The 43,934-nt window shown below is 68.1% G+C and carries 45 protein-coding genes and 4 tRNA genes; 37 read left to right on the top strand and 12 right to left on the bottom strand.

The genetic code is table 11. From position 1 onward, the window contains the following. Positions 1-172: 172 nt before the first annotated feature. From BM204_RS20510 to BM204_RS20465, 10 genes are all read left to right on the top strand, one after another. Positions 173-1,204 (top strand): BRCT domain-containing protein, encoded by a 1,032-nt coding sequence (locus BM204_RS20510; protein WP_091117285.1) that lies wholly within the window; start codon positions 173-175, stop codon positions 1,202-1,204. Between the two features lie 326 nt (positions 1,205-1,530). Further along, positions 1,531-2,436, top strand: coding sequence for a bifunctional DNA primase/polymerase (locus tag BM204_RS20505; protein WP_091117283.1), 906 nt, complete (start codon positions 1,531-1,533; stop codon positions 2,434-2,436). Between the two features lie 364 nt (positions 2,437-2,800). After that, complete coding sequence (locus BM204_RS20500; protein ID WP_091117282.1) at positions 2,801-3,643, top strand: hypothetical protein; 843 nt, start codon at positions 2,801-2,803, stop codon at positions 3,641-3,643. Continuing rightward, on the top strand, positions 3,636-4,625 hold the full coding sequence (locus tag BM204_RS20495) for a ParB N-terminal domain-containing protein (RefSeq protein WP_091117280.1): 990 nt from the start codon (positions 3,636-3,638) through the stop codon (positions 4,623-4,625). Before BM204_RS20500 ends, BM204_RS20495 begins: the two co-directional genes overlap by 8 nt. Before the next feature lie 66 nt (positions 4,626-4,691). Beyond that, the gene (locus BM204_RS20490) at positions 4,692-5,381 is read left to right on the top strand and encodes a hypothetical protein (RefSeq protein ID WP_091117279.1); all 690 of its coding nucleotides are present in this window, start codon (positions 4,692-4,694) and stop codon (positions 5,379-5,381) included. A 15-nt stretch (positions 5,382-5,396) separates the two neighbouring features. Beyond that, positions 5,397-6,998 carry a M23 family metallopeptidase gene (locus BM204_RS20485; RefSeq protein WP_091117277.1) on the top strand — a complete coding sequence of 534 codons (1,602 nt, stop codon included), beginning with the start codon at positions 5,397-5,399 and terminating at the stop codon, positions 6,996-6,998. A gap of 58 nt (positions 6,999-7,056) precedes the next feature. Continuing rightward, entirely contained in the window at positions 7,057-7,347 is a 291-nt protein-coding gene (locus BM204_RS20480; protein ID WP_091117275.1) for a DUF6112 family protein, read from the top strand. 56 nt (positions 7,348-7,403) lie between these two features. Continuing rightward, complete coding sequence (locus BM204_RS20475; RefSeq protein WP_091117274.1) at positions 7,404-7,721, top strand: DUF6112 family protein; 318 nt, start codon at positions 7,404-7,406, stop codon at positions 7,719-7,721. A 53-nt stretch (positions 7,722-7,774) separates the two neighbouring features. Further along, entirely contained in the window at positions 7,775-9,040 is a 1,266-nt protein-coding gene (locus BM204_RS20470) for a TrbL/VirB6 family protein (RefSeq protein ID WP_143099855.1), read from the top strand. Continuing rightward, positions 9,040-10,506 carry a PrgI family protein gene (locus BM204_RS20465; protein WP_091117270.1) on the top strand — a complete coding sequence of 489 codons (1,467 nt, stop codon included), beginning with the start codon at positions 9,040-9,042 and terminating at the stop codon, positions 10,504-10,506. Before BM204_RS20470 ends, BM204_RS20465 begins: the two co-directional genes overlap by 1 nt. Before the next feature lie 238 nt (positions 10,507-10,744). Here BM204_RS20465 and BM204_RS20460 read toward each other — a convergent pair whose 3' ends face one another. Then, a complete protein-coding gene (locus tag BM204_RS20460) occupies positions 10,745-11,209 on the bottom strand; it encodes a hypothetical protein (RefSeq protein WP_143099854.1) in 465 nt (154 codons plus the stop codon). A gap of 327 nt (positions 11,210-11,536) precedes the next feature. Between BM204_RS20460 and BM204_RS23355 the strand changes: the two genes are divergently transcribed. The 6 genes from BM204_RS23355 (at position 11,537) to BM204_RS20435 (ending at position 17,055) form a co-directional block, all read left to right on the top strand. Further along, the gene (locus BM204_RS23355) at positions 11,537-11,665 is read left to right on the top strand and encodes a hypothetical protein (protein ID WP_256215809.1); all 129 of its coding nucleotides are present in this window, start codon (positions 11,537-11,539) and stop codon (positions 11,663-11,665) included. 114 nt (positions 11,666-11,779) lie between these two features. After that, the gene (locus tag BM204_RS20455; RefSeq protein WP_091117267.1) at positions 11,780-12,190 is read left to right on the top strand and encodes a hypothetical protein; all 411 of its coding nucleotides are present in this window, start codon (positions 11,780-11,782) and stop codon (positions 12,188-12,190) included. Positions 12,191-12,330: 140 nt separating this feature from the next. Beyond that, positions 12,331-13,719 (top strand): putative type IV secretion/conjugal transfer ATPase, encoded by a 1,389-nt coding sequence (locus BM204_RS20450; RefSeq protein WP_439895901.1) that lies wholly within the window; start codon positions 12,331-12,333, stop codon positions 13,717-13,719. Next, positions 13,716-14,774 (top strand): ArdC-like ssDNA-binding domain-containing protein, encoded by a 1,059-nt coding sequence (locus tag BM204_RS20445; RefSeq protein WP_091117264.1) that lies wholly within the window; start codon positions 13,716-13,718, stop codon positions 14,772-14,774. The genes BM204_RS20450 and BM204_RS20445 overlap by 4 nt, the downstream gene beginning before the upstream one ends. A gap of 62 nt (positions 14,775-14,836) precedes the next feature. Then, positions 14,837-15,295 carry a hypothetical protein gene (locus BM204_RS20440; protein ID WP_091117262.1) on the top strand — a complete coding sequence of 153 codons (459 nt, stop codon included), beginning with the start codon at positions 14,837-14,839 and terminating at the stop codon, positions 15,293-15,295. A gap of 32 nt (positions 15,296-15,327) precedes the next feature. Then, entirely contained in the window at positions 15,328-17,055 is a 1,728-nt protein-coding gene (locus BM204_RS20435) for a type IV secretory system conjugative DNA transfer family protein (RefSeq protein ID WP_246166554.1), read from the top strand. Positions 17,056-17,152: 97 nt separating this feature from the next. Here BM204_RS20435 and BM204_RS20430 read toward each other — a convergent pair whose 3' ends face one another. After that, a complete protein-coding gene (locus BM204_RS20430; RefSeq protein WP_091117259.1) occupies positions 17,153-17,608 on the bottom strand; it encodes a hypothetical protein in 456 nt (151 codons plus the stop codon). Positions 17,609-17,622: 14 nt separating this feature from the next. Then, the gene (locus BM204_RS20425; RefSeq protein ID WP_170259287.1) at positions 17,623-18,930 is read right to left on the bottom strand and encodes an AAA family ATPase; all 1,308 of its coding nucleotides are present in this window, start codon (positions 18,928-18,930) and stop codon (positions 17,623-17,625) included. Positions 18,931-19,208: 278 nt separating this feature from the next. Here BM204_RS20425 and BM204_RS20420 point away from each other — a divergent pair, with 278 nt between their 5' ends. From BM204_RS20420 to BM204_RS20400, 5 genes are all read left to right on the top strand, one after another. Next, positions 19,209-19,637 (top strand): single-stranded DNA-binding protein, encoded by a 429-nt coding sequence (locus BM204_RS20420; RefSeq protein WP_091117255.1) that lies wholly within the window; start codon positions 19,209-19,211, stop codon positions 19,635-19,637. 16 nt (positions 19,638-19,653) lie between these two features. Then, positions 19,654-20,244, top strand: coding sequence for a hypothetical protein (locus BM204_RS20415; RefSeq protein WP_218031358.1), 591 nt, complete (start codon positions 19,654-19,656; stop codon positions 20,242-20,244). Positions 20,245-20,376: 132 nt separating this feature from the next. After that, on the top strand, positions 20,377-20,676 hold the full coding sequence (locus tag BM204_RS20410) for a hypothetical protein (RefSeq protein ID WP_091117254.1): 300 nt from the start codon (positions 20,377-20,379) through the stop codon (positions 20,674-20,676). Beyond that, positions 20,676-21,992 (top strand): hypothetical protein, encoded by a 1,317-nt coding sequence (locus tag BM204_RS20405; RefSeq protein ID WP_091117252.1) that lies wholly within the window; start codon positions 20,676-20,678, stop codon positions 21,990-21,992. The genes BM204_RS20410 and BM204_RS20405 overlap by 1 nt, the downstream gene beginning before the upstream one ends. A gap of 740 nt (positions 21,993-22,732) precedes the next feature. Beyond that, positions 22,733-22,966 (top strand): helix-turn-helix domain-containing protein, encoded by a 234-nt coding sequence (locus BM204_RS20400; protein ID WP_091117251.1) that lies wholly within the window; start codon positions 22,733-22,735, stop codon positions 22,964-22,966. A 94-nt stretch (positions 22,967-23,060) separates the two neighbouring features. Here BM204_RS20400 and BM204_RS20395 read toward each other — a convergent pair. Then, positions 23,061-23,132: transfer RNA gene (locus BM204_RS20395), tRNA-Val, on the bottom strand. A gap of 192 nt (positions 23,133-23,324) precedes the next feature. Between BM204_RS20395 and BM204_RS20390 the strand changes: the two genes are divergently transcribed. Beyond that, the gene (locus tag BM204_RS20390) at positions 23,325-23,762 is read left to right on the top strand and encodes an SsgA family sporulation/cell division regulator (RefSeq protein WP_091117249.1); all 438 of its coding nucleotides are present in this window, start codon (positions 23,325-23,327) and stop codon (positions 23,760-23,762) included. Here BM204_RS20390 and BM204_RS20385 read toward each other — a convergent pair. Further along, complete coding sequence (locus tag BM204_RS20385) at positions 23,748-24,569, bottom strand: aminotransferase class IV (RefSeq protein WP_091117248.1); 822 nt, start codon at positions 24,567-24,569, stop codon at positions 23,748-23,750. The genes BM204_RS20390 and BM204_RS20385 overlap by 15 nt on opposite strands. Positions 24,570-24,734: 165 nt before the next feature. Between BM204_RS20385 and BM204_RS20380 the strand changes: the two genes are divergently transcribed. From BM204_RS20380 to arr, 4 genes are all read left to right on the top strand, one after another. Beyond that, a tRNA-Gly gene (locus BM204_RS20380) sits at positions 24,735-24,807 on the top strand. Positions 24,808-24,839: 32 nt separating this feature from the next. Beyond that, positions 24,840-24,913, top strand: a tRNA-Cys gene (locus BM204_RS20375). 18 nt (positions 24,914-24,931) lie between these two features. Beyond that, a tRNA-Val gene (locus tag BM204_RS20370) sits at positions 24,932-25,003 on the top strand. Between the two features lie 142 nt (positions 25,004-25,145). Then, positions 25,146-25,586, top strand: a complete 441-nt coding sequence (gene arr / locus BM204_RS20365) for an NAD(+)--rifampin ADP-ribosyltransferase (protein WP_091117246.1) — start codon at positions 25,146-25,148, stop codon at positions 25,584-25,586. Between the two features lie 73 nt (positions 25,587-25,659). Here the strand turns inward: arr and BM204_RS20360 are convergent, their stop codons facing one another. Both BM204_RS20360 and BM204_RS20355 read right to left on the bottom strand, forming a co-directional pair. Next, positions 25,660-25,863 (bottom strand): cold-shock protein, encoded by a 204-nt coding sequence (locus tag BM204_RS20360; RefSeq protein WP_091117245.1) that lies wholly within the window; start codon positions 25,861-25,863, stop codon positions 25,660-25,662. A 217-nt stretch (positions 25,864-26,080) separates the two neighbouring features. Next, entirely contained in the window at positions 26,081-26,467 is a 387-nt protein-coding gene (locus BM204_RS20355; RefSeq protein ID WP_091117243.1) for a VOC family protein, read from the bottom strand. A 264-nt stretch (positions 26,468-26,731) separates the two neighbouring features. Between BM204_RS20355 and BM204_RS20350 the strand changes: the two genes are divergently transcribed. From BM204_RS20350 to BM204_RS20340, 3 genes are all read left to right on the top strand, one after another. Next, positions 26,732-27,328: a hypothetical protein gene (locus tag BM204_RS20350; protein ID WP_091117242.1), complete on the top strand. Its 597-nt coding sequence runs from the start codon at positions 26,732-26,734 to the stop codon at positions 27,326-27,328. 274 nt (positions 27,329-27,602) lie between these two features. Then, positions 27,603-28,025, top strand: coding sequence for a helix-turn-helix domain-containing protein (locus tag BM204_RS20345; protein ID WP_246166552.1), 423 nt, complete (start codon positions 27,603-27,605; stop codon positions 28,023-28,025). A gap of 204 nt (positions 28,026-28,229) precedes the next feature. After that, entirely contained in the window at positions 28,230-28,622 is a 393-nt protein-coding gene (locus tag BM204_RS20340) for a hypothetical protein (protein ID WP_091117240.1), read from the top strand. Positions 28,623-29,035: 413 nt separating this feature from the next. On the opposite strand, the gene BM204_RS20335 is transcribed toward BM204_RS20340, so the two are convergent. The 3 genes from BM204_RS20335 to BM204_RS20325 form a co-directional block, all read right to left on the bottom strand. Then, on the bottom strand, positions 29,036-29,248 hold the full coding sequence (locus BM204_RS20335; RefSeq protein WP_246166550.1) for a hypothetical protein: 213 nt from the start codon (positions 29,246-29,248) through the stop codon (positions 29,036-29,038). 127 nt (positions 29,249-29,375) lie between these two features. Further along, positions 29,376-30,467, bottom strand: coding sequence for a potassium channel family protein (locus BM204_RS20330; protein WP_091117237.1), 1,092 nt, complete (start codon positions 30,465-30,467; stop codon positions 29,376-29,378). A gap of 45 nt (positions 30,468-30,512) precedes the next feature. Further along, entirely contained in the window at positions 30,513-31,511 is a 999-nt protein-coding gene (locus BM204_RS20325; RefSeq protein WP_246166548.1) for a YihY/virulence factor BrkB family protein, read from the bottom strand. Between the two features lie 18 nt (positions 31,512-31,529). On the opposite strand from BM204_RS20325, the gene BM204_RS20320 reads away from it, so the two are divergent. Further along, positions 31,530-33,248 carry an acyl-CoA dehydrogenase family protein gene (locus BM204_RS20320; protein ID WP_091117235.1) on the top strand — a complete coding sequence of 573 codons (1,719 nt, stop codon included), beginning with the start codon at positions 31,530-31,532 and terminating at the stop codon, positions 33,246-33,248. A 134-nt stretch (positions 33,249-33,382) separates the two neighbouring features. On the opposite strand, the gene BM204_RS20315 is transcribed toward BM204_RS20320, so the two are convergent. Further along, on the bottom strand, positions 33,383-34,810 hold the full coding sequence (locus BM204_RS20315; RefSeq protein ID WP_091117234.1) for a cation:dicarboxylate symporter family transporter: 1,428 nt from the start codon (positions 34,808-34,810) through the stop codon (positions 33,383-33,385). A gap of 131 nt (positions 34,811-34,941) precedes the next feature. Between BM204_RS20315 and BM204_RS20310 the strand changes: the two genes are divergently transcribed. The 3 genes from BM204_RS20310 (at position 34,942) to BM204_RS20300 (ending at position 38,525) form a co-directional block, all read left to right on the top strand. Then, positions 34,942-36,618 (top strand): sensor histidine kinase, encoded by a 1,677-nt coding sequence (locus BM204_RS20310; protein WP_246166547.1) that lies wholly within the window; start codon positions 34,942-34,944, stop codon positions 36,616-36,618. Then, positions 36,615-37,292, top strand: coding sequence for a response regulator (locus BM204_RS20305; RefSeq protein ID WP_091117231.1), 678 nt, complete (start codon positions 36,615-36,617; stop codon positions 37,290-37,292). The genes BM204_RS20310 and BM204_RS20305 overlap by 4 nt, the downstream gene beginning before the upstream one ends. 108 nt (positions 37,293-37,400) lie before the next feature. After that, positions 37,401-38,525 (top strand): phosphotransferase, encoded by a 1,125-nt coding sequence (locus BM204_RS20300; RefSeq protein WP_170259286.1) that lies wholly within the window; start codon positions 37,401-37,403, stop codon positions 38,523-38,525. Positions 38,526-38,534: 9 nt separating this feature from the next. Here BM204_RS20300 and BM204_RS20295 read toward each other — a convergent pair whose 3' ends face one another. Then, positions 38,535-39,977 (bottom strand): glycine hydroxymethyltransferase, encoded by a 1,443-nt coding sequence (locus tag BM204_RS20295; RefSeq protein WP_091117228.1) that lies wholly within the window; start codon positions 39,975-39,977, stop codon positions 38,535-38,537. 370 nt (positions 39,978-40,347) lie between these two features. Between BM204_RS20295 and BM204_RS20290 the strand changes: the two genes are divergently transcribed. From BM204_RS20290 to BM204_RS20280, 4 genes are all read left to right on the top strand, one after another. Beyond that, positions 40,348-42,063 carry a nitrite/sulfite reductase gene (locus BM204_RS20290; protein ID WP_091117226.1) on the top strand — a complete coding sequence of 572 codons (1,716 nt, stop codon included), beginning with the start codon at positions 40,348-40,350 and terminating at the stop codon, positions 42,061-42,063. Further along, on the top strand, positions 42,060-42,230 hold the full coding sequence (locus tag BM204_RS22850) for a hypothetical protein (protein ID WP_170259285.1): 171 nt from the start codon (positions 42,060-42,062) through the stop codon (positions 42,228-42,230). The genes BM204_RS20290 and BM204_RS22850 overlap by 4 nt, the downstream gene beginning before the upstream one ends. Then, positions 42,227-42,973, top strand: a complete 747-nt coding sequence (locus BM204_RS20285; protein WP_091117225.1) for a phosphoadenylyl-sulfate reductase — start codon at positions 42,227-42,229, stop codon at positions 42,971-42,973. Before BM204_RS22850 ends, BM204_RS20285 begins: the two co-directional genes overlap by 4 nt. A gap of 85 nt (positions 42,974-43,058) precedes the next feature. Beyond that, on the top strand, positions 43,059-43,802 hold the full coding sequence (locus BM204_RS20280) for a sirohydrochlorin chelatase (RefSeq protein ID WP_091117223.1): 744 nt from the start codon (positions 43,059-43,061) through the stop codon (positions 43,800-43,802). Positions 43,803-43,934: the final 132 nt, after the last annotated feature.

Genomic DNA, 43,934 nt, shown 5'->3' with positions numbered 1-43,934 from the left:
ACTGACCCCGATCGAGTTTGAGACCATCTACTCAGCAGCAGACGCTGCCTGAGAACCACCCACCCCGAGTGTCAACCAGAGCCTGGGCAGTCCCGTTAATGGCCTAGCAGACGAGGCCGGAGTCAACGAGCTCGCGGACTTAGTAGCCGCCCATCGTCTGGGCATCGGGCACATGAGCAGCGGCACCTACACCGGCAGCGTCGCCCTCGGCAGTGGCGGGAGGAACTTCACACCCATCGAGGTCAACACGGACGCGGACCCGAGCGGCTACCTCTACGGTCGGGTCGTCGTGTTCACCGGCACGTTGATGTCCATGACCCGTGATGTTGCACGACAGGAGTGCGCTCGTGTCGGTGCCACGCCCGAACAGAACACCACGAAGCGGACCCACGTGCTGGTGGTGGGCGACATCAATCCCGGCGTTCTACGGCCTGGCTCAAACGTCACTGGCAAAGCGCGCAAGGCGTTTGACCTACAGGACGGAGGCCAACCCATCGAGGTCATGACTGAGGACGACTTCGCGCGATGCATCCAAGGCAAGCCGATCACTGACTTCGCGAACGTTACCGACCTGTTCCCCGTGCCCGGCCCGGGGACGGGTACACCACCGAAGCGAGATCGGCTCCGGTCGGTCCCGCTTGCGGAACGGCCAACACCGACACCGCCGAAGCCCCCCAAGCCGCCGAAGCCTCTGCGTCGAGAACCCATTTCCACTGACCAAGTCTGTTCAATCAATACCTGCACCAACGGTGCCGCCTTCAAGACGTATAAGAACCCGACCTACTGCTACGCCCACATCGACGTGATCCTGGCCAGAGGGGGCTTGGAGCCGCTGGAGTCCTTTACCCATCCGAAGGACTGGCTGCTCACCCGATGCCGACGGTGCGGCAACGTCGCGCACTACCGATTCGTCTACGTGCAGGACAACAACGCCGCGAACGTCGAGACCTGCCGGGCCTGCTTTTGGCGCGGATGGGGGGCTGAGCAGCGAGCGGCCATCGGACCGTATGGCGACAACGAGCCTGTTACCTACGAGCGGGCAGAAGCCACCGCCGAGAAGTACGGCCATATCTACCTCGGGCCGCTCACCAACCCGTCCATGGCTTACGACCCTCACCGGGTCGAGTGCTCTCGCTGCGGGAGGATCAGCGCCGAGCGCCTCGGAGACATTTCCTTCGGGTGCAGTTGTCAGCCGCGCCTCTAGAGTCCTCCCCTGCACAGGCGACGAATTGCGCGGCACACCGTCGACGTACACCTGTGCTGCGACCGCACCAGGGTCCGCCGCACGAACTGGTGTCAGTCCGACCTAGCCCATTCCACCGCCATTGACGCGGTTGCCCGGGCCGTCCCACACGGGGATCCCCAAACGGACACATCCCGAGGGTTCGTCCGGTCTGAGAACAGCAGCGCAAGCCCCTCCGAGAACTTTCGGGGGAACGTGGTCTGACCTGCGAAAACGTCAACGTTCCCCCTAGTGGAACATCCCACTGGCGCCGAAATGGGTAACGTTACCGATCCACAGTCGGGTGCATGAGCAGCTCGACACCAATCACGCATCGGTTGCTGACCACCGCGGCGCTCCAGGCATTTGCAGCGCCGGACCTACCCACCGCGGCAACCGCCCTCGCGCAGGCCGGCGTCCCGGTCTTCCCCTGCGTCCCAGGAGGCAAGCAGCCGCTCACGAGCCGCGGCTTCCACGACGCGAGCGCCGACCCCGCGCAGGTCACCGCCTGGTGGCGGCGCTGGCCAGATGCCAACCTCGCGCTGCCCACCGGAGCTGCGTCGGGGCTTGACGTGGTCGACGTCGACGTCCACCTCGGCGGCAACGGCTACTCGGCCTTCGAGCGGGCCAGGTCTGCGGGGTTGGTCGAGGGGTGGTCCTGGCTGGTGCGCACGCCATCGACTGGTCTCCATGCCTACTTCCTCCGAACCTCGGCGAGCGAGCAGCGGTCCTGGCAGGTTCCGGGCAAGCACGTGGACTTCCGAGGCGACGGCGGCTACATCGTCCTGCCGCCGTCACGAGTCGCCCAGCCCGATGGCGCGCTGCGTGAGTACGAGCTGATCGCCGTCGCACAACACCAGCCCCGCCCGGTCAACGCGGCAGGGCTGCGGGCGTTCCTCGATCCGCCCCGGCCGATCCGTTCCCCCGTGAACATGTCAGCCGTTGGAGCCCGACCCGCCCGGCTCGCCGCTTGGGTGGCATCGCGGCCCGAAGGAGCGCGCAACCACGGGTTGTTCTGGGCGGCATGCCGGATGGCCGAAAACGGCCATGGATTCGATGCGGCGTCGACCTTGCTCGGTGACGCAGCCTCCTCGGCAGGGCTGACCGAACGGGAGGCGCTCGCGACGATCCGGTCGGCGTACCGCTTCGCCACACGTCTCGGTCCGGCGCATGCCGCTCGCCCTACACGGGCGGTTGAGGCGGTGGGACTGTGAACACTCCCGACCCCTACGACCGCCGAACTGATCGGAGCCTCGGCGAGGCCACGGTGCAGACCGAGCAGCCAGCCGAGCGCTCTGCCCTCGCCGTCCATGGCGACCCCTCGCGACCGAAGTCCGCCTCGACATCCGAACCGGGCCGAACCAGGCCGAGCATCGCGTGGGTGCGCCCGAGCGATCTCCCCACGGCGATCGGAGCCCCGTGGGCACGGCGTGGCATTGACCTGCAGGCCGAGCTGTCACGTCGGACACGACGCACTCCTGGCAAGGCAACGACACGCGTCGGCCGGCGAATCACGCGCACGTCCATCGCCCGACCGGAGCAAACGACAGCTAACGCATCACGAGAGGGCTTGGACCTATGAGCACCACCGAATTCACTACCGCCGAAGGCCTGCGTCTCCTGCTAGTCCGCCTCCACTACTCGGGTCAGGGAACATGGAAGAACGACGCTGAGGCAGCCGAACTGCTCGCGTTCGCAAGCAACAAGTACGGGGCCTTGGCGCGCAAGTACGGCCTGGAACCACAAGATGCCGCGGTGGCGGCGTTCGAGGCCATGCGCACTCGAGCTGTCCGCGCGGCCGCCGACCCATGGGCAGTCATCACGCGAGCGGTACAGGTCACCTTGATCTACGACTCACGCGCCGAAGGGCTCCTGTGCTCGACGCACCAAGCCCGGCGCTCGACAGTCTCGGCCAACCACGACGCTGAGCGATTCAGCGACCGTGATAGCGAACTCGCCGCATTCCATCCCGCGTTCCAAGTCCAACCCGAACAAGACGTCCGGGACTGGGATGAGATTGAGACCCACGCCGACGAGGAGCCAACGAACGCATGGATGGCCGCGGACCAGGCGGTTCAGATCCTGACCGAGCTCGGCTGGCCCACCGTCGCTGCCCGCGGGTGCATCGAGTACATCTGCGCCCGCCTCATCCGGACCGGATCACGGGAGGGAGCCTTCGAGTCACTTCGCCGCGACCACCAAGTCGAAGCCTTCCTCGATCTCGACCACGAAACGTGGATGACAGTGCTGCGCGCAGTCCTGGGGAACCAGCAATCCGACTTCCTCCACACCTCGGTCGGTCGTGGGGTTCTTCTGCTCCTGATGATGGGCTACCTGCCGTCGGAGATCGCCACCGACGTTGGACTCAGCAGAGCAATCGAGTCCACAGCCCCGACCCGGGGAGGTACCTCTCGTGTCTGACACGACCGGACACATTGACCTGGAGCGCACGGTGGAGTCGATCAGCGTCGGCGTCCGCCACCGGACAAATCCCGAAGAGGATCTCGCGCCACTGATGCGATCCATCGAGCGACTAGGACTTCTCCAACCGGTCACCATCACCCCGGACGGCGTGCTCATCTGCGGGCATCGCCGATTGGCAGCAGTCAAGCGGCTGGGCTGGAGAACCCTGCGGGTGTGGGTGCGGGTCGGCCTCTCAGACGACCTCACCAGGCTGCTCGCTGAGCAGGATGAGAATGCGATGCACAAGCCGTTGTCGCCGCTCGACGCTGCGGCTCTGTATCGCGAGCTGAAGGACCTGTTGAGCGAAGATGCCGCAAGACGGCAACGAGCATCACAGTTCGGGGCCGACGAGCCAGATACCGAAGGCCCGGCCGGTGGTCTCGATTCGAGACCACCGCAGCTTGGACAAGGGAAGAGTGCACGACAGGCAGCACTGCACGTGACCCAAACCGCCTCGCACACTCGCCTTGAGCAGATCTGCGAGATGGAGCAGATCGCGTCCGATCGTGATCGACCGGCCGCGCTCAGGAAGGTTGCGGAGTTCGAACTGGAGCAGATCCGTCAGGGCGGCGCCGTCGATCCCAGCTATCAGCGTGTGAAAGCAGCGGTGCGGGCCGCACCTACTAAGAATCCGGACGACTCTCAGGATGCCCTTGAAGCTCTTGCTGAGGCGGCGCTCGCCCGAGCCAAGGAGGACCGTGCCCGACGCATCCGCGAAAACCGGCTGAAGCGAGCCGCCGCCGCGGAGCGGGCTCGCCGGTCTGTGCGCTCCTTCGTCCTCATGTGGGCTGATCTTCAAGGCTGGACTGAGCACTACGACGCCGTCGAGGTCGGGCAGCAGCTCAGCGACGCCGACTGGGTGATGTTCGAACGCATCGTCCAGGAGACCTGTGCCTTCGCCGACTCCGCCCGCAGTGAGCGCGGACTGAAGTCCGCCTGACGTCAGGGGGGCGCACCCGCGCACCTGAGTTTCTGACCAACTCCCGAGAAGCAAGGACACAGGCAGATGCGCTACTCCCCCGCCCATGACAACACGCTTCGCCGTCGCCGCATCTTGGTGGCGGCCGCGGCCGCCGTCGCCCTGCTCATCGCTGCGAGCGCGTACGCCATGCTCTCGCGGGACAACCCCTCGTCGTCTACGTCTTCTAGCTCGGAGCTAGACGTGTTCGCCCCGCCGGAGACTGCGCCGGACGTTGCGCCCACCAGCGGCGTGCTGCCGGAGTTGGATCCGACTGCGGACCCGGAGTCGTTCGCACGGCTGGTGGCGCACGCGATCTTCGACTGGGACACCGTTGTCGCGGTCCCGCTCTCGGACTACACGAATCGACTGGTGACGGTGGCCGATCCGACCGGCGAGTCATCGCCGGGGCTGGTGGCCGATGTCGCCGGCTACCTGCCGACGGCGACAGCGTGGTCTCAGCTCCGCACCTATGCGACTCGTCAGTGGCTGGCAATCGACACTGCCAAGGTGCCGAGCCTGTGGTCGCAGGCGGAGGTCGAGGCCGGGCCGGATGGCTTCTTACCCGGCACGACGGCGTTCACGATCACCGGCGTTCGCCACCGTGCGGGAGTGTGGGAGGGCGACCCGGTGGCCAGTGAGCATGACGTCGCCTTCACCGTCTTCATCGTCTGCGCTCCGTCGTACCCCGATTGTCACTTGTTGCGGCTCTCGCGGCTCGATGAGCCGCTGGGCTGAGCCGAGGCCTCGGCCATGCGGAAGGCGATCCTCGTCGGCTTGGCAGCACTCTTGCTCGGCCCAGCGACCTGCCTGATGGGGATGGCAGTCCTGCTGAACCCAGCTGCACAGGCGTCCTGCCGGCCAACGGCAGGGATGACGGTCGGCGCTGTCCCGAACCACCTCGTCGTCACCACCGGCAGTGGCACCCGGTTCACCCTGACCAGGGCGCAATTGACGCACGCGGCGACCGTCATCAACACGGGCGGGCGAACTGCTGGTGTGGGCCGCGATGGCGTCATCGTCGCGCTCATGGCCGCGCTCACCGAGTCGACCCTGCGGATGTTGTCCAACACCGCCGCCCACCCCGAGTCAGCGAGCTACCCGAACGATGGGGACGGCGGGGACAACGACTCGCTCGGCCTGTTCCAGATGCGACCCAGCACCGGCTGGGGCAGCGTCGCCAACTTGATGGACCCGAGCTACCAAGCGCGCGCGTTCTTCGGCGGACCGAGCGGCCCGAATCATGGCTCGCCCCGTGGGCTCCTCGACATACCGGGCTGGAAGCAACTGCCGAAGGGCTCGGCTGCCCAAGCCGTTGAGGTGTCGGCGCACCCCGACCGGTACGCGAACTTCGAGCCAGTCGCCGAGACGATCCTCACTGCTCTCACGCGGGGACCGTCATCGAGCAACGGAGCCACGGCCGGCGTGCCCGAGACGTCCAGGGTGGTGTTCCCCCTCCCGGCGGGCACCTGGGTGCGGACCAGCGGATTCGGAATCCGTGTCCACCCGATTACCGGCGTCCGCAAGCTGCACACGGGCGGCGACTTCGCGGCGCCCTCAGGGACGCCGATCCTCGCGGCAGCCGACGGTCGGGTCGCCTTCGCCGGCCCGGCCACCGGATACGGGAACCTCATCCTGATCGAGCACACCGTCAATGAACACCGGCTCGCGACTGGATACGCGCACATGACCTCGGCCAGCATCCGGATCGGTGTCAACGACCCGGTGACCGCCGGCCAGCACATCGCCGACGTAGGCGCCACGGGCTACTCGAGCGGTCCGCATCTGCACTTCGAGGTCAGGCCGGGCGGGGCGAACGCTGCACCGGTTGACCCTGAGCCGTGGCTTGCCGCGATTGGTGCGGTCGAACTCGACGCCGCGGGCGCAGACGATGGCGGCGGCTGTGGACCGGAGGGTGAGGCAGCGCCTTACGACGGAAGCGACCCCAGCCAACTCGTCGACGACCCCACCACCGACGGGCAGATCACCGCCCGCACCGCTCACGTCCTGGCGCAGGTTCGTGCGCAGTTCCCCACGTCGGCATGGTCGTGCTGGTCCCCCCGCCCCGGTCAGGACTCGGAGCACTCACTCGGACGAGCTTGCGACGGGACCTTCGGCAACTCGATCGGCCACGCGGCCACAGGCCCAGCGCTCGACCTGGGCTGGCGGGTCACCAACTGGATGAAAGCCAACGCGGAGACGCTCGGCGTGGAGTATCTGATCTGGCAGGGCCGCATCTGGTCGGTCGCGCGATCCTCCGAAGGATGGCGCGCGTACGACGGCGGCGGGATGCACGACCCGACCAGCGTTACCGGCGGTCATTACGACCACCTGCACTTCACTGCGCGCGAGTAACGTCGGAAGTTGCCCTTACATCTGATGTAAGGCGCACACGTGGGCACACCTACGCGGCATGACCACTATCCCCGCCCTCCTTCCGGCCGTCGGCCCTGACTTCGGAGCCGTAGGTGGCTCCGGGCAGCTTCGCCAGATCGTTGGTGCGCTGCTCACCTTCGGGCTCCTGACTGCCGTCCTCATGGTTGTCGTCTGCGCCGCCACGTGGGCGGTTGCCTCGTCGAACGGCGGCTGGCAGGCAGCCGGCAAGGCCAAGACGGGGGTGCTCGTCGCGCTCGGTGGAGCCGTCTTCACGGGCGGAGCGCTCGCCTGGGCCAACTGGCTCCTGGACCTCGGCGCGACCCTCTGAAGCGGGTCGGCTGGCGCACCTGCCCATCATCCCTACCAACCAGACAGGAGCACGTCGTGTTCGACCTCCTCCACAACAACCGGATCGTCGGCCTACTGCCCTATGACGTCGACATCGAACCCAACTCGAACGGGCTGCCCGGCATTGGGCAGCTCCGCACCATCGTCGGCGCCTCAATGACGGTCGGCCTGATCCTCGCGGTGCTCGCACTGATCATTGCCGCCGTCGTGTGGGCGCTCGGCTCCAACTCGTCGAACCCACACCTCGCGGGCCGCGGCAAGCTGGGAGTCCTCGTCGCACTGGCCGCCGCGATCGTGACCGGAGCATCGGTAGCGCTCGTGAACTTCTTCTGGAACGTCGGCCAATCGGTCTGACGCGCGGATCAACCGAAGGGACAAGCTCGATGGTCGACGTATGCGACGTACCCGTGATCTCGCCGGTGTGTGACAGGGCCGGGGATGCCGCCGCGAGCCTCGTGACCGCGCCGTTCGACTGGCTGGCACAAGCAATGGGAGGCGCAGCCGGATGGATTTTCGAGTCGGTGTGGACGGTCTTCGACAGCACCACGAGGGTCGACATCACTAGCCCGCAATACACGGGGGTCTACAACATCCTCTTCGGCGTCGCCGTGTTCGTCATGCTCGGCTTCTTCATGCTCCAGGTCATCGGCGGCATGATCCGACGCGAACCCGCAGCCCTGTCCCGAGCGGCCCTGGGGTTAGCCAAGTCGATCCTCGGATCGTTCGTCGCGATCACCCTGCTCGCCCTCGCGCTGGAGGTCACCGACCAGCTCACCATTGGGATCGTCCACGCCGCCGGAACGAACATGGAGGAGATGGGCGGGCGCATCGCGTTGCTCGCCGCTGGACTGGGCACCCTCAACATTGCTGCACCGGGCGCGGGAGCCATCCTGACCATCTTCCTCGCAGGGCTGGCCATCGGAGGCGCGGTGATCGTGTGGATCAGTCTTCTCGTACGCAAGGCCCTGATTCTGATCGCGATCGTGTTCGCGCCCATCGCGATGGCCGGCGCGACGTGGGATCAGACCCGGGGATGGGTCGGGAAGTGGGCGACGTTTGTGATCGCGCTGATCCTTTCCAAAGTTGTCCTGGTCGTGATCTTCCTGCTCGCCACCGCACAGGTATCAACGCCGATTGACGCAGACCTTCAGTCCGTCGGTGATGCGATCGCGGGTGTGGTGCTGATGCTGATAGCCGGGTTCGCGCCGTACCTGACCTACAAGGCCATCAGCTTCATGGGCTTCGACATGTACCAGGCGATGTCGGCTGAGCAGGAGGCCAAGTCAGCGCTCAATCGGCCGTTGCCGATCCCTGTTGGCGGGCAAGGCGGCGGCGCACCGAAGGTGCTCGGCCAAGATGGCGCGTCGTCTCCCGGGCCGGGCGGTTCCGGTGGCTCCGCGACACCACCCGCACCGGCATCGGGAGGTGGCGCGGGAGGCGCGTCCGCGGCCGGCGGCGCCGGGGCGGCCGCTGGCGCGGGTGCCGTTGGAGCGGGTGTTGTCGTCGCCAAGCAGGCGGCGGCCGCAGGGCCCCAGTTGGGGAACTTCGTCAGCTCCCAGGCGGGTCAGCAGGCAGACGCTGCCCAAGAGCCCGCGGGTCCGTCGAGCAGCGTGCCGTCACAGGTCGCTGATCCGACGCCGCCGATGGCGTCCCGCTCATCGAAGGAGAAGTAATGACCAGGACCCTCTCAGCCGCGCTTGACTACGAGCTCCGGCCAGTGAAGTTCTCCCGACTCGCGCGTCGCGGCGTACTCCTCGGCTTGTCCGGTGCGCAGCTCGTCGTGGTCGGCATCGGTGCCGTCGTGCTCGTCTTTGCGCTCTACCTCGGCGGCGGCATGATCCTCGCCTACGCGCTGCCGATCATATTGCTGTGCGCCGCGCTTGCCTGGGTGGGTGTCGGTGGGCGCAAGCTCATCGAGTGGCTGCCCATCGTGGCTCGGTGGACGTGGCGATCAACCGGTGGGCAACTCCTGTTTCGACGTCGAGTCGTCAAGCCGCGGCCAGTCGGGACGCTTGCTCTGCCCGGCGACGCTGCGCGGCTGCGGCAGTGGCTCGACGTCGAGACCGGGGCCGTTATGGTCCACGACCCTCACCAAGCCACGCTGACTGCAATCGTGGCGGTCTCGCATCCGGCGTTCATCTTGCTCGACCCTGTCGAGCAAGAACGTCGCGTGGTCAGTTGGGGGCGGGTGCTCGCCACCGCCTGCCGTTCCGGCCGGATCGCGGCGCTGCAAGTGATGGAGCGGACGCTGCCGGACTCCGGCAAGGGACTGGCGGCGTGGTGGTCGCGACACGGCAGTCACGACGACTCGTGGGCCTCGGCGACGTACGGCGAGCTGATCGGACGGGCCGGGCCTGCGGGAGAGCGGCACGCGAGCACGATCTCGCTGTCTCTGGACATGAAAACCGCTTCCCGTGCCATTCGTGCGGCCGGTGGTGGAAACCGCGGCGCGGCCGCTGTGCTGCGCCAGGAGATGTCGACGATCACCGCCGCGCTGCGGGCAGCCGATCTCGCGCCGTCTGAGTGGCTGGACCCCGGCGATCTGGCCGTCATGCTCCGCGGCGCCTATGACCCTGTGGTCGCCTCGGCCCTCGAACGTCACGGAGACCTCGGCCGCGACCTCGCCACCGCCGGCCCGGTCGCCGTCTCCGAGAACTGGTCGAGCCTGCGCAGCGACTCTGCCCACCACTGCGTCCTCTGGATCAGCGAGTGGCCTCGGTCGCTTGTGTTCCCCGGCTTCCTCGCCCCAGTCCTCCTGTCGTCTGGCGTACGTCGAACGTTCAGCCTGCTCTACACCCCGATGCGCACCGACCAGGCCGCCCGAGACATCCGCAAGAAGAAGACCGAGTACGTCTCCGATGCCGCCCAACGTCAGCGCATCGGACAGATCGAAGACGCCCAGCAGCGCGCCGAGTTCCAAGATGTGCTCCAACAGGAAGCCGATCTCACTGCCGGCCACGGCATCTTGCGAACCACCGGACTCATCTCGATCAGCGCGCCCGACCCCGACGAGCTGGAACGCGCCGTCGCAGCCATCGAGCAGGCCGCGATCCAAGCGTCGTGTGAAACGCGACGGCTCTGGGGCCAGCAGGCTCAGGCGTTCTCGGCCGCTGCCCTGCCGCTGTGCCGGTCGGTCTAGTGAGGGCGGGTCAACGGGACGCTCGGGCGCCCCATCATCTGGAGCAACGCCCTCATCCGCACCCTCATCTATGACGGCTTCAAGACCCACCAAATCGCCCGGCATTAGCAGGCGCGGCGTTTGCCGGCGGCCAGGTCACGGCCACCACGAGCCCCCCCCCTCTGCAATTGAGGTGTGATGGCACGGGACGCCCGGGGGTGCGCGTGCATTGCGGCAGAGTCGGGCGGACCCGGTCACGTCAGTCTGTGGCGGCACGCCATTCATCGGCGGTCTTGGTGTCGTAGTAGCGGGTGAACCCACAGCCCCATGCGAGCCCGTCCTGCAAGACCCCTTCGCCCCACCGTGACTCGCCGCTGACGAGCAGGCGGGTTCCGATCTCGTACGTCGGTGGCACCTCATCGAGACGGGGGCCACCACCGGGCGATGCCATGTCGATAGTGACCTCGCTCGTCGAGCCACCGACGTACCAAGTTCCCACAGCGAACGTGACACCGGCGGTGCCTATCCGACCCTTGCCGGGACGGTTCGTCGTGCCCTCAGCGATGCTCACGACTGTGCCGTCAAACGCGAAACCCCTCCGGGCCACGCCCTGCGCCGCGTAATCCTCTACGCAGGACGCCATGCTGCTACTCGTCAGCGGACCAGTTGCTGTCTCGGTCGTCGGGGCGGCTGAGTCCACAGGGACATCGACCGTGCCGCCCACCTGCGCGTCCGACGCCAACCCGCCGCCGGTTGAGGCACACCCAGTCAGCACGACGCACGCGCTGGCGATAGCGAGGACTAGACGTGAACTCATGCCCGATAGACGGGTCGGGTCCATTCTCGGTTCCACCGAACTAGTGAACACCCGCGCCGCGTCACGCGCCCGACTCTCGGCCATGAGCGGACGTTTCGGAGCAGGAGTCATCACACCTCAATCGCAAAGGGGGCCACGAGTCCAGATATGGTCGCCGATGCCGTGTTGTCCGCACTCCCCTCATTATGTGCCGATCGACGAGATCCAGGGTACGTCCGGTGGTACGAGGAACTGATGCAACTCGTTGAACGGGAAGGCGCACTGCCGATCGCGTATGCCGACGACTTCGACGACGCGGAGGGTTGGGAGATCGGATGGGGCAGCGGGGTACGGCATCGTCATCCGCCGAAGACCGACGCCTGACTGACCGCGGACCACGCCGCCTGAGGAGGCCATCACCCGCCTCCCGCCCACCCATCGGGCCGGCATCGCGCACCTGACTCTCGACCACTCGATGTCGAGCAGCAGGAGGATTCGGTGCCTACGTTCAACGACCCGGCCGCGGATGCGGCCGAAGCCCAGCAGGCGCTGCGTGGCCTCGCGTACGCCACGCGATCCATCGACGACCCCACACAGGTCTACTCGGTGCTCGGATCACTGTCCGCAGCCGCCGCTTCGCTGGAGCAGTCGCTGCACCAGCTCGCGACCTTCCATGACGGACCCGCCCGGAAACGTGCGTGGGTCACGGGCGATGACAGGGCAGGACGAGCTGTTTCAAGTCAGATCTCGTGGGAGCTGCACCGGGCCGGTGAGATTCTCCGGCAGGTTGCTGTCTCGCTCGATCACGCACACGAGGTAGTGGCCTCGATCGCCTACGACACCAGCAGCGATTTCCCGCTTGTGCCGGAGCCGTCGCGCCCGACCCCCAGCCACGGGCTCTCGCTGTGACTGGCTGGGACGAGGGCAGGCTGCACAGCGCCGTCCTCGTGTCGCCTCGGCGGGAACGGCGTCGGGACCGCAAGGCCCGCAAACGGGCAGCGAAGGCGTTGCTTGCTGAGGACCGGGCTGCGCATAAGGCGTCAGCGAAGGTGAAGGCCGATGCCCTGGTTGCCGAAAGGAAGGAGACCGTCGTACTGCCGCGCGCCGGTGAGGCTGGACCTGCCGCTCTGCGTACGCCGGGACGCCTGCGGCTTCCTCGGCATCAGGACACATCCGCAACCCTCGCTGGCGCCTACCCGTTCCTCGCCGAAGGCGGGCTCGGAAGCGACGGTGTATTCGTGGGCCAGGATCTCTACTCAGGCTCATCGTTCGTCTACGACCCGTGGGTGCTCTACCAACGCGGGCTCATCACCGCGCCGAACATCGTGCTCGCGGGAATTGTCGGGTCCGGGAAATCGGCGCTGGCCAAAAGCCTCTACACGCGGTCGATCCCGTTCGGGCGCCGCGTCTATGTCCCCGGTGACCCGAAGGGTGAACACACCGCTGTAGCGGAAGCCGTGGGCGGGAAGGCCATCGCGCTCGGGCACGGGATGAGCAACCGCCTCAACCCACTCGACGAGGGCCACCGCCCCAGCGGTCTGGACGACGCTCAGTGGTTGGGCCAGGTGACATCGCGGCGTCGCGAACTGGTGGGCGCGCTCGCCGAGACCGTGCTCGACCGACGACTGACGCCGCTGGAGCACACCGCCATCGACGTTGCGCTGGTCGGCGCGGTCCGCTCCTCCGAGGTACCGGTACTCCCGATGGTGGTCGCCCGACTGCTCGCACCCGACAGGTCCGACGACCAGGACGGGCGACTGACCGAGGACGGGCGACTTGCCGGCCACGCGCTACGCCGACTCGTTGCGGGCGATCTAGCGGGGCTGTTCGACGGACCTTCGACCGTGCGGTTCGATCCGACGTTGCCGATGGTCTCGCTCGATCTGTCGCGGGTCACCGAGAACGCGATGCTGACCTCGGTGTTGATGACGTGCGCCTCGGCATGGATGGAGTCCGCCCTGCTCGACCCCAACGGCGGGCAACGGTGGGTGATCTACGACGAAGCGTGGCGGCTCATGTCGCACCCGGCTCTGTTGCGTCGGATGGACGCACACTGGCGGCTCGCACGCCATTACGGGATCGCGAACATGCTCATCTTCCACAAGCTCTCCGACCTCGACAACGTTGGCGACCAAGGCTCCGCCATGCGTGCGCTCGCCTCGTCGCTTCTGGCGAATGCCGAGACCCGCGTGGTCTACCGGCAGGAGTCCGACCAACTCGGCACGACGGCGACCGCGCTCGGGCTGACCGGCACCGAGCAGTCCCTGCTGCCGACGTTGGGGACCGGGCAGGGGCTGTGGCGGATCAAGGACCGCAGCTTCGTCGTGCAGCATCAGCTCCATCCCGCCGAGTTGGAACTGTTCGACACTACCGGCCGCATGACCAGCGGAGCCGAGCGTGCACCTGTCGTCCGAGAGGCAGGAGGCGGTCCCCGATGAGGCAGCAAACGCAGTCCCGCGAGGCGCGTGAGGCGAAGCTCGAAGCGATCCATGACCAGCTGACGAAGTCCGTTGCGGCACTGGTGAGCGGCGACGACTGGCGCCGGGCGCTCGAGTTCGCTGCCCGGTTTCGTTCACGGTCGTTCAACAACACGATGCTGATCTACGTCCAGCACTACGCCGCACACGAGGCCGGGCGGGTGCCCGGGCCGACGCCGACGTACGTCGCGGGGTTCAAGCAGTGGCTGAGCCTGAACCGGCAGGTAATGAAGGGCCAGTCCGGCTACGCCATCCTCGCGCCGGTCACCGGCCGCTTCGCCAGCTCGACCCCGCAGAACTCCGGGTCGTGGCGGCGGCTCGGCCTTGGCGAGAAGCCCAAGTGGGGCGAGGTGGTCCGGTCTCGGCTGGTCGGGGTGCGCCCGGCGCACGTCTGGGACATCTCCCAGACCGACGGCGACCCAATTCCAGAGCGACCGATGCCGACCGTGCTTCAAGGCATGGCGCCCGAGGGCTTGTGGGACGAGCTGGCTGCGCAGGTCGAAGCGCGGGGGTTCACGCTCAGGCAGGTGCCGGATGCGGCGGCGATCGGTGGCGCGAACGGGATCACCGACTACCCGACCCGCGAGGTCTCGGTGCGTTCCGACATGGACGCCGCCGCGCAGGTCAAGACGCTCGCGCACGAACTGGGGCACGTCATGCTCCACGGTCCGGACAACGAGGATGCAGCCATGCACCGTGGGATGGCCGAGGTCGAAGCTGAGTCTGTGGCGTTGATGATCGGCGCAGCACACGACCTGGACACGGCCTCCTACACGATCCCGTACGTGACCTCGTGGGCCAGCAGCGTGCCCGGCAAGACCCCAGTCGAGGTCGTGCAAGCGACCGCCGAGCGGGTGCGTAGGACCGCGGTGAGCATCCTCGACCAGCTCGAAACCCCGCAGGTCGGTGATGGTGATCCGCCTGGGCTCGACCGCCAGGCACTCGCGACAAAACGTGAGGCAGCCAAGGTCGAAGTGCCTGCTCGGACGGAGCCATCTGCGGTGGTCGGACTATGAGTCTCCTGCACGCGCCCGCTCCGTACCGGCGAGACCAGTCCGCCCAACTTCGGGTTCCGGTCGTGCTGCCGCTGGTGGTCGTCCGAGTCAACAAGGACGGGCTGCTTGACATCACCGTCGACCGCGAGCCCCACGACACCGACGGACCGCTGACGAGAGACGCCCTGCACCGACTGCTCAACACAATCGCCGACAACCTCGCCTCGCCGCTGAAGGTGGAGATCCACGAACTCGATGAGCCGGTCTTCACCGACTTCATCACGCTCGAACCCAAGCGCGCTGTACAGCCGCCGAGGCCCGTGCGTTCAAGTATCTCCACCTCGACGGGCGAAGTCTCCGGGGATGGGTTCCTCCCCGACGAGGAAGTCGCCGTCGCCGTGGTCGTCGCCCATCAGGTCGCCAACGCAGACGGCATCGCGCGGCTCCGGTTGCCCCCCGCCTTGTTGGCCGGTCGGTCCGGCCTCGTGGTCCTCGTCGGACAGTCCTCGGGGAAGATCGCCGTCAGCGGCGGCACAGCGTGAACTCCCGTGGCAGCTCGGTCGATGACAGCCTGGTGAACCTCGGCCTCATCCTCATCGCCTCAGTCGGCGCCCTTGCCGGAGTCCTCTGGGCCGCAGGCACAGTTGCGGGATGGCTGTCCGGCGCAGGACTACCTGCAAGCGGGCTGGAAGGCGGGTTCCGGGTGCTGGCCGACCCCGGCAACCCGGCCCGCGCTCTCGACGCTCCCGGATTGTCGGCGATCCTGTACTGGTTGGTGCTCGCGGCCCTTGCGGGGCTGCTGGCGGTAGCCGTGTGGATCGGCTGGCGGCTTGTCGCGAGCACTCGACACAAGACCTCACGCGACCCTCGCCGACTGGCCGGGGTCGCCAACGGCAGAGACGTCGCCACATCAGCGTCCGAGCGTGCCCTGCTGGCCCGCGGGCGCACGCTACGGCCATCGATGGCCCATCCGAAGGCGTCCGATGTCGGCTACCTCCTCGGTCGTTCTCGCAGCAACGGAGTGTGGGCCTCGGTCGAAGACTCGATCCTCCTGCTCGGCCCGCCTCGCTCAGGAAAGGGCCTTCACGTCGTCATCAACGCGATTCTCGACGCACCCGGCGCGGTCATCACCACCTCCACCCGGCCCGACAACATCGCCGCCACCCTCACTGCCAGGCGGCGTCGCGGGCCAGTAGCCGTCTTCGATCCACAACGGCTCGCCGAAGGACTGCCCGCCGGGCTGCGCTGGTCACCCGTCCGCGGCTGCGAAGACCCGCTCACCGCAATGATCAGAGCCACCGGGCTCGCCTCCGCCACCGGGCTATCGACCGGCGGCGTCGAGTCCGGCGGCTTCTGGGAAGGAAAGACCCGCACCGCCCTCCAATCACTCCTGCATGCAGCAGCCCTGGACAACCGGAACCCGAGCGAGTTGTTCACCTGGACGCTCTCGCCGTCCGCAGCGGCCGACGCGGTAGCAATCCTGTCCAGCCACCCCAATGCCGCGCCGGGATGGTCCGACTCGTTGGAGGCAATGATCCACTCCGATCCGCGCACCCGTGACTCGATCTGGATGGGCGTCTCCCTCGCACTGTCATGCCTGGCCGATCCGCGGGTGCTCGACGCCGTCACCCCCCGACCAGGCGAGCACTTCGACCCCCGCAAGTTCCTCACCAGCAACGGCACCCTCTACTTGCTCGCCACCGGAGCCGGGGCGGGCGCGTCCTGGCCCCTGGTCGCCGCGTTCATCGAAGACCTCGCAGAAACATCACGGCACCTGGCCGCTGGCTCCCCCGGCGCACGTCTCGATCCACCACTCCTACTGGCGCTCGACGAGATCGGGAACCTCTCACCCCTGCCCTCCCTGCCCATGCTGATGGCCGAAGGTGGCGGAACCGGCATCACCACGATGCCGGTACTCCAGTCACTGTCCCAAGCACGGGACAAGTGGGGCGACCACGCGGCTGGAGCGATCTGGGACGCAAGCATCGTCAAGGTCATCCTCGGCGGCACGTCCGCCGCCCGCGACCTCCAGGACCTCTCCGCGTTGATCGGAGAACGCGACGAGAACACCGACACGATCTCGATCGGCGACCACGGCTCCCGATCCCTGCAACGCTCGACCCGCCGCGTCCCGGTCATGCCACCCGAGACCATCCGCACCCTCCCGTTCGGGACAGCTCTAGTCCTGCTCCGGAGCGCACCACCGATCGTCACGGACCTGCGGCCGTGGACCAACCGGCCCGACGCCAGCATGCTCAAGGCTGAACGCGTTGACATCGAGTCCAAACTTCACCGTCGGTAGCGACGGCCTGGAGATTGGGACGAGGGCCGACGGCCACGAGGCAGCTTCAATCATGCACTCCGAATCACTCCAGCGCGTGTCGCGCCCCGTACCCGGCTCAGCCGAAGGCCTGCAGTTGCGAGTCGAGCGACCAAACCCGCACATCCGTGTAGGCGGTCTCGTCACGAAAGCGATCTCGCTCCACGAGGATCGCCACGTCGCCCGATGCCATCCGTTTGTCGCTAATCAGGTCCACCAAAGAGGACCCCGTTGAGTCTCCGTCGATCAACGCAGCAACAAAGCCTAGATCCCAATCAACGGCGCGCACCGTCCAGGGTGGGTTTACCTCCTGTGCAGCCGATAGGGCCCCGACTAGCCGCTCGGCAGCTGGCCGCGGGTCGCCGCCCGCGTAGAAGATCAGATTCCCGGTCTCCACGATGGTTGTGATGGGGAGGACGAACCTCGCGCCGGAATTCACAAACGCGTCGAACTGCTCCAAGACGCTCGCACGATCCTGCGAGTTGCCGTTCACCTCAATCAAGTTTGCAAAGACCGAGGTATCGATGAAGATCACCGGATTTGCGGGCACTATCGGGTCCTCCCGAGAACAAATGCCAGGGAACTGCTCGCCGACACCGGCTTCTCGACGCCCGGGCGCAGCTGATCCTCAACTGCGCTGTCTCCGAGCGAATGACGGCCGACAACTTCAAAATAATCAGGAAAGTCGGTAAGCCTGGTGACGTGGCTCCACCCCTCGTCGTCGCGGCTGGACACGATCACAGCCTTGTGATCCTCGCCGCTGAGCGCATCGAGGATTGCAGTGCTGTGGGTGGTAGCGAGAGTCTGCACCCGGCGCTCAGCGGCAGTCGCCTTGAGGCGACTGAGCAGCAAAGCCGCTTGGGATGGATGTAGACCGTTCTCAAGTTCCTCAATGACCAGAAGACGGCCAGCGTCCGCTGCAACGCCATCGGCGGGTGTGTCAAGCATGGCGGCCGCAATCGCGAGAAACCTCAACGTGCCGTCGCTCATGAGCCGTGCCGGCACTTGGCGCAGAGATCCGCCGATCTGCTCCTCCAACGTCACCATGACGTCCCCAAGATCACTTGAGACGGTGCTGAGGTCAGATACTTGGGCTTCAGAAAGTTGCCTAGTCATGCGGAGAATCTCTTGCCCTAGTCCTGGGTCACTCATGAGGCGCTCCAATGTCGCCGACAAGTTTTCGGCGTTCCGTCGGAGGTGGCTGTCCTTTGCCGGCACGTACTCCCGCATTTGGTGCGGCACTGGATCGAGGATGAAAACTCCCGTCAACGCTTCCAAGACCACCTCAGCGGCGGAATGGACCTTCCGGCCAGCCTGGGATGTTGCAGGAACTCGAGTGGCGACCTGACTCGTCAAGAGTTGGCTGGCGCGGAACGCAAGAGGCGGATTGACCCCTCGCTTTTCATTCTCCCATCGCGCCCGGATGTCGCCGGAATCCGCTTCAGGAGCGTCGGTCTTTAAGTATGAGTACGGGTCTCCTCGACGCTGGCCGGCGCGTCTAACTGACCAGAGGTGTTCGGAAACGACTTGAAGCGTCGGGCGCACCTGCACTTCGAGGTCCAGGCTTACCGTCAACCCGTCCTTGGATGCGGTGCAACCGATCGTGAAGGAGTCAGTTCCAATCGGCGCACAGCCCTCTGATCCGCCGCGGACAATGGGACCATTGCGTCCTCCGTCCAAAGCATCGCGGAGATCCGACCCACCGGCGAGTGCCTGAAGCACAGCCAGGCCGTCAATAATATTCGACTTGCCGCTGCCGTTGCGGCCCACGATCAGGGTGAGCGGTCCTATCTTGACGCGCGCGTCGCGCACACTCTTAAAAGCAGGAAGTCGGAGCTCGCGCAATTCGGCCACCATGGTTGGGATCCTACAGACAGGAGACCCCAGCCAGAGCCTCGCGTAAGCCTCGACGCCCAGTGTCCTGGGCCGGAGTATTTTCATCCCTGACATGGGTCGGTTCAAGGCCACGTCATAGTGGGCCGGAATGGACCACTGCGGAGACGGCCACCGGGAACACGCCCTCGCAGCGTGATCCACCCGGGCACCAAACAACCTTGGCTGCCCGTTCCTGCTCACACACCTGACTCCTGAGAGTGGACGCCGTCAGAGGCTCCACACGACGGCAGGAGTCAGCAATGACGATTCCCACTCAGATGAGCCTGCATGGGTTCATCGCCACCGCACCCCAGCTCAACTTCACCGGCAGCGGCGCGGCCCGCTTCTACGCCCGCGTTGGGGTCGAGCACTTCCGCAAGGAGACGGACGGCTCGTTCACCAAGCTGGATCCGACGTTCCACGACATGGTGATGTTCAGGTCGACCGCAGAGCGTGCATACGCCCGCTTTCGAGTCGGCGACCAGCTCGTTGCCTCGGGCTACATCAACGAGTACGAGCTGGAGAAGAACGGCCACGTTGAGGCCCGCGAGGAGTTCGTGGCCCGGCGCATCGGACACGACACGGTGCGTACCCGCTACAGCGTCGACCGCCCGAAGCCCGATCAGTCCGTCGAACAGCCGCCCTCGCTGTCAGTCGTCGGCAACGGTCAACCGGCTGTCGGTCTGTGATCGGCGAGGCGACCTCATGACACCCGAGTTCGACCCGGCCCAGCCGCCCCTCATCGACGAGGACCGTCATCCGGTCTTCGACAGTTGGGAGGGCGTCGAGAACATCGAGAGCCTCGACTGTGCTGAGCACGACGACGAGGAGCCTCAGCATCCGATCAACTGGAACTTGCTCACCTCCGATGAGGCTGAGGCCGAGTGGCTTGACCTAAACGCCTGGGTGAACTGGCTGCGGTCGACGTACGGGCTGCCACCCACGGTGATCCCACCGTTTTGGCACCGGCACGACGAACTGGTCTGGGAGCTTTCTGCGCTGCATCAGCACTGGCTCAACTCCTACGACCCCGAAGGGTCGCCCTCGGCGCCGCTCGCGTGGCACCGCGACTTCGGCGACGCGAGGAACCGGCTGCGCGAGTGGATCTCGACCTCAGGCACCCGACTGGACCGCGACCGCCCAACCCGGCAGACCACGTGGCCTGGTGAGGCACCCGTTCAGCCTGCAGCAGAGACGGTCATTGCCGACCGCAACGCGGACTTCGTCCAGTTCGTGCTCGACGACGTCACCGCACGTCGCCGCATCGAGGAACGCGTCCGCCTCCGAGCGTCATAGGTCTCCACACCGACTCCGCAGTCCGAGCTCGTCCACAGGCTCGGCGTTCGATCGCGACCGAACCTCGGAGTCATCTCACGGTGAACGAAGTCGCGCCCAACCGCGCCCCGCCCCGCAGGAGAAGGAGCAGACATGTTGCTCGCGCACGCCATCACCCTCGCCGAGGCCCGCTCGTACGTCGCGGCCCTGGCCGACCTCGCCCGCACCTTCGACGCCTCGGTGGAGTACGAGCGCGTCCTGCTCCAGCTCGACTGGATTCATGGCGACGAGTTCCCTGGCCTGGCCACAACCGGACTCACCGACGACCGCGATGTCCTGTATGCGGTCGCAGAGTCCGCCATCGAGGACCTGGCAGACCACGGTGTCGACGCACTCCAGGTCGAACTCGTCCTCGACATGCTCGACGCCGCACGCGCCAGGGACGTGCCCTGATGTACGGCAAGAACGGCAGCCTCCTCCGCGCCGAACTCGCAACCCTGCTCCGACAACACCGCATCCAACAGCGGCTCGGCGGACCAGGCATCCACAACGTCCCCGAGTCGACTACCGCCGAGGAACGGAAGGTCCTCGGCGAACAGATCGGCCGCTACCGCCACGCGGTTCTCGTCTGGTGTCTACAAGCCGTCCGGGCAGCCAACCCCCGGATCAACCTCGAAGGAGCCAGCGGGCGCAGCCGCGGACCCGAAGAGGAACTCGGAGACCGCCTCACCGCGGCAGTTGAAGCATCCACCGCCGGGTTTCCGCCGCTGGTCGAACTGACCACGAAGCAGGAGTTCGCGATGCTCGAGTCTTGGCGACAGGCAGCGCGCGCTGCCGCGTTGGGCGAACACGACTTCGACGCCGGCCTCGGCTACGGACGACTCAGCGACGCTGAATGCATGACCGTCCTCAGGGACGCGGCCGAGATCACCCGAGGCCTGGTTGCGCTCGACCGGCGCTACGCGGGCATCCCCGGCTGGGAGAAGCTCAAGGACCAAGGACGTCTCGGCCGGGCGGCCGAAGGCTGCGCCGCCTTCGCCGCGTCCGACGACCCCGACTACACCGTCGATCACCTCGGCTGGCGTCCATCACCCACCACCGTGGACGGACCCGCGATGCCGGGCATGCCCGGCGTACTCCAGGCCGCACACAACCTCCTGATCCACCTGACCAAGCTCCCAACCGCCCACAATCTGCGGCTCGTGCTCGACTCCCAGCGAGTCCTCTCCCACGAGGCATCACAGCGTGTCCACAACTTTGACCCCGAACTCGCCGACAAATGGCAGGCCCGCTCAGAGACCTACACCGCCTTGGTCCGCGAGAGCCGCGACCTAGGCGGCCACCTCGGCACTGGCGGACTTGCGGCGTCCGAGGGCGCCAACGCCCTCGGACGCCTCCAACAACTCCCGAGACCCGCTGTGCCCGTGTCGAAGCCGCTACGTCACCTCGACCGTCTCTTCGCCCGCGTCGACGACCGAGTCAGCGACATCATTGAGCACGGTGCGAACGAGCGGCTCTACTTCCTCCGCGTGAAGCTCCCCCGGGTGGTCGACCAGTCCGAGAGCCTCATCAAGCCCGTCCGTGAGCGGTACATTCCGATCACCTCGGCGGTTCAGACCGACCTGCTGGCCATCGTCCACACCAAACTCCGGCCCCAACCGACACCACGGCAGGCGCCTCCAGTCGGCGCGGCCCAGAGTCGCGCCGACCTTCACGCAGCGATCGTGCATCGACCCCAGGGACGCGGCGGTCCGTCGATCTCGATCTGAGTTCGAGGAACTCGGTCAGGCGGACTTGTAAGTCTCGTCTCCGACCTGAACCTCGACACGCAGGGTTCCCCGCCCTCGAGCGCGACATCTTTCGCCAAACCGGGGGCAGTCCCAGCGTCTCACAGCATCCGACCCGTTTTCGATGACCCGAATCTGGTGTCGGTAGCCGGCCTGGTCCCGACGATGCGGCTGGCCGAAACAGCTGGTCTGCACGACCTGCTTGAGCAGTGTCTGGGCGTGGACGGCGGCGCCTCGCCACCTTCGGACGTTTGAAGATCGTCGTCGTTCGGAACAGACCTTGGCTCTGAGCCTTGAGTTCCCAGCCCCGGCTCTGCCATTTCGCGCTGACGCGCGCAGCGCGCCTGCGCATGGTCCGCGCAGACTTGGACTGGCGGGACGTGCCCTCTGCCTTACCGCGATCGCGCTGCGGCCCGCTTACGGTAGTCGCGCCGTACACGACTCTGCTGGGCTCCGCTCGGTCGTTGGCCGTCTCGAACGGTCTCCCCTGACTGTCATTGGCCGCCTCACGGTCGCGATGACCTCCTCGCCTTCAGCGGAGCCTAGGGAGATCCCGCGACACAAGTGGCCGAATGACGCGAACGGGCAAAGGCTCACCCATGCCGCTCCACACAAGCCGAAGGCAACCTCCGTGGCCGCCCGCGTCGATCTGAGCGGCGCCTGGTCCGTTGCCCGGTTCAGTTGGTGCACCTGAGGGATGACCCACCTACCCAGGAGGCACCATGACGACCCAGCACGCGACCCACCGGAATCGCCACAATCTCAAGCAGCGAACGCTGCCGGTTTACCTGAGCGTCGAAGAAGCGGCGCAGGTGATGTCGGTGTCAGCCAAGACGATCAGGCGGCGCATCAGCGACGGCACGATCCCGGCCAACCAGTGCGGCCGACGCATCATCCGGATCCGTCTGGACGAGCTCGAAGCGGCTTTCCGCCGGCTGCCCTGCGCTGGCCTCTGAGCGCCAACTGGTGGACACGTAGTGGACACGCGGCCCAATTAAAACAACCCCTGAATCCTGCGTTTCCGCAGGTCAGGGGCTGTTTTATGCTCGGTGGGCGATACTGGGTTCGAACCAGTGACCTCTTCGGTGTGAACGAAGCGCGCTACCACTGCGCCAATCGCCCCTCTACTGCGGTCGCAGACTCTAACGCATGCCGACGTCGGGTTCACATGGCGACCCCTGCGACCACAGTGTGGACGTGTTTCACCACAATAGATCCAGTCCGAGGACAACCAATTAGGCTCCTGCTGCGTCTGAGGGTGTTGAGACCTGTGTCTCGCCCTCGTCGCACCGCCCTTCTCGGACTAGGAACACCATGGCGCAACCACCAGCCGCCCCCACCGTGTCGCAGGACATCACGCTGCACTGCCTCGACGACGGCGGGCAGCACGTCGCCTTCGTGGCGTCCTTCGGCTACCGCGCCGACGACCCCTACGCCGTGTGGCTGACCTTCCACATCCCCGGCGGCGACGTCAGCTGGGCCGTGGCCCGCTCGTTGCTCCTCAAGGGCCTCACCGAGCCGTCCGGCGACGGCGACATCCGGCTGTGGCCCGGGCTCGACGACGAGGGGCACGCGGTCGTGGTCCTCGACTTCCACTCCCCCAGCGGCAGCCTGCGCACGCAGGCCCGCACCGTCGCACTGCGCGTGTTCCTCGACCGCACCTGGGTCGTGGTGCCTCCGGGCGAGGAAGGCAAGCAGCTCGACCTCGAGCGCCTCGTGGGCGCCCTGCTCGGCTGGTCAGAAGCCGAATAGCTCCGGCTCGCGCGCGGCCCACGCCGCGGCGGCCGCCCGCGTGACCGGCCCCGGAGCCTCGAGCGCCCGTCCGTCCCACGCATGCACGCCTTGCACGTCGCGCGTCGTCGACACCAGGAAGACCTCGCTGGCCCGCTCGACCACCTCGAGCGGCTCGTCAACCTCGCGCCCGCCGTACCACTCCAGCAGCAGCCCGCGCGTCACGCCCGCCAGGCAGCCGCTGGCCAGCGTCGGCGTGCGCAGCTCGCCGTCGACCACGTAGAACACGTTGGAGCCGGTCCCCTCGCACAGGTGACCGGCCACGTTCCCGAACACCGCCTCGCTGGCGCCACGCCGCTGCGCCTCGGCGAGGGCGATGACGTTCTCCGCGTACGACGTGGTCTTGAGCCCGGCGGTCGCCCCCCGCTCGTTGCGGGGCCAGGACACGGTCGCCACGGCGGTCGTGTCGGGGGCCGCGGTCATCGCAGCTGCGACCACGACGAGCGTCGGTGCATGGTCACCGCGGCCCGACCCGAGGGGCGCGGGCCCTCCGGTCACGGTGATCCGCACCCGTCCGAGTGGCAGCTCCTGGCCCTCCACGACCTCCCGCACCCCTCGTCGTACGGCCTCGCCGTCGAGGGGCGGCAGCCCCAGCCCGACCGCGGAGCGGGCCAGCCGCTCGAGGTGCAGGTCGAGCGCGAAGGGGAGACCGTCGACGACCTTGATGGCCTCGAAGACGCCGTCGCCCACCGTGAAGCCGTGGTCGGTCACCGCGACCGCGGGGCCGGTCGGGTCGGTCAAGAGCTCTCCGTCGATCCATGCGCGCATGGCGACACTCTAGGAACACCCGCCCCAGGACGTCGGCACCCGGTCAGGACGCGCGGAGATGAACGGATCGCGTCGCTCGGGTGGACCCGATTTTGGACAGCGGAGAGGGATCGGGTACGTTTCTCACGTTCTTCCGAGCGAGCTCAGGCCCGCGCGGAGAGACAGGCGGACATAGCTCAGTTGGTAGAGCGCAACCTTGCCAAGGTTGAGGTCGCGAGTTCGAGTCTCGTTGTCCGCTCGGAGAGGTGCTGTTGGAGGCCTGGCCGTCACGGTGGGTTGGCCGAGAGGCGAGGCAACGGACTGCAAATCCGTGTACACGGGTTCAAATCCCGTACCCACCTCCACCATCAAAACTTCATCGCGGGCGATTGGCGCAGTGGTAGCGCGCTTCCCTGACACGGAAGAGGTCACTGGTTCAAACCCAGTATCGCCCACTCAGGTAACTCCAGGTCAGAGGCCCTCTCAGGGCCTCTTTCTCTTTCTCCATGTCCGAAGGACATCCGCTTCCGAGCAGGAGCACCAACGGCCGAGAGCGCCTTCCGCGGACGGGCCGTCGGCGACAACTACTCTCAGTTCATGAGCGCGTCGAATGAGCCGGTGCCCTTCGAGGTCTACGAAGCCGGGGTCTACCTCCACGGCACGAAGGCGCAGCTCGCTGCTGGCGAGATGGTGACCCCTGGCCGGTCGTCGAACTTCGAGGAGGGCCGGGTGATGAACCACGTCTACTTCACCGCAACACTTGACGCCGCGACCTGGGGCGCTGAGCTCGCTGCGGGTGAGGGGCGGGGCCGGGGGCGGATCTATGTCGTCGAGCCGACGGGCGACTTCGAGAACGACCCCAACGTCACGGACAAGAAGTTCCCGGGCAACCCGACGCATTCCTTCCGCAGCCGCGAGCCGCTGCGCGTCGTGGGCGAGCTCGTCGACTGGGTCGCCCACTCGAGCGAGAAGGTGCTGGCCATGAGGGCCGGCCTGGAGGCGTTGCAGCAGCGGGGTGCGGCGCAGATCGAGGACTGAGCGCCGCCCGACCGGTGCCAACAAAGCACGAAGGGCCCCGACCGCAGAAGCGGTCGAGGCCCAACGAATGAGATCAGGAGACGCGGACGTTCTCGGCCTGGGGACCCTTGGGGCCCTGGGCGAGGTCGAACTCGACCTTCTGGTTCTCGTCGAGCGACTTGTAGCCGCTGGTCTGGATAGCGGAGAAGTGGACGAAAACGTCCTCGCCGCCGTCAGCCTGCGCGATGAAGCCGAAACCCTTTTCGGCGTTGAACCACTTGACGGTGCCCTGAGCCATGATCTTTTCCCTTGTTCGTGTGCCGGGGGCGTTGTGCCCCCGTGCTGCTGAAGACATCCATTCTGTGCTGATGTCCAGCGAACCGAAAACCAGGAGTACGAGATACAAGCCGCGCATCGTGTGCGGCCAGGACGGCTTGCAGGGCCATCCCTTCAACGAAAGGAACGATACGGCATCGGTGGTGAGTTCATGTCTTCGGCGCCCACCCGATCCTCACTCAGCCGGTTTTGGCGTCGTCGATGCACATGATGTTGCCCTCGCTGTCCTTGAACCAGGCCGCGTTGCCCATCCCCTCGATCGTGGCGACGTCGCCGTCCCAGGTGGCACCCGGGATGTCGTACTGCTCGAACTCCAGGCCCTTGTCCCGCAGGGAGCGGACCTCATCAGGGACGTCCGTCACGTGCCACTGCGCGATGGTGTGACTCGCTTGGCCGGCGTAGTCGGTCTGGTAAAGGCAGAAGGTCGTTCCGCCGTTCGTGGTGTACATCAGGCCACCCGGATTCTCCGTGGCGGGAGTGAGGCCGAGCACGTCGGCGTAGAAGCTTCGTGCCCGCTCGAGGTCAGACGCTGGGACGTTCGCGATGACCAGGCTGTCATTCAACATCGGTACTCCTACCGGTCAGGAAGTGCCGAGCCGCTTCCTTCCCAAGGTAGCCCCGGAAGGGCCGTCCCGACACCCCGGCGACTGGGGCCCTCCTGCCCCGTCGTGGGCGCGCCGTCACCGAGATGCAGAAGTCGAGGGCATCGCGGCCGCCCAGGTCAACGAGGCCTACGAGGCCTACGAGCGGGTCTGGCCCGAGCTGGGCTGAGCCCCGGCCGCGGCAGCGGCGCGACAGGCCTAGGGTGAGATGGTCTCGGAAGGACTCCTATGACCTACCGCACCGCTCTGACTACTGCCCTCGCCACCGTGCTCGCTGCCGCGGCCCTCGCCCTCGCGCCCGCCACCGCGTCCGGTGCGGACCAGCCCCACGACCAACCTGACGCACGAGCCGCCCTCCCGACCAAGCGTCTCGTCAACGACCGCGGCGACCGCGACACCCAGGTCGTCGACGCGACCCGGATGATCGTGCGGTCCGCGCCGGAGCAGGGCCGCCGCGCGACCGTCTCCGTCGCTGTCCCCGACGGTCTCGTCGCCGGGAGCCAGGTGGTCTTCCACCTCAACACCGACCTCGACCCCACGCCCGAGATCGCCTACTTCGGAGCCGTGAGCTCGGAGTTCCGCGGCTACCGGATGAAGAGCTGGACCACGACCGGCGCCGAGCTGCCGCTGACCTGTGGCCGCCTGAGCGCCGCGATCGACGAGACCCGGGCCCGCCTCGCGTTCAACCCGCTCTGCATCAACAGGAACGTCAGGTCGTTCGGCGTCTCGTTCCACCTCGTCGCCGCCAGCGGCGTCGCGACGCAGGACGACTGGCTGCCCGCTCCCCGGACGTTCTCCGGACGGGTGAAGGCCTTCGCAGCCTGAGCCCACCGTCGGGTGGTTCCTCCTGCAGCCTCGGCGGCGATGCCAGGGCATCACGCCGCTTCCCCTGGCTCGCCCTGGTCCTGGCCACCGGACCGGTGACGGGTGTTGATCGGCCCGGGCGCCTCTCTTCATAGTGGTGAGCATGGTTTCGCCCCCCGAGGGTGTCGCCGTGATCAGCACCCAGGAGCTCATCCGTGGTGGCGTCACCGCGATGCTCTCCTGACAGGACGACCAGGTCATCGTCAGCCCGACCGTCCGGTCCGGAAGCGATGTCGTGATCTATGACGTGGTCGGCCTCGGGACGCGCGCGAGCGCCCGCGGCACGGTCGTCTGCGTGTCGATGAGCTCCTCCGTGGAGAAACTTCGTCGCGGTGGTCCTGGCGGTGCACCAGGGACGGGCGGCGTACACCTCGCCGACGACGGCGTGGCTGGGCAGGACACCGGGCTCTCGGTGCGCGAGGCCGACGTAACCGGGCGCATCGCCCAGGGGCTCAGCAACAGGGAGATCGCCGACCAGCTCTACCTGAGCATCAACTCGGTGAAGACCTACATCCGCACGGGGCTGCCGCAAGCTCGGGCTGACCCTGCACAGCCAGGCGGTCGCGTGGGCCATGCGCGACCGGCTCCTCGAGGACCTCGCCGCCGAGGCGTGAAGAAACCGTGGATTCAGATGACCAAGACTGAGCGGATCGTTTAAGATCCTCGTGTTGGATCGGACGGGTCGGGTGACCAGCGGGCCACTCGCACTCTTCGTCGCAGACGACCGTGACCGCCGCTCCGCCTAGGTTCAGTAGGCGGGCCGGTGGTCTTCGTCCTTCATGAGCCTCCCCCACCTCCGATGGCTCAAACCTCAAGGATCGCAGGGGTCTCCGGCGCCCCGTCCCGGCCTACGCTCGACACCATGACCCGCCACCGCTTCGCCTTCACCGCTGCCTACCGGGCACCCGCCCTGCTCTTCGGCATCACACCGCGCACGACCTGGGTCGACCTCGACGACGAGCAGCTCGCCGTGCGCTACGGACCGTGGTCGCTGCGCACCCCGCTGAGCAACGTGACCGGCGTGAAGCGCACGGGCGGCTTCGGTTGGCTCAAGACCGCCGGGCCACCGCACCTGTCTTTCGGCGACCGCGGGGTCAGCTTCACCACCAACGGCGAGGACGCCGCCTGCGTGAGCTTCCGGTGGCCGGTCGCCGGGATCGACCCGACCAGAATCCTCAAGCACCCCGGCGCCACGCTGACGCTCGAGGACGTCCCTGGCTTCATCGCCGAGCTCGAGGGTCACCTGCCTGGATGAAGCGCGGCCCGTCGAGCGCGGGATAGAACGGGGGTGTCGGCGGTCCCGGGCGGCAGGGCTTACGCAGCCCGATCGGGAGGGACGGCACACATGGGACCGCCGACACTCGAAATGACCAGGCGCCTAGTCATAAATGACCATTTCTGGCCGGTTGGCCGGGAACGGCTTCATTCGGCGCTCGCACCCACGTACTCTTTGGCAACCGAACCGCTGGTGACCCGAGACTCCAGCGGTTCGGTCTATTTCCGGGCAACTCCTCGGCGCGCGCCACGTCGATTTGAGATGGCCCTCTCGCTGTGCCACGCTCGCCACAGGCCTCGTGGACCTATCCCCCCAGGATCACGAGTCCGAGCCAGGTCGTGGTCCGCAAGGTTCATGACCTGGCTTTTTTTCATGCCCCAACCCCGGCGGTCTCAGGCCGGTGTGAGCAGTGCCGCCGGCACCCACTCCTCCACCAGCAGCCAGCCGTCCGGGCGCAGGCGGGCGGCGTAGACGACGCGGCCCTCCCAGCTCGTCACCCCTGGGCGCCACTCGACGAGCAGGCCCGGGCGCTTGGCGCCGTGCCGGTCGACGGCGTCGGCGACCCAGCAGTGCCGGGCAGGACAGGTCTCCTCCGGGTCGGGCACGGGCGAGGGCGTGCCCGGCGATCCAGCCCGGACGCGATCCGCGAGCGGAATGCCGCTCCCCTGCTTGCTCCAACCGCCCGCCATGGCCCGATCGTCTCACATGATCGAACGCCTGTTCGAGATTGGTTTAGTCTTCGTCGATGGCGAATTCTTCGTTGTGGGTGCCGGGGCGGGGTGCCCACGGCAGCTCCTTGGCGGGGCGTACGACGACCAACCGGTCGCCGCGGGCCAGCTGGGTGACCACGGGGTCGAAGTAGCGGTAGACCTTCTCGTCGCGCACGACCGAGATGACCTGGTCTGGCAGCGACTGGGGCTGCTTGCCGACCTCGCCGACCAGCAGGTCGCGCTCGGCGACCTCGAGACCCTCGCCGTAGGTCAGGAGGTCCTCCATCACCGAGCCCAGGGTCGGTGAGAGCGAGGAGAGGCCGAGCAGACGCCCGACCGCGTCAGAGGAGGTGATGACGGAGTTGGCGCCCGACTGGCGCATCAGCGGAACGTTCTCCTGCTCCTTGACCGCCGCGACGATCCACGCGTCGGGGTTGAGCTGGCGCACGGTGAGCGCGGCGAGGACGTTGGAGTCGTCGCGATTGGTGGTGATGATGATCTGGTCGGCCTCCCCCACCCCCGCGCGGCGCAGGACCTCGCGCCGGGTCGCGTCGCCCGAGACGATCGCGAGGCCGTCGGCGTGCGCGTCGGCGAGCGCGATCGAGCTGGGGTCGACGATGACGACCTCCTCGCGGTCGAGGCCGTTGTTGAGCAGCGTCTCGACGGCGCTTCGTCCCTTGGTGCCGTAGCCGATGACGACGACGTGGTGGCCCATCTTCTTCCTCCAACGAGAGACCCGGAGCATGTCCCGGCCCTGCGACGCCAGCACCTCGAGGGTGGTGCCGATCAGCAGGACGAGGAAGGCGATGCGGGCGGGGGTGATGACGAACGCGTTGATGAGGCGCGCCTGGTCGGTGAACGGCGCGATGTCGCCGTAGCCGGTCGTGCTGAGCGTGACGGTCGTGTAGTAGATCGAGTCGGTGAAGCTGACGATGTTGTCGGGATCGTTGCCGTCGACGTAGCCGCCTCGGTCGAAGTAGACCAGCAGCACGGTGCCGACGAGGATCGCGACAGCGGCCAACAAACGACGACCCAGCTCCCACCAGGGCGAGCGGACGACGTCCGGGAGAGCGATCTTGCCGCGGAAGGCACTGCCACCCTGGTCACCCGTCATGTGCTGCACGGGGCCGAATCTAGTGGACGCCGGCGCGCGAGCCGATCAGGCCCGGCGATCGGGGTGATCGGGCTCCGTGGCCGGCGCAGCCTTGCCGATGCGGCTGCGCAGACGGTTCATCAGCTCCACCCGTGCGCTGGCGGTCGTCTTCTGCGGGAAGACGGTGTCGAAGGCCGCGTTGACAGCTGCGCCGATGAGCACGGCGAGGGCCAGGATGTAGAGCCACAGCAGGACCGCGATGGGCGCGGCGAGCGGGCCGTAGATGGACTTGGAGTCGGCCGCGGTGACGGTGAGGATCCAGCGCAGCAGGTAGGAGCCGAGGATCCAGGCGACGAGGGAGAACGTCGCGCCCGGGAGGTTGAAGCTCCAGTTGGTCCGCACCGGGACGGACACGTGGTAGAGCGTCGCAAGGAAGCAGATGCAGAGCACGACGACGATCGGCCAGTAGAAGCTCATCAGGAAGTCGAGCCGCGGCGGCAGCACGGAGCCCACGAACTGGGGGCCGGCCACGACCAGCGGGATCGAGATCGCGCCGGTCACCATCGCCATGATGTAGAGGACGAAGGACAGCGCGCGGGTCTTGATGATCCCGCGGTGCCCGCCGAGGCCGTGCATGATCGTGATGGTGTCGACGAAGACGTTGAGCGCGCGCGAGCCCGACCACAGCGCCAGGACGAAGCCGAGCGAGATCACGTCGAAGCGGCCGCCGTCGAGCACCTCGTTGATCGTCGGCACGATGACCCGGTTGACGGCGCTGTCGGTCAGGAACGACGACGAGAGGTCGATGACGGCCTGCCGGACGTCCTCCACCTGGGCGGCGCTGAAGCGGTCGGAGACGTAGCCGATGGCTCCCGCCAGGGCGAAGACCAGCGGCGGCACGGAGAGCACCGCGAAGAATGCCGCCTCGGCCGCGAGGCCCGTCACGCGGTAACGCATGCAGGCGCCGACTGTCGTCACGACCAGGCGCCACAGGGTGTCGGCGAAGCGGCGACCCGCCGCCCACGTCCGATCGGACGCGGCGGTGCCCTGAGTCTCCGCCGTCATGGGCCTTACGGTAGACGCATGGCACCCTCCAACCCGCCAGCACAGGCCGCTCCCCCACAGGCCGCTCCCCCGCAGGCCGCTCCGAGTCGACGTGAGCTCCGCGTCACGGCCAACCAGGCGCCGCCGCTTGTGGGGCACGACGTCGTGACCGCCGACCGGGCCCTGAGCGAGGCCGTGCTGCGCCACGGCTCGACCGAGGTGCTCGACGACATCAGCGCGATCGGACGGATGGCCGGGTCGGCGGAGGCCAGGGAACACGGCCAGCTCGCCAACGCCCACCATCCCGAGCTCACGTCGTACGACCGCTATGGCAACCGCATCGACGAGGTCGCCTTCCATCCCTCGTGGCACTGGCTGATGGAGCGGGCTGTCGGGCACGGTCTCGCCGCGACACCGTGGGAGCAGCAGGAGGCGGGCTCCCCCCACGCACACGTGCGGCGCGCGGCCGGCTTCATGGCCTGGTCACACACCGAGCCGGGGCACGGATGCCCGATCTCGATGACGTACGCCGCCGTCCCGGCGCTGCGGGCCGACGCCGCGCTCGCCCAGGAGTGGACGCCGCTGCTGGCCTCGACAACCTACGACCCGGGCCTGCGGCCGGTCGCCGAGAAGCGCGGGGCGCTGGTCGGCATGGGCATGACCGAGAAGCAGGGCGGCTCGGACGTGCGCGCCAACGTGACGGTGGCGCGGCGTACGTCGGTGGAGGGTGAGTACACCCTGCACGGGCACAAGTGGTTCACGTCGGCGCCGATGAACGACATGTTCCTGGTGCTGGCGCAGACCGAGGGCGGGGTGACCTGCTTCGTGCTGCCGCGGATGCTGCCCGACGGGACGCGCAACGCCCTCGACGTGGTGCGGCTCAAGGACAAGCTCGGCAACCGGTCCAACGCGTCGTCGGAGCTGGAGTTCGACGGCACGCTCGCCTTCCGCCTCGGCGACGAGGGCCGCGGCGTTCGCACGATCATCGAGATGGTCGCCGCGACCCGGCTCGACTGCGTGCTCGGCTCGGCGTCGCTGATGCGCCGTGCCGTGTCGGAGGCGTCGTGGCACGTCGCGCACCGCTCGGCCTTCGGCTCGCTGCTCGCCGACAAGCCGCTCATGCAGAACGTCATCGCCGACCTGGCCGTGGAGTCAGAAGCAGCCACTGCACTGGCGATGCGGCTCGCGGCCGCTGTCGATGGCGTGGCCAGCGGGGCCGACATTGGGCATGAGGCTGCACTGCGCCGGATCGCGCTGCCGCTCGCGAAGTTCTGGGTGTGCAAGCGCACGCCCTTCCACGTGGCCGAGGCGCTGGAGTGTCTGGGCGGCAACGGCTACGTCGAGGAGTCGGTGATGCCGCTGCTCTATCGCGAGGCGCCGCTCAACTCCGTGTGGGAGGGCTCGGGCAACGTCAACGCGCTCGACGTCCTGCGCGCGCTGGGGCGCGAGCCGGAAGTCCTCGACGCGTGGATCACCGAGGTCGGCCTGGCCCGCGGCAGCGACGCCCGCCTCGACAAGGCGATCGACGACACCCTGGCGCTGCTCGGCGACACCGCGACGTCCGAGGTGTCCGCCCGGCGGCTCGCCTCCCGGATGGCCCTGTGCCTGCAAGGGTCGTTGCTCGTCCGCTTCGCCCCGCCCGAAGTGGCCGACATCTTTTGCGCCTCGCGCCTGGGCACGTCGTACGGCGGGGTGTTCGGCGCGCTCGACGGTGGCGACCTGCGCGCCGTCGTGGAGCGGGTGACACCGACGGTCTGACCCGGCCCGGAAAGTCCGGGACGTTTTCGACCCTCCACGCGGCTGTGAGGGGCTAAAACGTCCCACACTTTCCCCCCTTGGGACGACGGCACCCCCGACCGCGACGGCCGGGGGTGTCGCTGCGCTGCAGGAGGTCAGACGCGCGTGGTCTCGCGCACCTCCATGCCAGGGACGTGGTCGACGTCCTGGGACGGGGTGGCCCCGGCGGGGTCGGAGCCGTGGTCGTCGACCATCGTGGCCTCGTCGAACGGGTCGGCTCCGCTGAGGACCCGGTCCATCTGGGCCTTGTCGAGACCGCCGGTCCACTGGCCGATGACGACCGTGGCGATCGAGTTGCCGGCGAAGTTGGTCAACGCGCGGGCCTCGGACATGAAGCGGTCGATGCCGATGATGAATCCGACGCCGTCGACCAGGTCGGGGCGGTGCGAGCTCAGGCCACCGGCGAGGACCGCGATGCCGGCGCCCGTCACGCCGGCCGCGCCCTTGGAGGCGATCATCATGAAGACCAGCAGCGAGATCTGCTCGCCGATCGACAGCGGGTCACCGAGCGCCTGCGCGACGAAGAGCGAGGCCATGGTCAGGTAGATCGCGGTGCCGTCGAGGTTGAACGAGTAACCGGTCGGGACGACGACTCCGACGGTCGTCTTGTCGACACCGGCGTGCTCCATCTTGGCGATCAGGCGCGGCAGGGCCGACTCGGAGGACGAGGTCGCGAGAATCAGGAGGAACTCACGACCCAGGTAGCGCAGCAACGAGAAGACGTTGATGCCGGTGGCCAGCTTGAGCAGGGTGCCCAGGACGACGAAGACGAAGATGGCACAGGTGATGTAGAAGCCGATCATCAGCACCGCGAGGCTCTTGAGCGCCTCCAGACCACCGGCCCCCGAGACGAACGCCATGGCACCGAAGGCGCCGACGGGTGCAGCCCACATGATCATCGCGAGAACCCGGAAGACCAGGCGCTGGACGTGGCCGATGCCAGTGAGCACCGGCCGGCCGGCACTGCCCATGCGCTGGAGTGCGAAGCCGATGAGCAGCGCGATGAACAACGTCTGGAGGACCTCGCCGGATGTGAGCCCGGACAGCAGCGAGTCGGGCACGATGCCGAGGAGGAAGTCGACCGTGCTCTCCTTGCCCTCCGCACCCTCGGTGGCCTTGGCCTGGCCCGCGGCGGCGATGTCGTCGGTCAGCGCGAGGCCCTCACCGGGGTGCAGGAAGTTGCCGACCACCATGCCGATCGCGAGGGCGAACGTCGAGAGGGTGATGAAGTAGCCGAGCGCGAGCCCGCCGAGCTTGCCGACCTTGGCCGCGGAGGCCACCGAGCCGACGCCCAGGACGATCGTGCAGAAGATGATCGGCTGGATCATCATGGTGATCAGGCTGACGAAGCCCGTGCCGAGCGGCTTGAGCGCCACGCCGGTGTCGGGGAAGAGCAGGCCGGTGGCGATGCCGGCGACGACGGCGACGACGACGCCGACGTAGAGGTAGTGGCTCGTGTCGCGCTTGGGCCCGGTGCTGGCTCGCGGGGTGCCGCCTGGTGCGGTCTCGGGTGTGCTGCTCATGTGTCCTCCAAGGTCTCCCGGGACCTGCGCCCGGCTCGTGACCACTGTCACGGGGCATGTGACCCCGGTCACCGTTGTGGTCGTTGTGTTCACGGGGCCTTGTGCGGTGAGCCGTGCGGCACAATGCCGACGTGGAACGACGCGAGCCCTCGGTAGCGCGCCAGGTGCTGCTCCTGCAGGTGCTGGTCGTGCTGGTCCTCGTCGTCTCCTCGCTGGCACTGGCCACCATCGACGCCCGCCGCGATGCCCGCCTCAACGCCACCGAGCGGGCCGTCGGCGTCGCGAGCACCCTCGCTGACTCCCCCACGCTGGTCACCGCCCTGGCCACGGCCACCCCGAGCGCGACCATCCAGCCCTACGCCGAGCGGGTGCGCGCCGACGCGGAGGTCGACTTCATCACCGTGATGTCGCTGGACCTGCTCCGCTACAGCCACCCCGACCCCGACAACATCGGCAAGCGCTTCGTCGGCGAGGTCGGCAACGCACGCGAGGGGGAGGTCTTCACCCAGGAGTACGCCGGCACCCTCGGCCCCTCCATGCGCGCGGTCGTGCCGGTGCGTGACGCCGAGGGCGCCGTGGTCGCGCTGGTCTCCGTCGGCATCACGGTCGCGTCGATCGACCGGTCCCTACGCGACGACCTGGTGCTGATCGGGGTGTCCGCGCTGCTGGTCCTGCTGGCCGGGCTGCTCGGTGCCGGGTTGGTCAGTCGGCGGCTGAGACGCCAGACCCACGGGATGGGCGAGCGTGAGATGACCCGGATGTACGAGTACTACTCGGCAGTGCTGCACGCCGTACGCGAGGGACTGCTGCTGCTCGACGTCGACGGGCGCGTGCAGCTGGTCAACGACGAGGCCCGACGGCTGCTCGACCTGCCCGACGACGTGATCGGACGCCACTTCGACGCCCTCGGCCTCGCGCCCGGACTGGTTCTCGCAGCCGTGGGGCACACGACACAGGCCGACGACCTCTACCTCGCTGGCGACCGGCTGCTGCTGGTGTCGTCGGCGCCGGCCGCCTGGGAGGGTCGCGCCGTGGGGGCCGTCGTGACGCTGCGTGACCACACCGAGCTGCGGGCGGTGACAGGCGAGCTGGACGTCGTGCGCGGGCTGACCGAGTCGCTGCGCTCGCAGACCCACGAGGCTGCCAACCGGCTGCACACGATCGTGTCCCTGATCGAGATGGGCCGGGCCGAGGAGGCCGTCGACTTCGCGACCGAGGAGCTGCAGATCGCCCAGCTGCTGACCGACCGGGTGGTCGGGGCGGTCGGCGACCCCGTCGTCGCCGCCCTGCTGCTCGGCAAGACCTCCGAGGCGGTCGAGCGCGGGATCGACCTGAGCATCACCGGTGAGCTCCCCGAGGGTGTCGACGTCCCCGCACGTGACCTGGTGACCGTGCTCGGCAACCTGGTCGACAACGCCTTCGACGCGGTCGTCGATCGGCCCGAGCGTCGGGTCGGGGTGCGGCTCGAGCTGGTCGGCGACGCCCTACGCATCGTGGTGGGCGACAGCGGTCCGGGCCTGTCGGAGGAGGATGCGGCGCATGTGCTCGATCGGGGCTGGACCACCAAGGCGTCGGCCGGAGGCGTGGCCGGGGGCGTGGCCGGAGGCGTGGCCGGTCGCGGGGTCGGGCTCGCGCTCGTCAACCAGGTCGCAGTGAGGCACGGCGGCGCGGTGAGCGTCGGGCGCTCCGAGCTCGGCGGCGCGGAGTTCGCCGTGATGCTGCGGACTGCTCCCGTGACCGGTCCGGTCGCTGCTGCCCTGACCGGACCGGTCGCTGGTTCGGTCGCTGGTCCGGTGGTGTCGTCGTGACGACCCGGGTGCTGATCGTCGAGGACGAGGCGCTGGCCGCGGAGGCGCACGCGGTCTACGTGGGCCGGATCGACGGCTTCGAGGTCGCCGGCACCGCGCGATCGGCCGGTGAGGCAGCGCGCTTCCTGTCCGCCGACCGCACGGTCGACCTGGTCCTGCTCGACATGCACCTGCCCGACGGGCACGGCCTGGGCCTGCTACAGCGGCTCCGTGCGGCCGGTCACCTGTGCGACGTCATCGCGGTGACGTCGGCGCGCGACACCGACGTCGTGCGGCACGCGGTCGCGCAGGGCGTCGTGCTCTACCTCCTCAAGCCCTTCACGTTCGCGACGTTCAAGTCCAAGCTCGAGCAGTACGCCGCCTACCGCGCCCACCTCGCCTCCGCCGACACCGAGGTGGTCCAGGACGAGGTCGACCGGATGTTCGGCTCGCTGCGGCCCGTCGCCGGGGGCGCCCTGCCCAAGGGGATGAGCCCCGAGACGATGCGCCAGGTGACGACCGCCCTCCGTGACTCCGCGGCCGCACTGTCGGCCAGCGAGGTCGCCGGCGTCGTCGGGGCCTCACGCGTCACCGTGCGGCGCTACCTCGAGAACCTCGCCGACACCGGCTCGGCCGAGCGGCGACCGCGCTACGGGTCCTCGGGGCGGCCGGAGATGGAGTACCGCTGGGTCTAGGTGGCGTCGAGTGACGCGTAGAGCATGTCCAGACGGGTCCAGGACCTGCCAACGGCGTCACTCGACGTCTCCTTGACGATCGCGATCGAACACCTCCACCATCGTGGGATGTCGACGCCCGGGTCCACCACTGTGCTCGGGCCCGCGAGCGTGGAGGACACGGTCCTCGCCGCGATGGTCGCCGACCTCCTCGGCCACCCTTCGGTGGACCTCCTGGACGTGCATGTCGAGCCGGTCGCCTACGACGTCGCGTCGATCACGACCGTCTCGCGACACTGGGTGTCGGGGACGGCGCGCACTCCGGACGGCGTCAGGCCGTGGCGGATCTTCGTCAAGCACGTGCAGTCGTGGCGACACTCCCCCTACTTCGCCCACGTGCCCGAGGAGGTCCAGGAGTTGGCGGCCGCCGGCGTCCCGTGGCGGATCGAGCCGCTCGTCTACCGCTCGAACCTGCACGAGCACCTCCCGGACGGCCTCGCGATGCCGCGCGCCCTCGGCGTGTTCGACCTCGCGCACGACTCCGCAGCGGTCTGGCTCCCGGAGGTCGCGCACCCGCCGGTCGACTGGACCGCGCAGCGCTACGAGCGGGCCGCCTATCTGCTGGGCCGACTGGCAGGCAGTCCGTCCGTCGCCTCGCGGGCTGGAGTCGGGCACTTCGACTGGTCCCCTCGGGTCTACCTCGAGGGGCGGCTGCGCTTCGAGGTCGTGCCGCCGGTGCTGGGCGACGATGCCTGGCGCGTGCCGGGGGTGATGGAGGCCTTCGGCGTGAAGCTGCGGGAGCGGATGCGGGCCGGGGCCGGGCGCCTCGACGAGCTGGTCTCGGAGCTCGACGCCCTGCCGCGGGCCAGCGCGCACGGCGACGCGAGCCCCAACAACCTGCTGCCAGGGGCGGGGCACGACGACTTCGTGCTCATCGACTTCGGGTTCTTCATGACCCAGCCCGTCGCCTTCGACCTCGGTCAGCTCATGGCAGGCGAGACCCAGCTCGGCGGCGGCCCCGACGACCTCGAGGCAGCCGACGCAGCCTGCGTGACGGCGTACACCCTCGGCCTGGGCGACGAGGGCAGGGTCGTCGACGAGGCCGTGGTGCGGCGCGCGCACGCGCTGCACCTCTTCCTCTTCGCCGGGGTCTCGGCCCTGCCGGGTCGCGAGACGATGCCACCCGCGCAGCTGGAGCGTCGCGCCGCGCTGGTCCGGCTCAGCCTCGACCTGCTGGACGCGACGCAACCCTGACGTCCGGGCTCAGGTCAGCTCGAGACCCGGGTAGAGCGGGTGCTTGTCGAGCATCTCGGCGGACGCGGCCTTGACCTTGTCGGCCAGGCCGTCGGGCAGCAGGTAGGACGCCTTGGACGGGCCACCTGCCTTGGTGGTGCCGGCTTCGGCGTTCTGCAGGACGTGCACGATCAGCTCGGCGACGTTGTCGAACTCGTCGTGACCGAAGCCGCGCGTGGTGAGCGCGGGGGTGCCGAGACGGACGCCGGAGGTGTACCAGGCGCCGTTGGGGTCGGCCGGCACGGAGTTGCGGTTGGTGACGATCCCGGCGTCGAGCAGGGCCGACTCGGCCTGGCGACCGGTGAGGCCGAAGCCGGAGACGTCGACAAGCACGATGTGGTTGTCGGTGCCGTCGGTGACGAGCTTGGCGCCGCGCTTCATGAAGCCCTCGGCAAGGGACTTGGCGTTGTCGGCAACCTGCTGGGCGTAAGTCTTGAAGGAGTCCTGGCGGGCCTCGGCGAACGCCACGGCCTTGGCCGCCATCACGTGCGAGAGCGGGCCTCCGAGGACCATCGGGCACCCGCGGTCGACCGACGGGGCGTACTCCTCGGTCGCCAGCACGATGCCGCCGCGCGGGCCACGCAGGCTCTTGTGCGTGGTGGAGGTGACGACGTGGGCGTGCGGGACAGGGTCTTCGTCGCCGGTGAAGACCTTGCCGGCCACCAGGCCCGCGAAGTGGGCCATGTCGACCATGAGCGTGGCACCGACCTCGTCGGCGATCTCGCGCATCTTGGCGAAGTCGACCCGGCGCGGGTAGGCGGAGTAGCCGGCGACCAGGATCAGCGGCTTGAACTCGCGCGCCTTGGCGGCGACCACGTCGTAGTCGAGCAGCCCGGTGACCGGGTCGGTGCCGTACTGCTGCTGGTGGAACATCTTGCCGCTGATGTTGGGACGGAAGCCGTGGGTCAGGTGACCGCCCGCGTCGAGGCTCATGCCGAGCAGGCGCTGGTTGCCGAGCTCGTGGCGCAGCGTCTCCCAGTCGACGTCGGTCAGCTCGTTGACTCCTCTGGCGCCGAGCTTCTCAAGGGCCGGCGACTCCACGCGGTGCGCGAGGATGGACCAAAAGGCGACCAGGTTGGCGTCGATGCCCGAGTGGGGCTGGACGTAGGCGTACTCCGCCCCGAACAGCTCACGGGCGTGCTCGGCGGCGATCGTCTCGACGGTGTCGACGTTCTGGCAGCCGGCGTAGAAGCGGTGGCCGACCGTGCCCTCGGCGTACTTGTCGCTGAACCAGGTGCCCATCGTCAGCAGGACTGCGGGCGAGGCGTAGTTCTCGCTCGCGATCAGCTTGAGCGAGCTGCGCTGGTCGGCCAGCTCCTTGCGCGTCGCCTCGGCGATGCGGGGCTCCACCGAGGCGATGACCTCGAGGGCTTGGGAGTAGGCGCTGCTGGTGAGGGAGGTGAGGTCGGCCATGGGCCAGAGCCTACTGGCGAGCGTCCGACCCCCTCCACGAGCGGTGCCGCGCACTGGACCAGTGGGCGAGCCCGGGTGTGACCTACGCCGCACCACCGCGGGGGCCAGGCGGGATTCCAGGAATCGACGTCTCGCATCTTGGATGCAGGGTCCACATCATGGGATTTGAGGTTGTGAGAGCGGCGTCCGAACCGTGAGACTCCTTGACATGATCAGCGCCGAGACGCACGCCTACCTCGTGGTACGTCGCCACGTGGACTTCGGGCGTACGCGCAGCGCGATGTGTTGGCCTCGCTGAACCACGTCGCCCCCGACCAGCTTGCCGCGCCGCACACCGCGCGAAGCCCCCAGCGAAGGACACGTCCCCCTCATGCCCGATCTGCGATTCCCGTCCCAGCCCCCGGCCAACACCGAGATCCCGCGCCCTAAGCGCGCGGAGGGTCAGTGGTCGCTCGGCTACAGCGAGCCGCTGAACAAGAACGAGCAGTCCAAGAAGGACGACGACCCGCTCAACGTCCGGGCGCGCATCATCAACATCTACTCCAAGCGCGGCTTCGCCTCGATCGACCCCGCCGACCTGCGCGGGCGTTTCCGCTGGATGGGCCTCTACACCCAGCGCGCCCCGGGCTTCGACGGTGGCAAGACCGCGATGCTCGCGGAGGAGGAGCTCGACGACGATTTCTTCATGCTCCGCGTCCGCTCCGACGGTCGGCTCCTCTCCGCCGACGCCGTGCGCACCCTGGGTCGGATCGGTGTCGACTTCGCCCGTGACACCGCCGACGTCACCGACCGCGAGAACATCCAGTACCACTGGATCCGCGTCGAGGACGTCCCGGAGATCTGGGACCGCCTCGACGCCGCCGGGCTGAGCAGCGTCGAAGCGTGCGGCGACTCACCGCGCCCCTTCCTCGGCTCCCCCGTTGCCGGCGTGGCCGAGGATGAGATCATCGACGGCACCCCGGCGCTCGAGGAGATCTTCGAGCGCTACATCGGCGACCCGGCCTTCTCCAACTTGCCGCGCAAGTTCAAGACCGCGGTCACGGGTCACCCCGCGCACGACGTCGCCCCCGAGGTCAACGACGTCTCCTTCGTCGGCACCGTGCACCCCGAGCACGGCCCCGGCTTCGACTGCTGGGTCGGCGGCGGTCTGTCGACGAACCCGATGCTCGCGGCCAAGATGGGAGTCTGGATCCCGCTGGACGAGGTCGCCGACGTCTGGGCTGCCGTGGCCTCGGTGTTCCGCGACTACGGCTACCGTCGGCTGCGCTCGCGGGCGCGCCTGAAGTTCCTCGTCTCCGACTGGGGCGTCGAGAAGTTCCGCGAGGTCGTGGAGAAGGAGTACCTCGGGCGCGAGCTCGTCTCCTGCGACTCACCGCCCTCCCCCGTCGGTCACCGCGACCACATCGGCGTGCACCCCCAGAAGGACGGCAAGTCCTACATCGGCATCGCCCCGACCGCGGGCCGCGTCTCCGGCACCCTGCTGGTCCAGCTCGCCGACCTGATCGAGGAGTACGGCGTCGCGGGCGCCCGCCTGACGCCTTACCAGAAGATCGTGCTGATCGGCGTGGACCAGGACAAGGTCGAGCCGCTCGTGGCCCGGCTGGACGAGATCGGCCTGTCGGCCCGCCCGTCGCAGTGGCGCCGCAACACGATGGCCTGCACCGGCATCGAGTTCTGCAAGCTGGCGATCGTCGACACCAAGGAGCGCGCCCGCGCGCTGGTCGGTGAGCTCGAGAAGCGCTTCCCCGACCTCGACACCCCCATCACGATCAACGTCAACGGCTGCCCCAACGCCTGTGCCCGCACCCAGCTCGCCGACATCGGCCTCAAGGGTCAGCTGGTCATGCAGGACGGCGAGCAGGTCGAGGGCTTCCAGGTGCACCTCGGTGGAGCGACCGGCCTCGACGCCAACTTCGGCCGCAAGCTGCGCGCCCACAAGGTCACCAGCGCCGGGCTGGACGACTACGTCACCACCGTCGTCACCAACTACCTCACCGAGCGCACCGAGGGCGAGCGCTTCGCGACCTGGGTCGCCCGCGCCGACGAGGAATTGCTGCGGGGCGACAAGGTGTTGAGCCAGGCATGAGCAACGAGCGCGCTGTGCCCTTCCACTGCCCCTACTGCGCAGACGACGACCTGTGGCCCCACGAGGCGACGGACCCGTCGGTCAAGGGCGCGTGGGAGTGCCGGTCGTGCCAGCGCGCCTTCACCGTGACGATGCTCGGGATGCTGCGACGGGAGGTCAAGGCATGACGACCGCGACCACGGCAGCCGCGCGCGCCCACCGCGGGATCGAGACCGCCGGCCGCTCCCCCGAGGAGCTGCGCGAGCTGGTGTCCCACTGGGGCGCCGAGCTCGAGCTGGCTCCGGCCGAGGACATCATCGAGTGGGCTGCCGCCACCTTCGGGGACCGCTTCGCCATCACCTCCTCGATGGGTGACGCCGTGCTCGCGCACCTGGCTGCCAAGGTCGTGCCGGGCGTCGACGTGGTCTTCCTCGACACCGGCTACCACTTCGTCGAGACCATCGGCACCCGTGACGCCGTCGGGGCCACGCTGGACGTGAACCTCCTGACGATCACCCCGGTCCAGTCGGTCCCCGAGCAGGACGCTGCCTACGGCAAGGACCTCTACAAGACCGACCCCGACCTGTGCTGCAAGCTGCGCAAGGTGCAGCCGCTCGCCGAGTCGCTGTCCCACTACGACGCCTGGGCCACCGGCCTGCGGCGCGCGGAGACCCACAACCGCGTGATCGCTCCGGTCATCGGCTGGGATGCGAAGAAGGGCAAGGTCAAGGTCTCGCCGCTGGCGCGCTGGAGCGACGAGCAGGTCGATCAGTACGTCGCCGAGAACGGCGTCCTGGTCAACCCGCTGGTCTACGACGGCTACCCGTCGATCGGCTGCGCACCGTGCACCCGTCGTGTCGCTCCCGGTGAGGACCCCCGCAGCGGGCGCTGGGCCGGCACCACCAAGACCGAGTGCGGGATCCACTCATGAACGCTCCCCGATCCCACGTCGCACCCCATTCCGACACCGTCGTCGGCTCACATGCACCTGTCGTTCACGAGAGGAGGCCGCGCTGATGGCTGCTCCTGCACTGGTGGCTCTGGCTCACGGAAGTCGTGACCCGCGGTCGGCCAAGACCATCACCGCCCTCGTCCAGGAGGTCAAGGCCATGCGGCCCGACCTGCGCGTCGAGAGGGCGTACCTGGACCGGTCCAGGCCGGATTTCCAGAAGGTCGTCGACCGTCTGGTGAAGGCCGGCTACGACGAGATCGTCGTCGTGCCACTGCACCTGACCGACGTCCTACAGACCGGTGCCGACGTGGCCGTCGCCGTGTCGTCCGCGACCGAGCGTCACCCGGGGCTGCAGGTGCGGGTCACCGCGATCCTGGGCCTGGAGGCGTGTTTCCTGGAGGTGCTCGACGAGCGACTGCGCGAGGCGCTGCGCACCTCCCGCGTGCGTGAGCTCGATGCCCTGGTGCTCGCAGCCGCGGGATCGACCGACCCGCTGGCCAACCAGGCCGTCGCACGCCTCGCCCGCCTGTGGGGCACCCACCACAAGTTGCCGGTCACCGCGGCCTACGCCTCCAGCGCGCCCCCGGCCACCGGCGAGGCCGTTCGCGCCTTCCGCGCCGAGGGTCGCCGCCACATCGCGGTCGCCTCGCTCTTCCTCTCCCCCGGCTTCCTCGCCGACCGAGCCGCCGAGCTCGCCGTCGAAGCCGGCGCGGTGGCGGTCTCCGCCCCACTCGGCGCGCACCCGGAGGTGGCCCGCACGATCCTGGCGCGCTACGCCGTCGGCGCCGTGGAGCTCGTGCCCGTCTGATCCATCGCCGAGTCGGCGCAATGTCGCACCTCAGCGGTGCAACATTGCGGCTCTTGTGACTTATCCGTGGGTCGGTGAGCGCGGCTGAAAGGCCGAACGCCGTTCCCTGTCTAGGTTTCTGGCTTGTCAAGA

The organism is Nocardioides psychrotolerans (assembly GCF_900113685.1).
Lineage (GTDB): Bacteria > Actinomycetota > Actinomycetes > Propionibacteriales > Nocardioidaceae > Nocardioides > Nocardioides psychrotolerans.
The sequence above is the reverse complement of the archived record's forward strand: the minus strand, read 5'-3'. Positions and strand labels throughout refer to the sequence as shown.

Bases quoted from the DNA above. Each gene is read 5' to 3' on its own strand.
- BM204_RS20330 (WP_091117237.1), bottom strand. From the start codon at position 30,467: ATGACGGGTGACCAGGGTGGCAGTGCCTTCCGCGGCAAGATCGCTCTC.
- BM204_RS20340 (WP_091117240.1), top strand. From the start codon at position 28,230: ATGACCCGCCACCGCTTCGCCTTCACCGCTGCCTACCGGGCACCCGCC.
- BM204_RS20505 (WP_091117283.1), top strand. From the start codon at position 1,531: ATGAGCAGCTCGACACCAATCACGCATCGGTTGCTGACCACCGCGGCG.
- BM204_RS20300 (WP_170259286.1), top strand. From the start codon at position 37,401: ATGTCGACGCCCGGGTCCACCACTGTGCTCGGGCCCGCGAGCGTGGAG.
- BM204_RS20465 (WP_091117270.1), top strand. From the start codon at position 9,040: ATGACCAGGACCCTCTCAGCCGCGCTTGACTACGAGCTCCGGCCAGTG.
- BM204_RS20385 (WP_091117248.1), bottom strand. From the start codon at position 24,569: ATGCGCGCATGGATCGACGGAGAGCTCTTGACCGACCCGACCGGCCCC.
- BM204_RS20425 (WP_170259287.1), bottom strand. From the start codon at position 18,930: ATGGTGGCCGAATTGCGCGAGCTCCGACTTCCTGCTTTTAAGAGTGTG.
- BM204_RS20445 (WP_091117264.1), top strand. From the start codon at position 13,716: ATGAGGCAGCAAACGCAGTCCCGCGAGGCGCGTGAGGCGAAGCTCGAA.
- BM204_RS20415 (WP_218031358.1), top strand. From the start codon at position 19,654: ATGACACCCGAGTTCGACCCGGCCCAGCCGCCCCTCATCGACGAGGAC.
- BM204_RS23355 (WP_256215809.1), top strand. From the start codon at position 11,537: ATGCAACTCGTTGAACGGGAAGGCGCACTGCCGATCGCGTATGCCGAC.
- BM204_RS20420 (WP_091117255.1), top strand. From the start codon at position 19,209: ATGACGATTCCCACTCAGATGAGCCTGCATGGGTTCATCGCCACCGCA.
- BM204_RS20500 (WP_091117282.1), top strand. From the start codon at position 2,801: ATGAGCACCACCGAATTCACTACCGCCGAAGGCCTGCGTCTCCTGCTA.
- BM204_RS20315 (WP_091117234.1), bottom strand. From the start codon at position 34,810: ATGAGCAGCACACCCGAGACCGCACCAGGCGGCACCCCGCGAGCCAGC.
- BM204_RS22850 (WP_170259285.1), top strand. From the start codon at position 42,060: ATGAGCAACGAGCGCGCTGTGCCCTTCCACTGCCCCTACTGCGCAGAC.
- arr (WP_091117246.1), top strand. From the start codon at position 25,146: ATGAGCGCGTCGAATGAGCCGGTGCCCTTCGAGGTCTACGAAGCCGGG.
- BM204_RS20360 (WP_091117245.1), bottom strand. From the start codon at position 25,863: ATGGCTCAGGGCACCGTCAAGTGGTTCAACGCCGAAAAGGGTTTCGGC.
- BM204_RS20490 (WP_091117279.1), top strand. From the start codon at position 4,692: ATGCGCTACTCCCCCGCCCATGACAACACGCTTCGCCGTCGCCGCATC.
- BM204_RS20355 (WP_091117243.1), bottom strand. From the start codon at position 26,467: ATGTTGAATGACAGCCTGGTCATCGCGAACGTCCCAGCGTCTGACCTC.
- BM204_RS20410 (WP_091117254.1), top strand. From the start codon at position 20,377: ATGTTGCTCGCGCACGCCATCACCCTCGCCGAGGCCCGCTCGTACGTC.
- BM204_RS20325 (WP_246166548.1), bottom strand. From the start codon at position 31,511: ATGACGGCGGAGACTCAGGGCACCGCCGCGTCCGATCGGACGTGGGCG.
- BM204_RS20320 (WP_091117235.1), top strand. From the start codon at position 31,530: ATGGCACCCTCCAACCCGCCAGCACAGGCCGCTCCCCCACAGGCCGCT.
- BM204_RS20480 (WP_091117275.1), top strand. From the start codon at position 7,057: ATGACCACTATCCCCGCCCTCCTTCCGGCCGTCGGCCCTGACTTCGGA.
- BM204_RS20280 (WP_091117223.1), top strand. From the start codon at position 43,059: ATGGCTGCTCCTGCACTGGTGGCTCTGGCTCACGGAAGTCGTGACCCG.
- BM204_RS20400 (WP_091117251.1), top strand. From the start codon at position 22,733: ATGACGACCCAGCACGCGACCCACCGGAATCGCCACAATCTCAAGCAG.
- BM204_RS20295 (WP_091117228.1), bottom strand. From the start codon at position 39,977: ATGGCCGACCTCACCTCCCTCACCAGCAGCGCCTACTCCCAAGCCCTC.
- BM204_RS20350 (WP_091117242.1), top strand. From the start codon at position 26,732: ATGACCTACCGCACCGCTCTGACTACTGCCCTCGCCACCGTGCTCGCT.
- BM204_RS20285 (WP_091117225.1), top strand. From the start codon at position 42,227: ATGACGACCGCGACCACGGCAGCCGCGCGCGCCCACCGCGGGATCGAG.
- BM204_RS20405 (WP_091117252.1), top strand. From the start codon at position 20,676: ATGTACGGCAAGAACGGCAGCCTCCTCCGCGCCGAACTCGCAACCCTG.
- BM204_RS20510 (WP_091117285.1), top strand. From the start codon at position 173: ATGAGCAGCGGCACCTACACCGGCAGCGTCGCCCTCGGCAGTGGCGGG.
- BM204_RS20485 (WP_091117277.1), top strand. From the start codon at position 5,397: ATGCGGAAGGCGATCCTCGTCGGCTTGGCAGCACTCTTGCTCGGCCCA.
- BM204_RS20290 (WP_091117226.1), top strand. From the start codon at position 40,348: ATGCCCGATCTGCGATTCCCGTCCCAGCCCCCGGCCAACACCGAGATC.
- BM204_RS20390 (WP_091117249.1), top strand. From the start codon at position 23,325: ATGGCGCAACCACCAGCCGCCCCCACCGTGTCGCAGGACATCACGCTG.